The sequence below is a fragment of the Arthrobacter sp. 05T410 genome (genome assembly GCF_056396505.1).
Window position 1 is genome coordinate 228,742 of the sequence record NZ_JBFTLP010000004.1, and the last position, 56,203, is coordinate 284,944.

Annotated in this window: 56 protein-coding genes, 5 tRNA genes and 3 pseudogenes (1 of these 64 cut by a window edge); 49 read left to right on the forward strand and 15 right to left on the reverse strand. The window is 64.3% G+C overall.

Annotation, left to right across the window (positions count from 1 at the left end):
* From ribB to hisF, 6 genes are all read left to right on the forward strand, one after another.
* A protein-coding gene (gene ribB, locus AC1DFR_RS07915) for a 3,4-dihydroxy-2-butanone-4-phosphate synthase (RefSeq protein WP_476860256.1) crosses the window boundary here: on the forward strand, nt 1-534 show its 3' portion. The gene continues 177 nt to the left of window position 1, outside the view; 534 of the gene's 711 nt are visible here — the last part of the coding sequence; the start codon falls outside the window, past its left edge; the stop codon is at nt 532-534.
* A 46-nt stretch (nt 535-580) separates the two neighbouring features.
* Nucleotides 581-1,243, forward strand: a complete 663-nt coding sequence (gene ribA / locus AC1DFR_RS07920; RefSeq protein WP_476873133.1) for a GTP cyclohydrolase II — start codon at nt 581-583, stop codon at nt 1,241-1,243.
* A gap of 45 nt (nt 1,244-1,288) precedes the next feature.
* Nucleotides 1,289-1,774 carry a 6,7-dimethyl-8-ribityllumazine synthase gene (gene ribH, locus AC1DFR_RS07925; protein ID WP_018772462.1) on the forward strand — a complete coding sequence of 162 codons (486 nt, stop codon included), beginning with the start codon at nt 1,289-1,291 and terminating at the stop codon, nt 1,772-1,774.
* A gap of 166 nt (nt 1,775-1,940) precedes the next feature.
* Nucleotides 1,941-2,204 carry a phosphoribosyl-ATP diphosphatase gene (locus AC1DFR_RS07930; RefSeq protein ID WP_018772463.1) on the forward strand — a complete coding sequence of 88 codons (264 nt, stop codon included), beginning with the start codon at nt 1,941-1,943 and terminating at the stop codon, nt 2,202-2,204.
* 104 nt (nt 2,205-2,308) lie between these two features.
* The gene (gene hisG / locus AC1DFR_RS07935; RefSeq protein ID WP_028277039.1) at nt 2,309-3,151 is read left to right on the forward strand and encodes an ATP phosphoribosyltransferase; all 843 of its coding nucleotides are present in this window, start codon (nt 2,309-2,311) and stop codon (nt 3,149-3,151) included.
* Nucleotides 3,152-3,236: 85 nt separating this feature from the next.
* Nucleotides 3,237-4,013 (forward strand): imidazole glycerol phosphate synthase subunit HisF, encoded by a 777-nt coding sequence (gene hisF, locus AC1DFR_RS07940; protein WP_026536975.1) that lies wholly within the window; start codon nt 3,237-3,239, stop codon nt 4,011-4,013.
* A 121-nt stretch (nt 4,014-4,134) separates the two neighbouring features.
* On the opposite strand, the gene AC1DFR_RS07945 is transcribed toward hisF, so the two are convergent.
* Nucleotides 4,135-4,779, reverse strand: a complete 645-nt coding sequence (locus AC1DFR_RS07945) for a TIGR03085 family metal-binding protein (RefSeq protein ID WP_028277041.1) — start codon at nt 4,777-4,779, stop codon at nt 4,135-4,137.
* A 177-nt stretch (nt 4,780-4,956) separates the two neighbouring features.
* On the opposite strand from AC1DFR_RS07945, the gene hisI reads away from it, so the two are divergent.
* From hisI to pyk, 11 genes are all read left to right on the forward strand, one after another.
* Nucleotides 4,957-5,415, forward strand: coding sequence for a phosphoribosyl-AMP cyclohydrolase (gene hisI / locus AC1DFR_RS07950; RefSeq protein ID WP_476873111.1), 459 nt, complete (start codon nt 4,957-4,959; stop codon nt 5,413-5,415).
* A gap of 122 nt (nt 5,416-5,537) precedes the next feature.
* Nucleotides 5,538-7,115, forward strand: coding sequence for an anthranilate synthase component I (locus tag AC1DFR_RS07955; protein ID WP_476851521.1), 1,578 nt, complete (start codon nt 5,538-5,540; stop codon nt 7,113-7,115).
* Nucleotides 7,115-7,819, forward strand: a complete 705-nt coding sequence (locus tag AC1DFR_RS07960; protein ID WP_476873112.1) for a Trp biosynthesis-associated membrane protein — start codon at nt 7,115-7,117, stop codon at nt 7,817-7,819. The genes AC1DFR_RS07955 and AC1DFR_RS07960 overlap by 1 nt, the downstream gene beginning before the upstream one ends.
* A gap of 141 nt (nt 7,820-7,960) precedes the next feature.
* Nucleotides 7,961-8,248: an HGxxPAAW family protein gene (locus AC1DFR_RS07965; protein WP_476851523.1), complete on the forward strand. Its 288-nt coding sequence runs from the start codon at nt 7,961-7,963 to the stop codon at nt 8,246-8,248.
* Between the two features lie 2 nt (nt 8,249-8,250).
* Complete coding sequence (gene trpC, locus AC1DFR_RS07970; RefSeq protein ID WP_476857175.1) at nt 8,251-9,069, forward strand: indole-3-glycerol phosphate synthase TrpC; 819 nt, start codon at nt 8,251-8,253, stop codon at nt 9,067-9,069.
* 127 nt (nt 9,070-9,196) lie between these two features.
* Nucleotides 9,197-10,561, forward strand: a complete 1,365-nt coding sequence (gene trpB, locus AC1DFR_RS07975; RefSeq protein WP_476873113.1) for a tryptophan synthase subunit beta — start codon at nt 9,197-9,199, stop codon at nt 10,559-10,561.
* Entirely contained in the window at nt 10,558-11,379 is an 822-nt protein-coding gene (gene trpA / locus AC1DFR_RS07980; RefSeq protein ID WP_476873114.1) for a tryptophan synthase subunit alpha, read from the forward strand. The genes trpB and trpA overlap by 4 nt, the downstream gene beginning before the upstream one ends.
* 3 nt (nt 11,380-11,382) lie before the next feature.
* Nucleotides 11,383-12,705 carry a prolipoprotein diacylglyceryl transferase gene (gene lgt / locus AC1DFR_RS07985; protein ID WP_476873115.1) on the forward strand — a complete coding sequence of 441 codons (1,323 nt, stop codon included), beginning with the start codon at nt 11,383-11,385 and terminating at the stop codon, nt 12,703-12,705.
* 268 nt (nt 12,706-12,973) lie between these two features.
* Nucleotides 12,974-17,590: a glutamate synthase large subunit gene (gene gltB, locus AC1DFR_RS07990; RefSeq protein ID WP_476873116.1), complete on the forward strand. Its 4,617-nt coding sequence runs from the start codon at nt 12,974-12,976 to the stop codon at nt 17,588-17,590.
* Nucleotides 17,583-19,040, forward strand: coding sequence for a glutamate synthase subunit beta (locus AC1DFR_RS07995; protein ID WP_028277049.1), 1,458 nt, complete (start codon nt 17,583-17,585; stop codon nt 19,038-19,040). Before gltB ends, AC1DFR_RS07995 begins: the two co-directional genes overlap by 8 nt.
* A gap of 69 nt (nt 19,041-19,109) precedes the next feature.
* Nucleotides 19,110-20,612, forward strand: coding sequence for a pyruvate kinase (pyk, locus tag AC1DFR_RS08000; RefSeq protein WP_043436173.1), 1,503 nt, complete (start codon nt 19,110-19,112; stop codon nt 20,610-20,612).
* Nucleotides 20,613-20,740: 128 nt separating this feature from the next.
* Here the strand turns inward: pyk and AC1DFR_RS08005 are convergent, their stop codons facing one another.
* On the reverse strand, nt 20,741-21,346 hold the full coding sequence (locus AC1DFR_RS08005) for an ANTAR domain-containing response regulator (RefSeq protein ID WP_018772478.1): 606 nt from the start codon (nt 21,344-21,346) through the stop codon (nt 20,741-20,743).
* Between the two features lie 205 nt (nt 21,347-21,551).
* On the opposite strand from AC1DFR_RS08005, the gene AC1DFR_RS08010 reads away from it, so the two are divergent.
* Together AC1DFR_RS08010 and AC1DFR_RS08015 are read left to right on the forward strand one after the other, a co-directional pair.
* Nucleotides 21,552-21,633, forward strand: a tRNA-Leu gene (locus AC1DFR_RS08010).
* A gap of 85 nt (nt 21,634-21,718) precedes the next feature.
* On the forward strand, nt 21,719-22,849 hold the full coding sequence (locus AC1DFR_RS08015) for a tyrosine-type recombinase/integrase (RefSeq protein ID WP_476870630.1): 1,131 nt from the start codon (nt 21,719-21,721) through the stop codon (nt 22,847-22,849).
* Between the two features lie 25 nt (nt 22,850-22,874).
* On the opposite strand, the gene AC1DFR_RS08020 is transcribed toward AC1DFR_RS08015, so the two are convergent.
* Complete coding sequence (locus AC1DFR_RS08020; protein WP_476870631.1) at nt 22,875-23,135, reverse strand: hypothetical protein; 261 nt, start codon at nt 23,133-23,135, stop codon at nt 22,875-22,877.
* 1,113 nt (nt 23,136-24,248) lie between these two features.
* On the opposite strand from AC1DFR_RS08020, the gene AC1DFR_RS08025 reads away from it, so the two are divergent.
* Together AC1DFR_RS08025 and AC1DFR_RS08030 are read left to right on the forward strand one after the other, a co-directional pair.
* On the forward strand, nt 24,249-25,145 hold the full coding sequence (locus AC1DFR_RS08025; protein WP_476873117.1) for a HamA C-terminal domain-containing protein: 897 nt from the start codon (nt 24,249-24,251) through the stop codon (nt 25,143-25,145).
* Nucleotides 25,121-27,247: a DEAD/DEAH box helicase gene (locus AC1DFR_RS08030; RefSeq protein WP_476870633.1), complete on the forward strand. Its 2,127-nt coding sequence runs from the start codon at nt 25,121-25,123 to the stop codon at nt 27,245-27,247. Before AC1DFR_RS08025 ends, AC1DFR_RS08030 begins: the two co-directional genes overlap by 25 nt.
* Nucleotides 27,248-27,691: 444 nt before the next feature.
* On the opposite strand, the gene AC1DFR_RS08035 is transcribed toward AC1DFR_RS08030, so the two are convergent.
* Nucleotides 27,692-28,018 carry a helix-turn-helix domain-containing protein gene (locus AC1DFR_RS08035; protein WP_476870634.1) on the reverse strand — a complete coding sequence of 109 codons (327 nt, stop codon included), beginning with the start codon at nt 28,016-28,018 and terminating at the stop codon, nt 27,692-27,694.
* A 157-nt stretch (nt 28,019-28,175) separates the two neighbouring features.
* On the opposite strand from AC1DFR_RS08035, the gene AC1DFR_RS08040 reads away from it, so the two are divergent.
* Complete coding sequence (locus AC1DFR_RS08040) at nt 28,176-28,691, forward strand: hypothetical protein (RefSeq protein ID WP_476870635.1); 516 nt, start codon at nt 28,176-28,178, stop codon at nt 28,689-28,691.
* Here the strand turns inward: AC1DFR_RS08040 and AC1DFR_RS08045 are convergent.
* The gene (locus tag AC1DFR_RS08045) at nt 28,645-28,968 is read right to left on the reverse strand and encodes an ArsR/SmtB family transcription factor (protein ID WP_476870636.1); all 324 of its coding nucleotides are present in this window, start codon (nt 28,966-28,968) and stop codon (nt 28,645-28,647) included. The genes AC1DFR_RS08040 and AC1DFR_RS08045 overlap by 47 nt on opposite strands.
* 273 nt (nt 28,969-29,241) lie before the next feature.
* On the opposite strand from AC1DFR_RS08045, the gene AC1DFR_RS08050 reads away from it, so the two are divergent.
* From AC1DFR_RS08050 to AC1DFR_RS08090, 9 genes and pseudogenes are all read left to right on the forward strand, one after another.
* On the forward strand, nt 29,242-30,051 hold the full coding sequence (locus AC1DFR_RS08050; protein ID WP_476870637.1) for a hypothetical protein: 810 nt from the start codon (nt 29,242-29,244) through the stop codon (nt 30,049-30,051).
* Between the two features lie 385 nt (nt 30,052-30,436).
* Nucleotides 30,437-30,799 carry a hypothetical protein gene (locus tag AC1DFR_RS08055; protein ID WP_476870638.1) on the forward strand — a complete coding sequence of 121 codons (363 nt, stop codon included), beginning with the start codon at nt 30,437-30,439 and terminating at the stop codon, nt 30,797-30,799.
* Between the two features lie 334 nt (nt 30,800-31,133).
* Entirely contained in the window at nt 31,134-31,922 is a 789-nt protein-coding gene (locus AC1DFR_RS08060) for a C40 family peptidase (RefSeq protein WP_476870639.1), read from the forward strand.
* Between the two features lie 118 nt (nt 31,923-32,040).
* Nucleotides 32,041-32,328, forward strand: a complete 288-nt coding sequence (locus AC1DFR_RS08065; protein WP_476870640.1) for a hypothetical protein — start codon at nt 32,041-32,043, stop codon at nt 32,326-32,328.
* Between the two features lie 60 nt (nt 32,329-32,388).
* On the forward strand, nt 32,389-33,705 hold the full coding sequence (locus AC1DFR_RS08070; protein WP_476870641.1) for a type IV secretion system protein: 1,317 nt from the start codon (nt 32,389-32,391) through the stop codon (nt 33,703-33,705).
* Nucleotides 33,698-35,170, forward strand: coding sequence for an SCO6880 family protein (locus AC1DFR_RS08075; protein ID WP_476870642.1), 1,473 nt, complete (start codon nt 33,698-33,700; stop codon nt 35,168-35,170). The genes AC1DFR_RS08070 and AC1DFR_RS08075 overlap by 8 nt, the downstream gene beginning before the upstream one ends.
* On the forward strand, nt 35,167-36,618 hold the full coding sequence (locus AC1DFR_RS08080; RefSeq protein WP_476870643.1) for an ATP-binding protein: 1,452 nt from the start codon (nt 35,167-35,169) through the stop codon (nt 36,616-36,618). Before AC1DFR_RS08075 ends, AC1DFR_RS08080 begins: the two co-directional genes overlap by 4 nt.
* Nucleotides 36,615-38,426: a type IV secretory system conjugative DNA transfer family protein gene (locus AC1DFR_RS08085; RefSeq protein ID WP_476870644.1), complete on the forward strand. Its 1,812-nt coding sequence runs from the start codon at nt 36,615-36,617 to the stop codon at nt 38,424-38,426. The genes AC1DFR_RS08080 and AC1DFR_RS08085 overlap by 4 nt, the downstream gene beginning before the upstream one ends.
* 620 nt (nt 38,427-39,046) lie before the next feature.
* Nucleotides 39,047-39,325: pseudogene (locus AC1DFR_RS08090) on the forward strand (ArdC-like ssDNA-binding domain-containing protein); the annotation flags it as partial.
* A 12-nt stretch (nt 39,326-39,337) separates the two neighbouring features.
* Here the strand turns inward: AC1DFR_RS08090 and AC1DFR_RS08095 are convergent.
* The gene (locus AC1DFR_RS08095) at nt 39,338-39,697 is read right to left on the reverse strand and encodes a hypothetical protein (RefSeq protein ID WP_476873134.1); all 360 of its coding nucleotides are present in this window, start codon (nt 39,695-39,697) and stop codon (nt 39,338-39,340) included.
* Nucleotides 39,698-40,177: 480 nt separating this feature from the next.
* Between AC1DFR_RS08095 and AC1DFR_RS08100 the strand changes: the two genes are divergently transcribed.
* The 13 genes and pseudogenes from AC1DFR_RS08100 to AC1DFR_RS08160 all read left to right on the forward strand — a co-directional run bounded on the left by AC1DFR_RS08100 (nt 40,178) and on the right by AC1DFR_RS08160 (nt 49,782).
* Complete coding sequence (locus AC1DFR_RS08100; protein ID WP_476870646.1) at nt 40,178-40,678, forward strand: single-stranded DNA-binding protein; 501 nt, start codon at nt 40,178-40,180, stop codon at nt 40,676-40,678.
* A 152-nt stretch (nt 40,679-40,830) separates the two neighbouring features.
* Nucleotides 40,831-41,322, forward strand: a complete 492-nt coding sequence (locus AC1DFR_RS08105) for a hypothetical protein (protein ID WP_476870647.1) — start codon at nt 40,831-40,833, stop codon at nt 41,320-41,322.
* On the forward strand, nt 41,319-42,419 hold the full coding sequence (locus tag AC1DFR_RS08110) for a hypothetical protein (protein WP_476870648.1): 1,101 nt from the start codon (nt 41,319-41,321) through the stop codon (nt 42,417-42,419). Before AC1DFR_RS08105 ends, AC1DFR_RS08110 begins: the two co-directional genes overlap by 4 nt.
* 28 nt (nt 42,420-42,447) lie before the next feature.
* Nucleotides 42,448-42,795: a hypothetical protein gene (locus AC1DFR_RS08115; RefSeq protein WP_476870649.1), complete on the forward strand. Its 348-nt coding sequence runs from the start codon at nt 42,448-42,450 to the stop codon at nt 42,793-42,795.
* A gap of 247 nt (nt 42,796-43,042) precedes the next feature.
* Entirely contained in the window at nt 43,043-43,975 is a 933-nt protein-coding gene (locus tag AC1DFR_RS08120) for an alpha/beta hydrolase family protein (protein WP_476870650.1), read from the forward strand.
* Between the two features lie 432 nt (nt 43,976-44,407).
* Nucleotides 44,408-44,707 carry a hypothetical protein gene (locus AC1DFR_RS08125; RefSeq protein ID WP_476870651.1) on the forward strand — a complete coding sequence of 100 codons (300 nt, stop codon included), beginning with the start codon at nt 44,408-44,410 and terminating at the stop codon, nt 44,705-44,707.
* The gene (locus tag AC1DFR_RS08130; protein WP_476870652.1) at nt 44,661-45,020 is read left to right on the forward strand and encodes a hypothetical protein; all 360 of its coding nucleotides are present in this window, start codon (nt 44,661-44,663) and stop codon (nt 45,018-45,020) included. Before AC1DFR_RS08125 ends, AC1DFR_RS08130 begins: the two co-directional genes overlap by 47 nt.
* Before the next feature lie 88 nt (nt 45,021-45,108).
* The gene (locus AC1DFR_RS08135) at nt 45,109-45,375 is read left to right on the forward strand and encodes a hypothetical protein (RefSeq protein ID WP_476870653.1); all 267 of its coding nucleotides are present in this window, start codon (nt 45,109-45,111) and stop codon (nt 45,373-45,375) included.
* Nucleotides 45,376-45,470: 95 nt separating this feature from the next.
* Nucleotides 45,471-46,073: a hypothetical protein gene (locus AC1DFR_RS08140; RefSeq protein WP_476870654.1), complete on the forward strand. Its 603-nt coding sequence runs from the start codon at nt 45,471-45,473 to the stop codon at nt 46,071-46,073.
* Between the two features lie 2,005 nt (nt 46,074-48,078).
* Nucleotides 48,079-48,213 (forward strand): hypothetical protein, encoded by a 135-nt coding sequence (locus AC1DFR_RS08145; RefSeq protein ID WP_476870655.1) that lies wholly within the window; start codon nt 48,079-48,081, stop codon nt 48,211-48,213.
* Between the two features lie 156 nt (nt 48,214-48,369).
* Entirely contained in the window at nt 48,370-48,750 is a 381-nt protein-coding gene (locus AC1DFR_RS08150; protein WP_476870656.1) for a hypothetical protein, read from the forward strand.
* Nucleotides 48,751-48,868: 118 nt separating this feature from the next.
* Nucleotides 48,869-49,129, forward strand: a pseudogene (locus AC1DFR_RS08155) (PspA/IM30 family protein); the annotation flags it as partial.
* Nucleotides 49,130-49,296: 167 nt separating this feature from the next.
* Nucleotides 49,297-49,782, forward strand: coding sequence for a hypothetical protein (locus AC1DFR_RS08160; protein ID WP_476870657.1), 486 nt, complete (start codon nt 49,297-49,299; stop codon nt 49,780-49,782).
* Nucleotides 49,783-49,937: 155 nt separating this feature from the next.
* Here AC1DFR_RS08160 and AC1DFR_RS08165 read toward each other — a convergent pair whose 3' ends face one another.
* The 7 genes from AC1DFR_RS08165 to AC1DFR_RS08195 form a co-directional block, all read right to left on the reverse strand.
* Nucleotides 49,938-50,099: a hypothetical protein gene (locus AC1DFR_RS08165; protein ID WP_476870658.1), complete on the reverse strand. Its 162-nt coding sequence runs from the start codon at nt 50,097-50,099 to the stop codon at nt 49,938-49,940.
* Nucleotides 50,100-50,108: 9 nt separating this feature from the next.
* The gene (locus tag AC1DFR_RS08170; protein WP_476870659.1) at nt 50,109-50,408 is read right to left on the reverse strand and encodes a hypothetical protein; all 300 of its coding nucleotides are present in this window, start codon (nt 50,406-50,408) and stop codon (nt 50,109-50,111) included.
* A 79-nt stretch (nt 50,409-50,487) separates the two neighbouring features.
* Nucleotides 50,488-51,087 (reverse strand): hypothetical protein, encoded by a 600-nt coding sequence (locus AC1DFR_RS08175; RefSeq protein WP_476870660.1) that lies wholly within the window; start codon nt 51,085-51,087, stop codon nt 50,488-50,490.
* 109 nt (nt 51,088-51,196) lie between these two features.
* Nucleotides 51,197-51,487, reverse strand: coding sequence for a hypothetical protein (locus tag AC1DFR_RS08180; protein WP_476870661.1), 291 nt, complete (start codon nt 51,485-51,487; stop codon nt 51,197-51,199).
* Between the two features lie 20 nt (nt 51,488-51,507).
* Complete coding sequence (locus AC1DFR_RS08185) at nt 51,508-51,720, reverse strand: hypothetical protein (RefSeq protein WP_476870662.1); 213 nt, start codon at nt 51,718-51,720, stop codon at nt 51,508-51,510.
* A gap of 294 nt (nt 51,721-52,014) precedes the next feature.
* Nucleotides 52,015-52,701 (reverse strand): hypothetical protein, encoded by a 687-nt coding sequence (locus AC1DFR_RS08190; protein ID WP_476870663.1) that lies wholly within the window; start codon nt 52,699-52,701, stop codon nt 52,015-52,017.
* 419 nt (nt 52,702-53,120) lie between these two features.
* On the reverse strand, nt 53,121-53,327 hold the full coding sequence (locus AC1DFR_RS08195) for a hypothetical protein (RefSeq protein ID WP_476870664.1): 207 nt from the start codon (nt 53,325-53,327) through the stop codon (nt 53,121-53,123).
* 608 nt (nt 53,328-53,935) lie between these two features.
* Between AC1DFR_RS08195 and AC1DFR_RS08200 the strand changes: the two are divergent.
* Both AC1DFR_RS08200 and AC1DFR_RS08205 read left to right on the forward strand, forming a co-directional pair.
* Nucleotides 53,936-54,223, forward strand: a pseudogene (locus AC1DFR_RS08200) (DUF4236 domain-containing protein); the annotation flags it as partial.
* Between the two features lie 54 nt (nt 54,224-54,277).
* A tRNA-Pro gene (locus AC1DFR_RS08205) sits at nt 54,278-54,351 on the forward strand.
* 22 nt (nt 54,352-54,373) lie between these two features.
* On the opposite strand, the gene AC1DFR_RS08210 is transcribed toward AC1DFR_RS08205, so the two are convergent.
* On the reverse strand, nt 54,374-54,568 hold the full coding sequence (locus AC1DFR_RS08210; RefSeq protein WP_476870665.1) for a hypothetical protein: 195 nt from the start codon (nt 54,566-54,568) through the stop codon (nt 54,374-54,376).
* Between the two features lie 87 nt (nt 54,569-54,655).
* On the opposite strand from AC1DFR_RS08210, the gene AC1DFR_RS08215 reads away from it, so the two are divergent.
* From AC1DFR_RS08215 to AC1DFR_RS08225, 3 genes are all read left to right on the forward strand, one after another.
* Nucleotides 54,656-54,728: transfer RNA gene (locus tag AC1DFR_RS08215), tRNA-Phe, on the forward strand.
* A gap of 185 nt (nt 54,729-54,913) precedes the next feature.
* Nucleotides 54,914-54,985 (forward strand) — tRNA-Gly (locus AC1DFR_RS08220).
* A 2-nt stretch (nt 54,986-54,987) separates the two neighbouring features.
* A tRNA-Gly gene (locus tag AC1DFR_RS08225) sits at nt 54,988-55,060 on the forward strand.
* Nucleotides 55,061-55,348: 288 nt separating this feature from the next.
* Here the strand turns inward: AC1DFR_RS08225 and AC1DFR_RS08230 are convergent.
* Nucleotides 55,349-55,696, reverse strand: a complete 348-nt coding sequence (locus AC1DFR_RS08230; protein ID WP_476870666.1) for a hypothetical protein — start codon at nt 55,694-55,696, stop codon at nt 55,349-55,351.
* Nucleotides 55,697-56,203 lie beyond the last annotated feature (507 nt).

Below are 56,203 nucleotides of genomic sequence, written 5' to 3' on the forward strand. Positions count from 1 at the left end.
GCCGCCGAGCACGCCACCCCCGCGCTGATGGGCTGGACAGTCCGCTACAGCTCCGGCGTGATCTGCGTACCGCTCGACGCCGACCGGGCAGACGCCCTCGCGCTGCCGCCAATGGTGGCAATCAACGAAGACGCCAAGGGCACCGCCTACACCGTGTCCTGCGACGCCGCCGTGGGTGTCAGCACCGGAATTTCCGCCACGGACCGCGCCCTGACGGCTCGGATCCTGGCCGACCCGCAAAGCCGGCCAAATTCCTTGACCCGCCCCGGGCATGTTTTCCCCCTCCGCGCCGTTAAGGGGGGAGTGCGGGAACGTCCCGGCCACACCGAAGCGGCCGTGGACCTGTGCCGGCTCGCGGGCCTGGAGCCCGTGGGCGTGATAGCAGAGCTGGTGTACGACAACGGAGAAATGATGCGGCTGGACGGATTGCGCGGCTTCGCCATCGAGCATGGCTGCCCCCTGATTTCGATTGCGGATCTGGTGGCGTATCTTGAAGCGGAACAGCACGGCAGCCACGCAGCGGACCCTGTCTGATGGAGGAGAAATAGTGACGACTTCGGAGACCCGAGAAGAGACGGCCATGGCCCGTCAACCGCATCCGGTCAGCGCAGGACCCATCGTCCAGCTGCCCACCGCCTTCGGCGACTTCGTGGCACAGGCCTGGACCGACCTCGCCACCGGCGCGGAGCACCTGGCCGTCAGTTCACCGATGGCGCCGGTTGACGGCCAGCCACCGCTGGTCCGCCTCCATTCGGAGTGCCTCACCGGCGATGTGTTTGGCTCCTACCGCTGCGACTGCGGCGAGCAGCTCGCCTATGCGCTCGAGCTGATCAACGAACTCGGCGGCACCCTGCTGTACCTGCGCGGCCAGGAGGGCCGCGGGATCGGCCTGGCGAACAAGATGAAGGCCTACGCCCTGCAGGAGGCCGGTTTTGACACCGTGGAGGCCAACGAACAGCTCGGGCTGCCGGTCGACGCACGCTGCTACAAGGCCGCGGCCCAGATCCTCGCGGAGATGGGTCTCCACGAGATCCGGCTGCTGAGCAACAACCCGGACAAGCAGGACCGGCTCGCGCAGGCAGGCGTCAAGGTGGTGGAGATGGTCCCCACGGAGGTCCCCTCCCGGGAGCAGAACATCCGCTACCTGCAGACGAAGAAGGACCGGATGGACCACCGCCTGGTCCTGGACGTTGAACCGGCTCCGGCCGCCGGCCTGTCCGGATTCGAGCACGACCAGGACTGACCGGGCAGCAACACGACCACCAGACTCAACAGCAAGGAATACCCTATGAGCGGCCACGGCGCCCCCCAGATCGACCTCAGCACCTTCAAGCCTGAAGAAACCTCACGGCTCAAGCTGGCCATTGTGGCCGCGAGTTGGCATACCCAGATCATGGACGGACTGCTCGACGGCGCCCTGCGCGCCGCGAAGGACGCCGGCATCAATGAGCCGACCGTCCTGCGCGTGCCGGGCACGTTTGAGCTCCCGGTCGCGGCCGCCCGGCTGGCACCGCACTTCGACGCCGTCGTGGCGCTCGGCGTCGTCATCCGGGGCGGCACTCCGCACTTCGAATATGTCTGCGAGGCGGCCACCCTGGGCCTGACCGAGGTCAGCGTCCGCACCGGGGTTCCCGTGGGCTTCGGCGTGCTGACGTGCGATACCGAGCAGCAGGGGATCGACCGGGCAGGCTTGCCGGGATCCACCGAGGACAAGGGTCACGAGGCCGTTACCGCTGCCTTGGCCACGGCAGTGACCCTCAAGCAGTTCGGCTGAGCCGCCAGGCTGCAGCCAAAGCCGGTGCGGGCGCCTCCCTGGCCGCCCGCGCCGGCTGAGTGTGCTGGCCTCGCTGGCCGTGTTGGATATGCAGTGCCTCACATCTCCGCCGTCATGCAACGCCCCGGCGGGCGTTCCCGCGCCGGGAGCAAGTAGGCTTGGGGGCGTGAAGAATTTCGAGTCGCTGTTCGCAGAACTGAGTGAAAAGGCAGCCGTCCGCCCGGAGGGCTCCCGCACCGTCGCCGAACTGGATTCCGGAGTCCATGGCATCGGCAAGAAGGTCGTGGAGGAAGCAGCCGAGGTTTGGATGGCTGCGGAGTATGAATCCGATGAGGCCGCCGCCGAGGAAATTTCCCAGCTGCTCTACCACCTGCAGGTTCTGATGCTCGCCAAAGGACTCACCCTGGAAGACGTCTACAAGCATCTGTAGCCGCGCCCGCACCGGACACCGCCATGACTTCGCTGGCGGATCCCGTGCACCGCGTGGCCGATGTGCCCCAACAGAGACTTCCACTCCCAAGAGAGACTTTTCCCATGCTTAGAGTTGCCGTCCCGAACAAGGGATCCCTGTCCGAAGCTGCCGCGGCCATGCTGGCCGAGGCAGGCTACCGCCAGCGCCGCGACACCCGCGAGCTTGTCATGGTGGACCCGGACAACGACATTGAGTTCTTCTTCCTCCGCCCGCGCGACATTGCTGTGTACGTGGGCCAGGGAACGCTCGACGTCGGCATCACCGGCCGCGACCTGCTGCTCGACGCGGAGGTCGAGGCTGAGGAGCTGCTGCCGCTGGGCTTCGCCGCTTCCACGTTCCGCTTCGCCGGCCCGGTCGGCGACTTCACCACGGTCGCCGAGCTCGAGGGCAAGCGCCTGGCCACGAGCTACGACGGACTGCTGCGCGGCTACCTGGCCGCACGCGGCATCAACGCCAAGGTGGTCCGCCTTGACGGCGCCGTTGAATCCTCCGTCCGACTCGGCGTCGCCGACGCGATTGCCGACGTCGTCGAGACCGGCACCACGCTCAAGGCCGCCGGCATGGAGATCTTCGGCGAGCCGATCCTGAATTCGGAGTCCGTGCTGATTGGCCGCAAGGGCGAGCAGAACCCTGCCACGGAGGTCCTGATCCGCCGGCTCCAGGGCGTCCTCGTGGCCCGGCAGTACGTGCTGATGGACTACGACATCCGCAAGGAACTCGTCGAGCAGGCCGCCGGGCTCACCCCCGGCCTGGAGTCGCCCACCGTGTCGCCGCTGCGCGATTCGGACTGGGTGGCCGTCCGCTCGATGGTGCCCAAGCGGGAAACCAACCGGATCATGGACGAGCTCTACGACCTCGGCGCCCGCGCCATCCTGGTCAGCAGCATCCACGCCTGCCGCATCTAGGCGCCCCGCCCCGCCGGTTCCCGCCAGGAACACCTTCAGCAATCACCCTGCAGCAATTACCCGCCTGCAAGTACCAGGAGAAGTCATGACTGTTGCCGTGCGCGTCATCCCGTGCCTCGACGTCGATGCCGGCCGCGTGGTCAAGGGCATCAACTTTGAGGGCCTCCGCGACGCCGGTGACCCGGTGGAACTGGCGCACCGCTACGACAACAGCGGCGCCGACGAGCTGACCTTCCTTGACGTCACGGCGTCCTCCGGCAACCGGGAGACCACGTTCGACGTCGTCCGCCGCACCGCCGAGGAAGTCTTCATCCCGCTGACGGTCGGCGGCGGCGTCCGTGGCGTGGCCGAGGTGGACAAACTCCTGCGCTGCGGCGCGGACAAGGCCGCCATCAACACCGCAGCCGTGGCCCGGCCGGACGTGATCGACGAGATCACCCGGCACTTCGGTTCCCAGGTCCTGGTGCTCTCCCTCGATGCGCGCCGGACCCGTCCGGGCTCGCAGCCCACCCCGTCCGGCTTCGAGGTCACCACGCACGGCGGACGGCAGGGGACCGGCATCGACGCGATCGCCTGGGCGCGGGAAGCGGCCGACCGCGGGGTGGGTGAAATCCTGCTCAACTCGATCGACGCCGACGGCACCAAGGACGGCTTCGATCTGGAACTGATCCGCCTGGCGCGGGCGGGGGTCAAGGTCCCGCTCATCGCCTCCGGCGGCGCCGGCAAGCCGGAGCACTTCCCGCCGGCCGTGGCAGCGGGCGCCGACGCCGTCCTGGCGGCCTCGGTCTTCCACTTCGGCCCGCTGGACATGATTGCGCAGGTCAAGGCCGCGATCCGCGACGCAGGCTTCGAAGTCCGCTAGTCCCCACCGCTTAAAGCAACGCGGGGTCACTTACCGCCCATCCCGGACGGGATTATGGGCCGTAAGTGACCCCGCGTTGCTTTATTTTTTAGGGAGCGGTCGGGGATTAAGCGGGTGGGGATTAGAGGCCGACTTCGGCGGACTGCAGGAGCGCGACGGCGTCCGGCTGGCCTTCGAAGGTCACGAGGGCGTGGCGGGTCCGGCCGTGGGCGTGCATGAGCAGCTCGCCCGGTTCGCCGACGATGGCCACGGACACGGGGGCGCGTTTGGCGACATGCCGCGGACCCGAGGGGCTCACCAGCACGATGCCCAGATCCACGCCGCGGTACAGGATCGCGGCCCGCTTGACGAGCTCGTCCCACAGCGCGTCCGAGTAGGCCTGGTCCAGGGCGCGCGGGGCCCAGCGGTCCACGGCGCGGCGGACGTCCTCGGTGTGCACAAAGTACTCGATCAGGTTGGAGCTTTCGTCCAGTGCCTTGATCCGCAGCGGGGACAGAGCGGGGGGACCGGCCCGGAAGTCGTTGACCAGCTTGGCGTAGTCCTCGGTGGTCTTCAGGGTGCCCGCCAGTTCGGCCGTCGCCTGGTCCGAGGCCTTGGACAGGCGCTTGATCAGCAGGCCCAGTCCGACGGCGATTTTCCGCTCGCGCAGGTACAGGTGCGCGGCAAGATCGCGGGTGAGCCAACCTGTGCAGAGCGTGGCGGCATCAGGGCCGGCCGCCAGCAGGGTTTCGGCCAGGACTTCTCGGGACGGTTCGACGAAATGCATCACTTGTGAAACTAGCACGAGACGGCCGTGCGTGGGCACAGGAATCGCCGCCGCGACCGCGCCCGGCCGCATGATGCAGGGCCGGACCGCGGCGCCGGGCCGATTGGCGCGCCAGTGTTAAGCGGCGGGACCTGTCCGCAGGCCGGCGACCGGCCCGGAGGCACTAGACTTGATCTGATGTCTGAGCAGCCCGCCTCCGCCCCCAGCCCCACCAACGGCAGCCCCACCAACGGCAGCGCCATCAACGGCAGCGCCGTCGATCGCAGTCCCGTCAGCGGCAGTCCCCTCCCGGCCGGACTGGCGGACGCGCTCAAGCGCGACAGCGCCGGCCTGGTGGCCGCAATCGTCCAGCAATTCGACACCCACGAGGTGCTGATGCTGGGCTGGATGGACGACGAGGCGCTGCACCGCACCCTGACCAGCGGGCGCGTGACGTTCTTTTCGCGCTCCCGCCAGGAGTACTGGCGCAAGGGAGACACCTCCGGGCACGTGCAATGGGTCAAGTCGCTCGCCATGGACTGCGACGGCGATGCGCTGCTGGTGCGGGTCGACCAGGTCGGCGCGGCCTGCCACACCGGAACCCGGACGTGCTTCGACGGCCGCGAGCTCGACGCCGTCGTCGGCCACGGAGGCTAGGCGCCCGGCACACCGGCAGAGCGCCCCGGCGCTTCCACAGCTTCACGAACCGGACCCCAGGCAGGATCCCATGACCGGATCCGGTCGCAGGTCCACCTAAAGAACAGGCGGAAAGCACAGCCATGCAGGACCTTGGAATCATCAGCCCCGGCCTCGAAGAGTTCCGCGAACTCGCAGGCCACAGCCGAGTCATCCCCGTCCGGCTCAAGGTACTGGCTGACGCCGAAACCCCGATCGGGCTCTACCGCAAGCTCGCCCATGGCCAGCCCGGAACGTTCCTGATGGAATCGGCGGCGGTCGGCGGCGCCTGGTCGCGCTATTCCTTCATCGGCTCCCGCTCCCGGGCCACCCTGACCACCAAGGACGGCAGCGCGCACTGGCTGGGCGAGCCCCCGGTCGGTGTGCCCCTGGACGGCAACCCCGTGGACGCCATCCGCGACACCGTCGCCGCGCTGCGGACCGAGCGCTTCGACGGCCTCCCGCCGTTCACCTCGGGCCTGGTCGGGTTCCTGGGCTGGGAAACCGTCCGGCACTGGGAGAAACTGACCAGCCCGCCGGAGGACGACCTCCAACTGCCGGAAATGGCCCTCAACCTGGTCACCGACATGGCGGTCCACGACAACATGGACGGCACCGTCCTGCTGATCGCCAACGCCATCAACTTCGACAACAGCACCGAACGGGTCGACGACGCCTGGCATGACGCCGTCGCCCGCGTCAAAGCCCTGCTCGAAAAGATCAGCCGCCCCGTGGAGCAGCCGGTCTCCGTGCTGGAGACGGCCGCCCTGGATTTCGCGTCCAGTGTGCAGGAGCGCTGGGACGAAACCGAGTACCTGGCCGCCCTGGACCGCGGCAAGGAGGCGATCGTGGACGGTGAGGTCTTCCAGGTGGTGATCTCCCGCCGCTTCGAAATGGAGTGCGGCGCCGACCCCCTCGACGTCTACCGGGTCCTGCGGAACACCAACCCCAGCCCCTACATGTACCTCTTCAGCTTCGAGGACGCCGCCGGCCGCGAATACACGATCGTCGGCTCCTCGCCGGAGGCCCTCGTCACCGTGACCGGGGACGAAGTCATCACCCACCCCATCGCCGGCTCACGCCCGCGCGGCAAGACGGTCGAGGCGGACAAGGCCCTGGCCGAGGAACTGCTGGCGGACGAGAAAGAACGCGCCGAGCACCTGATGCTGGTCGACCTGTCCCGCAACGACCTCTCGAAGGTCTGCGTGGCAGGATCCGTCGACGTCACGCAATTCATGGAAGTGGAGCGCTTCAGCCACATCATGCACCTGGTCTCCACCGTGGTCGGAGAGCTCGCCCCGGCAGCCAAGGCCTACGACGTGCTCAAGGCCACGTTCCCGGCCGGCACCCTCTCCGGCGCCCCGAAGCCGCGGGCCCTGCGCCTGCTGGACGAACTTGAACCGCACCGGCGCGGCATCTATGGCGGCGTGGTGGGGTACTTGGACTTCGCCGGGGACATGGACATGGCGATCGCCATCCGGTCGGCCCTGCTCCGTGAGGGACGCGCGTACGTCCAGGCCGGCGGCGGGATCGTCGCAGATTCGGTGAACCCGACCGAGGCCCAGGAAACCGTGAACAAGGCCGCCGCCCCGCTGCGCGCCGTGCACACGGCCAGGTCGCTGCACAACATCACCGTTGACGCAGTCACTGACGCAGCGCCCGACGCAGGAGCCGAGTCCTGATGGGGGAGCCGGAAGCCACCGCCAAGAACACCGCCAAGAACACCGTGAAGGGCACTGTGAAGAGCACTGTGAAGAGCCCCGGGGGGGCCGCCGTCCCGGGATGGGCCCGCAAGTCCACCCTGGTCCTGGTGATCGCTGCCCTGGCCCTTGCCGTGTTCGGGACCACCACCCAGACCTGGCTCACCGTGCACCTCGATCCCACGCAGCTCGGCGCGGCCGTGGCCAGCCAGGACGGCCTGCAGGTCCAGGGCAGCAAGGCTGCCACCACCGTGACAGCCCTGGCGCTTGTGGCCCTCGCCGGCGGCCTCGCGGCCTCCATCGCCGGCCGCGTGGCCCGCTGGGTGATCACGGCGATCATCCTCCTCGCGGCCGCGGGCATCGTCGCCGCGGCAGCCGTTGTGCTGGCGGACCCGCTGGCCGCGGCGCAGGGATCGATCGCGGCCGCCACCGGAATCAGCGGCAGCAGCGTACAGGTGGACGTCACGGTGTTCCCCGTCCTCGCCGTCGTCGCCGGAGCCCTGCTGGGACTCAGCGCCCTCGCGATCGTGCCGGCCGGCCGCTACTGGAAGACCCGCACCAAATATGACGCGGCCGCCGCCGGGCCCGCCGCCGGCGGCACTGCAGCCGGCGGTCATGCGCCGGCCGCCCCCGCGGACGAGATTGACAGCTGGGACCGGTTGTCCCGCGGTGACGACCCCACCTGAGCCGATGCCGCGGGCGCGACCGGCAACGCGACCGGTTACGCGGCCCAGCAACGCGACCCGGCAACGCGACCCGGCAACGCGGCCAAATAACACAGCAAAAAATGGCAGAATGTAAGCAGTATTCATCCTGAGGAGATTTCAATGAGCAAAGCCACTGTTTCCGCATCCACGTCCGCTGCGCCGAAGGGCGTCTACGACGACGTCGACCACAGCGAACCCCAGGGTCACGGCAACAGCCCGGCCGCGTGGACCTGCGTGATCGTGATGCTGATCGGCGCCCTCATTGCGTCCATCGCCTTCGTCATCGCCAACACCCCGATCTTCGTTGCAGGTGCGGCGGTCATGGTGGTCGGCCTGCTCGCCGGCTGGGCCATGCGCAAGGCCGGCTACGGCGTCGGCGGCAGCAAGCTGAAGAACTCCGGCCACTGAGCGTGAGCGTTCTCGACGACATCAATGCCGGTGTCAGGGAGGATATGCAGGCGCGCCAGCGTCTGGTTACGCTCGCGGAGCTGAAAGAGCGTGCCGCCGCGGCGGCGCCCGCCCGTGACGCCTGGGCCGCCCTCGGCGGGACCTCAAGCAGCCGGGACCAGCTCAAGGTGATTGCCGAGGTCAAGCGCCGCAGCCCGTCCAAGGGCCAGCTCGCGGACATCGCCGATCCCGCGTCCCTCGCCGCGCAGTACGCCGACGGCGGGGCCGCCGTGATCAGCGTCCTGACCGAGGAGCGCCGCTTCGGCGGCTCCTTGGCCGATCTCGACGCCGTCCGGGCCGCCGTGGACATTCCGCTGCTGCGCAAGGACTTCATGGTTGACGAGTACCAGATCTGGGAGGCCCGGGCGCACGGCGCCGACCTGATCCTGCTGATCGTGGCCTCGCTCTCGGACGCCCAGCTGCGTGAGTTCACGGCCCTCAGCCGCGAGCTCGGCATGAACGTGCTGGTCGAGACCCATACGGCGGAGGAAATCGAGCGCGCAGTCGCCGCGGAGGCCCGGATCATCGGCGTCAACGTACGCAACCTCAAGACGCTCGACGTCGACCGTTCCGTCTTCGCGGCGCTGACCGGCGGCATTCCCGCCGGTGCGCTCGTGGTCGCCGAGTCCGGTGTGCGCGACGTCGAGGACGTCAAGCACTACGCGGCCCGCGGAGCCAACGCGGTCCTGGTCGGCGAGGCGCTGGTCAGTGACGCGACGCCCCACGAGCGGATCGCCGAATTCATGGCTGCCGGCGCGACGGCAATCGCCGCGCGCGCCTGAGGCCGGCCGGTCCTGGCGCCTCCGTCCGGACCGTGAGCGGTGCCGGGCCCGCGATTTTGCCCGGACCAATGAGCGGATCTCATCAGCAGATCCCCAAAGCTAGCAGTGGAACAGGATGGTGAGACTGATGGTCGATGCACCAGCAGCCGGCTCTGACGAAAGTGCCGTGGACGCGTTCCTGCAGGGCGGCCGCCCCGCGGAGCATCCCGCGCAGGGCGAACCGTCCCTGCGCCACGCCCCGGGGCCCTACTTCGGGAACTACGGCGGCCGGTGGATGCCAGAGTCGCTCATCGCGGCTCTGGACGAGCTCGAGGACACCTTCGAGAAGGCCAAGGCCGATCCGGAGTTCACAGCCCAGATCGCCGAACTGAACAAGAACTACTCAGGCCGGCCGTCGCTGCTGACCGAGGCCAAGCGCTTCGCCGAGCACGCCGGCGGGGTGCGGATCTTCCTCAAGCGCGAAGACCTCAACCACACCGGCTCGCACAAGATCAACAACGTCCTGGGCCAGGCGCTGCTCGCCAAGCGGATGGGCAAAACCCGCGTCATCGCCGAAACCGGCGCCGGCCAGCACGGCGTCGCCAGCGCCACGGCCGCAGCCCTGCTGGGCCTGGAATGCGTGGTCTACATGGGCGCCGAGGACTGCCGCAGGCAATCCCTCAACGTGGCCCGCATGGAGCTCCTTGGGGCCACGGTCATCCCGGTCACCAACGGATCCCAGACGCTCAAGGACGCCATCAACGAGGCCCTGCGCGACTGGGTGGCAAACGTGGGCAACACGCACTACCTGCTGGGCACCGCCGCCGGAGCACACCCGTTCCCGGCGATGGTCCGCTACTTCCACGAAGTCATCGGCGAGGAAGCCCGCGCCCAGATCCTGGACCAGACGGGCCGGCTGCCGGATGCCGTCTGTGCCTGCATCGGCGGCGGCTCCAACGCGATCGGCATCTTCCACGGCTTCCTCGATGACCCTTCGGTCAAGATCTACGGCTTCGAGGCCGGCGGCGAGGGCGTCGAAACCGGACGCCACGCAGCCACCATCACCCTCGGCAAACCCGGCGTGCTGCACGGCGCCCGCTCCTACCTCATGCAGGACGACGACGGCCAGACCATCGAGTCGCATTCGATCTCCGCGGGCCTGGACTACCCCGGCGTCGGCCCCGAGCACTCCTACCTCGCCGACATTGGCCGGGTCAGCTACGAGCCCATCACGGACAGCGAAGCAATGGAGGCCTTCCGCCTCCTGTGCCGCACCGAGGGCATCATCCCCGCCATCGAGTCCGCCCACGCCCTCGCCGGCGCCATCAAGGTGGGCCAGCGGCTCGCCGCCGACGCGGCCGCAGGCAAGGCATCAGACGCCTCAGAGAAAATCGTGATCGTGAACCTCTCCGGCCGCGGCGACAAGGACGTGGCCACGGCCGCGGAATGGTTCGACCTGCTGGACAAGGATTCACCTGAAGCCGAAATCGCCAAAGAGGGGGAACAGCTGTGAGCACCAGCCAGGACGGCACCCAGCACGCCAGCAAGTCGGCCGCGGCCATTGACCGCGCCCGCGCCCAGGGCCGGGCGGCCCTGATCGGCTACCTGCCCGCCGGCTACCCGAGCGTTAAAGACACCATTGCCGCCGGCATCGCCCTGGCCGAGAACGGCGCCGACCTCATCGAGATCGGCATCCCGTACTCGGACCCGGTCATGGACGGCCAGGTCATCCAGGCTGCCACGACGGAGGCCCTCGCGAAGGGCTTCCACGTCCGGGAGGTCTTCGACGTCGTCCGCGGCATTACGAGCAAGACCGACGCCGCCGTGCTGGTCATGACGTACTGGAACCCCGTGGTCCGGATGGGCGTGGACGAGTTCTCCCGCCGCCTGGCCGAGGCCGGGGGAGCCGGGCTCATCACGCCCGACCTCATTCCGGACGAGGCCGCCGAATGGATGGCAGCCTCGGACAAGTACGGCCTGGACCGGGTGTTCCTCGTGGCTCCCTCGTCCTCGCCCGAACGCATGAAACGCACGGTCGACGCGAGCCGCGGCTTCGTCTACGCCGTCTCCATCATGGGCGTCACCGGCGCCCGGACCTCGGTCAGCTCAGCGGCCAAGGACGTCGTCGCCGCCGCGCACGCCGCGGGCGCCGAGCGCGTCTGCGTGGGCCTCGGCGTCTCCACCGCCAGCCATGTCCGCGAGATCGCCGAGTACGCCGACGGAGTGATTGTCGGCACCGCCCTCGTCGCGGCGATCCGGGACGGCGGCGTGGATGCGGTAGCCTCCTTGACGAAAGACCTCAGCACCGGCCTTACCAAGGAAGAAGCCTAAGCAATGCAGTCAGTCCTCCACGCGGCGGCGATGATTCCCGCGAGCATTCCGAGCCCCACCTGGTCCGGATTCGACATCCCGCTGCCGTGGGGGTCCCTGCGCATCCACGCCTACGCCCTGTGCATCCTCGCCGGCATTATTGCCGGCCTGTGGCTGACCTCGGTCCGCTGGGCACGCCGCGGCGCCCCCGAGGGCAGCGTCTGGGATATCGCCATCTGGGCCATCCCGTTCGGCATTATCGGCGGACGGCTGTACCACGTGTTCTCCTCTCCGGACGCCTACTTTGGCCCGGGATTCGACGGCACAGGGGACCTGTCCCTGATTCCGCAGATCCAGCGCGGCGGCCTGGGCATCTGGGGCGCCGTCGTGCTCGGCGCCGTGGGCGCCTGGATCGGGTGCCGGCGTGCCGGGGTCAAGCTGAGCGCCTTCATGGACGCCGCGGCCCCCGGACTGCTGCTGGCCCAGGCCATTGGCCGGTGGGGCAACTACTTCAACCAGGAACTCTTCGGCGGCCCCACCACGCTTCCGTGGGGGCTGCAGATCGATCCCAACAACCCGAACTTCCCCGCCGGCATGCCGACGGACACGCTCTTCCACCCGACGTTCCTCTACGAGTCGCTGTGGAATCTGGCCGGCGTGCTGATCCTGCTGGCACTCGACCGCAAATTCAGCTTCCGCCGCGGCCGTCTCTTCTGCGTCTACGCCATGTACTACACACTGGGCCGCGTCTGGATCGAGGCCATGCGGATCGACGACGCCGAACAGATCACCCTCTTCGGGCTCACCACCAGGCTCAATGTCTGGACCAGCATCATCGTCTTCGCCGGAGCCCTGCTCGCCTTCATCCTCCTCGGCCTGCGCAAGCGCTCCGAGCCGGACACCCCGTTCCTCCCCGGCCGCGCGCCCGTGGAGACTACGCCGGCAGGGACCCAGCCGGTGGAGACTACGCCGGCAGGGACCCAGCCGGTGGAGACTACGCCGGCTGAGGAAAAGTCGGCGGAGGCAAAGCCGGTCGCTGACGCGACCGAGGCCGACAGCGCTGGCCGCGCCACCGGCGCCGACGCCACCGGCGCCGACAGTGCCGCCCACGCTGACCGCGCCACCGTTCCCGCAGACGTGGCAACCATCCGCCATTCGGACGCCGCTGTCTCAGATAGTGAATCCCGTGCTAATCTCCGGAATAACCAAAGCGGACCAGTTCGCGCATCCGAGGATGCGGGCAGGGACTCCACGGGCGGCACCGCGCCCGCCAATGGAGCTCCGGCAGCCGGAGTTTCCGGCCGCCAGGGAACTGGAACCGCGCCGGAGGCTGAGGGCACCAAGTAGCTCAGCGCCGGCACTTCGGGTTGACCGGAGCCACCGCTCACCGGACCCGACTCCACAGCGTCGTGGCAAGAGGGCTTGCCGTGGACAGCAGATCGAAGCTGTCCATGCAAGCCCGGGCCAGCACCTGCGTAACTGTTAGTACAGGAGGCCGGGCTGGCCTACAATTCCAGTTAGAAAAACACTCTGTTGCGCCCGTCACACACCGGCGTGCCGAGTGGGGCCAATGTTGTCCCTCCCATACGCACGATCAGGAGGAAGGACGTCTCCAATGACCCAAACTCTTCACAGCCCCAGCTGGTCCGATCCGGACCAGCCCTCGGCTGCCGCGTCACCCTTCAGCCGCTTCGCGGCGATTCCGGCCGCTGCCGGACTCTACAATCCGGAGAACGAGAAGGACGCCTGCGGCCTGGCCATCATCGCCACGCTCCGCGGTGAGCCTGGCTACGACATCGTCGACGCCGCCCTGACCGCCCTGCGCAACCTCGAGCACCGCGGTGCCGTGGGCGCCGATGAAGGTACCGGCGACGGCGCCGGCCTCCTGATGCAGGTGCCGGACGAATTCTTCCGGGCAGTCACGGACTTCGAACTTCCGGCCCCCGGCCAGTACATCGTGGGAACCGCATTCCTGCCCGCCGAGCAGCGCGAATCGGACGCCGCCCGCGCCGGCATCGAAGGCCTCGCCGCGGACGAGGGCCTGACCGTCCTGGGCTGGCGTGAAGTCCCGATCGTGGCCGACCTGGTCGGGGCCATGGCCCGGGCCTGCATGCCGTACTTCTCGCAGCCGTTCTTCGCCTCCAGCACCGGGGAAACCCTCGAGCGCAACGAGCTCGACTCCCGCGCCTGGCGGATCCGCAAGCGCGCCCAGAACAAGTTTGGCGTGTACTTCCCGTCGCTCTCCTCCCGGACCATCGTCTACAAGGGCATGCTCACCACCGCGCAGCTCGAGCCGTTCTACCCGGACCTGTCGGACAAGCGCTTCAAGACCAAGCTCGCGATCGTCCACTCGCGCTTCTCCACCAACACCTTCCCGTCCTGGCCGCTGGCCCAGCCGTTCCGCACCATCGCGCACAACGGCGAAATCAACACCGTCAAGGGCAACCGCAACTGGATGCGGGCCCGGCAGTCCCAGCTCGCCAGCCCGCTGCTGGGGGACTCACCCGAAGAGCTGTTCCCGATCTGCACCCCGGGCGCCTCGGACTCGGCCTCCTTCGACGAGGTCGCCGAACTGCTCTGGCTCTCCGGCCGGCCCATCACGCACTCGATCATGATGATGATCCCGGAGGCGTGGGAAAACCACGCCACCATGGATCCGGCCCGCCGCGCCTTCTACGAATACCACTCGATGCTCATGGAGCCGTGGGACGGCCCGGCGGCCGTCTCCTTCACGGACGGCAACCTGGTCGGCGCCACGCTGGACCGCAACGGCCTGCGCCCGGGCCGGTACTGGATCACCGAGGACGGCCTGATCGTCTTCGCCTCCGAAGTCGGCGTGATCGACGTCGAACCCTCCAAGGTGGTCAAGAAGGGCCGCGTCTCGCCGGGCAAGATGTTCCTTGTGGACACCGGGGCCGGCCGGATCATCGACGACGCCGAGGTCAAGGCCGAGGTTGCCGCAGCGAACCCCTGGGCCGAATGGGTCAAGGACAACCTGATCGACCTCAAGAACCTGCCCGAACGCGAGCACGTCGTGCACACCGCCGCCTCGGTCAACATCCGCCAGCGCACCTTCGGCTACACCACCGAGGAACTGAAAATCCTGCTGGGCCCGATGGCCCGCACCGGCGCCGAACCGCTCGGTGCCATGGGCTCGGACACCCCGGTGGCCGTGCTGTCCAAGCGCCCGCGGCTGCTCTTCGACTACTTTGTGCAGTCCTTCGCGCAGGTCACCAACCCGCCGCTGGACGCCATCCGTGAAGAGCTCGTCACGTCCCTGACGTGCGCAATCGGCCCGAACGGCAACCTGCTGGACACCAAGCAGGTCCGGCAGCCGCAGGTCTCGCTGCCGTTCCCCGTGATCAACAACGACCAGCTCGCCAAGATCGCGAACATCGAGAGCGCCGACGGCGGCAAGGTCGCCATGAAGGTCCGCGGACTCTACCGCCCCGAAGGCGGCGAGAACTCCCTCCGGGCCCGGCTCACCGAAATCTGCGAACAGGTCTCCGGCGCCATCAACCGCGGCGTCCAGTACGTGGTGCTCTCGGACCGCGACTCGAACGCCCAGTGGGCCCCGATCCCGTCCCTGCTGCTGGTCAGCGCCGTGCACCACCACCTGCTGCGCAGCGCCAACCGCACCAAAACCGCGCTCGTGGTGGAAGCCGGCGACGTCCGCGAGACCCACCACGTCGCCGTGCTCATCGGCTACGGCGCCTCCGCCGTGAACCCGTACCTGGCCATGGAATCCGTGGAACAGCTCATCGCCTCCGGCGACGTCGTGGGGGTCACCCCGCAGGACGGCGTCTACAACCTGATCAAGGGCCTGGGCAAGGGCGTCCTGAAGATCATGTCCAAGATGGGCATCTCCACCGTGGCCTCCTACACCGGTGCCCAGACCTTCGAAGCCCTCGGCCTCGGCCAGGACCTCGTGGACGAGTACTTCTCCGGCACGCACTCCCAGCTCGGCGGCGTCGGCCTCGACGTCATTGCTGCCGAAGTCCTGGCCCGGCACCGCATGGCCTACCCCGAGAACGGCATCGAACTGCCGCACCAGCCCCTGCTAGGCGGCGGCGAGTACCAGTGGCGCCGTGACGGCGAACCCCACCTGTTCAACCCCGAGACCGTCTTCCGGCTCCAGCACGCCACGCGTGAACGCCGCTACGACATCTTCAAGGCCTATACCCGCGGCGTTGACGACCAGTCCGAGAACCTCATGACCCTGCGCGGTCTGCTGAAGTTCAAGGCCGGTTCGCGTCCCGCGGTGCCGCTTGAGGAAGTCGAACCGGTTTCCAGCATCGTCAAGCGGTTCTCCACCGGCGCCATGAGCTACGGCTCCATCTCCAAGGAAGCCCACGAGACCCTCGCGATCGCCATGAACCGGCTGGGCGGCAAGTCCAACACCGGTGAAGGCGGCGAGGACGTGGACCGGCTGCTCGATCCCACCCGCCGTTCCGCGGTCAAGCAGATCGCCTCCGGCCGCTTCGGCGTCACCAGCCTGTACCTGTCCAACGCGGACGACATCCAGATCAAGATGGCCCAGGGTGCCAAGCCCGGCGAAGGCGGCCAGCTGATGGCGCAGAAGGTCTACCCCTGGGTGGCCCGCACGCGGCACTCGACCCCCGGCGTCGGCCTCATTTCGCCGCCCCCGCACCACGACATCTACTCGATCGAGGACCTCGCGCAGCTGATCTATGACGCCAAGCGCGCCAACCCCTCGGCCCGGGTGCACGTCAAACTCGTCTCCGAGGTCGGGATCGGCACCGTGGCGGCCGGCGTCACCAAGGCGAAGGCCGACGTCGTGCTGGTCTCCGGGCACGACGGCGGTACCGGCGCCTCGCCGCTGAACTCGCTCAAGCACGCCGGTGTCCCGTGGGAACTCGGCCTCGCCGAGACGCAACAGACGCTTATGCTCAACGGCCTGCGCGACCGTGTGGTGATTCAGGTCGACGGCCAGCTCAAGACCGGCCGCGACGTCGTGATCGCCGCGTTGCTCGGCGGCGAGGAGTTTGGTTTCGCCACCGCCCCGCTGGTGGTCTCAGGCTGCATCATGATGCGCGTCTGCCACCTGGACACCTGCCCGGTGGGCGTCGCAACCCAGAACCCCGAGCTGCGCTCCCGGTTCAACGGCAAGCCCGAATTCGTGGTGAACTTCTTCGAATTCCTTGCCGAGGAAGTCCGCGAAATCCTCGCCGAGCTGGGTTTCCGCAGCATCGAGGAGGCGATTGGCCACGCCGAGATGCTCGACTCCCGCGACGCGATCAACCACTGGAAGGCCGAAGGGCTGGACCTGGATCCGATCCTGCACGGGCTCGAGTTCGACAACGACGCGCCGCTGCGCAACCTCACCGGCCAGAACCACGAACTCGACAAGCACTTCGACCAGCGCCTGATCGCCATGGCGGCCGAAGCGCTGAGCGACCGCACGCCGGTGAAGATCTCCGTGAACGTCATCAACACGGACCGCTCCGTCGGCACCATGCTCGGCCACGTCGTGACGAAGACCTTCAGCACCGACGTCCTGGCCACGGACACCATCGACATCACGCTCAATGGCACCGCGGGCCAGTCGCTCGGGGCGTTCCTGCCGGCCGGCATCACGCTGCGCATGTTCGGCGACTCCAACGACTACGTCGGCAAGGGACTCTCCGGCGGCCGCATCATCGTCCGGCCGGACCGCACCAACGTGTTCCCGGCCGAGCGCAACGTGATCGCCGGCAACGTGATCGGCTACGGCGCCACAAGCGGTGAAATGTTCCTCCGCGGCCAGGTGGGCGAACGCTTCCTGGTCCGCAACTCCGGCGCCACCGCTGTGGTCGAAGGCATCGGGGACCACGGCTGCGAGTACATGACCGGCGGCCAGACGCTCATCATCGGCCGTACCGGCCGCAACTTCGGCGCCGGCATGTCCGGGGGCACAGCCTACGTGCTGGACCTGCAGACCGAGCGCGTCAACAAGCAGGCCCTCGAGTCAGGCGAGCTGCAGCTGCGCGAGCTCGACGCCGAGGACCGCGACATCGTCCACGGGCTGCTCGTCAAGCACCTCGAGGAAACCGAGTCGCTGCTCGCGGCACGGCTCCTCGAGAACTTCGATGACACCGCAGCCCGCATAACCAAGGTGCTGCCGCGCGACTACGCGGCCGTCCTGCAAACCCGTCTTGACGCCATCGAAGAGGGCCTGGACCCCGACGGCGAAGAAGTTTGGTCTCGAATCCTGGAGGTGACCGGTGGCTGATCCACGCGGATTTCTGAAAGTACGTCAGCGTGAAACCCAGCCGCGCCGTCCCGTCCCGGTCCGCATCATGGACTGGAAAGAGGTCTATGAGGCCCAGGAAAAGGGTGTCCTCAAGAGCCAGGCCGGCCGCTGCATGGACTGCGGCGTCCCGTTCTGCCACCAGGGCTGCCCGCTGGGCAACCTCATTCCGGAATGGAACGACCTCGTCTGGCGGGACAAGGGCGAGGAAGCGATGGAGCGGCTGCACGCCACCAACAACTTCCCCGAATTCACCGGACGGCTGTGCCCGGCCCCCTGCGAGGCGTCCTGCGTACTCGGCATCAACCAGCCCGCGGTGACCATCAAGCAGGTCGAGGTGTCCATCGTGGACCAGGCCTTCGAGAACGGCTGGGTCAACCCCCTGCCGCCCGCGCGACTGACCGGCAAGACGGTCGCCGTCGTCGGGTCCGGCCCCGCCGGGCTCGCCGTCGCCCAGCAGCTGACCCGGGTGGGCCACACTGTGGCCGTGTACGAGCGCGACGACAAGATCGGCGGCCTCCTGCGCTACGGGATCCCCGACTTCAAGATGGAAAAAGAGCAGGTGGACCGCCGGCTGGAGCAGATGAAGGCCGAAGGCACCCGGTTCCGCACCGGGGTGGCCGTCGGCACCGACGTGACGTGGGAGCAGCTGCGCCGCCGGTACGACGCCGTCGTCATCGCCACCGGGGCCACCGTCCCGCGTGACCTGCCGATCCCGGGCCGCGATCTCGACGGCGTCCACTACGCCATGGATTACCTCGTGCCGGCCAACCGGGTGGTGGCGGGGGAGACCGTGGAGAACCAGATCAATGCCGCGGGCAAGCACGTGGTTATCCTCGGCGGCGGCGACACCGGCGCCGACTGCCTCGGCACCGCGCACCGTCACCAGGCCGCGTCCGTGACCACCCTGGCGATCGGCAAGCAGCCGCCCGTCGAGCGGGCCGGCCACCAGCCCTGGCCGACGTTCCCCACCTTGTTCGAGGTCGCCAGCGCGCACGAGGAAGGCGGCGAACGCACCTACCTCGCCTCCACCGTGGAGTTCGTCGGGGAAAACGGCAAACTCACGGGCGTCAAGGTGGCGGAGACGGAATTCGTCGACGGCAAACGCCTGCCGAAGGCCGGCACCGAGCGGATCATTCCGGCGGACCTCGTCTTTTTGTCCCTGGGCTTCACCGGCGCCGAGCCGGCAGGGATCACCGACCAGGTACAGGCCGACTTTGACGGCCGCGGCAACGTGGCACGCGACGGCTACTACATGACCAACACTGAAGGCATCTTCGTCGCGGGCGACGCCGGCCGCGGCCAGTCGCTCATCGTTTGGGCCATCGCCGAAGGGCGCGCCTGCGCGGCCGCGGTGGACAAGTTCCTGATGGGCAGCACCATTCTGCCGGCACCCGTGGCGCCGACCGACCGTGCGATGGCTGTTCTGTAGTCCCACAGGACCTCCGGGATTCATCCGCACTTCAACTTAATCCATGCAACACACCAGTAGGGTAGGTATATGAGACGCGCTAAAATCGTGGCCACTTTCGGACCGGCAATCGCAAGCTTTGACAACACGCTGGCCGTGCTGGAAGCCGGCGTTGACGTGGCACGCATGAACATGAGCCACGGCGATTACTCCGTGCACGACAACACCTACGAGAACGTCCGCAAGGCTGCGGGACAGCTCGGCAAGGCCGTGGCCATCATGGCCGACCTGCAGGGCCCGAAGATCCGCCTCGGACGTTTCGTCGACGGTCCCCACCTCCTGGAGGTCGGTGACACGTTCACGATCACCACCGAGGACGTTCCCGGCACCAAGGACATCTGCTCCACGACCCTCAAGAGCCTGACAGAGGACGTCAACCCCGGTGATGCCCTGCTGATCGACGACGGCAAGGTCGCCCTCCGCGCGATCGACGTCGACGACGTCAAGGTGGTCGCCCAGGTGATTGTCGGCGGCTGGGTCTCCAACAACAAGGGCATCAACCTGCCCGGCGTTGCTGTCAACGTGCCGGCGCTGAGCGAAAAGGACGAGGACGATCTGCGCTGGGCCATGCGCCGCGGCGTGGACATGGTTGCCCTGTCCTTCGTCCGGGATGCCTCGGACATCGTCCGCGTGCACGAGATTATGGACGAGGAAGGCCGCCGCGTGCCGGTGATCGCCAAGATCGAGAAGCCGCAGGCCGTGGAGCAGCTCCCCGAGATCATCGACGCCTTCGACGCCATCATGGTGGCCCGTGGCGACCTCGGTGTGGAACTTCCCCTCGAGGAAGTACCGATCGTGCAAAAGCGCGCCGTTGAACTGGCACGCCGCTGGGCGAAGCCGGTTATCGTAGCCACCCAGGTCCTCGAGTCCATGATCGACAACCCGCGCCCGACGCGCGCCGAGGCCTCCGACTGCGCCAACGCGGTGCTCGACGGCGCCGACGCGGTCATGCTCTCCGGCGAGACCAGCGTGGGCAAGTACCCGATCGAGACCGTCAAGGTCATGGCCCGGATCATCGAGTCCACCGAGGTCCACGGCCTCGAGCGCGTCCCCCCGCTCGGCACCAAGCCCAAGACCCGCGGCGGCGCCATCACCCGGGCCGCCGTCGAGATCGCCGACCAGCTGGATGCGAAGTACATCTGTACCTTCACCCAGTCCGGTGACTCTGCACGCCGCCTCTCCCGGCTGCGCCCCATCAAGCCGGTCTTCGCCTTTACCCCGGTGGAGCACGTTTGGAACCAGCTCGCACTGACCTGGGGGATCCAGCCGGTCCTGGTCCCGATGGTGGGCCACACCGACGAGATGACGGCCCAGGTTGACCGCAGCCTGCTGGAACTCGACGTCGTCGAGGACGGCGACCTGGTGGTCATCGCCGCCGGTTCGCCTCCCGGAAAGGCCGGTTCGACGAACCTGCTGAAGGTCCACAAGGTGGGCGACCTCGCTGACATCGGCGGCCAGGGCGAAGCGGCAGTGGCCAAGGACAAGCTCGGCCCGTGGCCGGAAAAGAAGAAGAAGAACCGGGTCCAGGCCTAGTTCTGAAAGCTTGAACGCAAAAGGGAGGATCCCCGCCGGCTGGCGGGGATCCTCCCTTTTGGTGCTTGGTGCTTAGTGCTTCCAGCGCGCGGCTGGCGGCCGCGGAGCGCGGCCGGAACCGCCGGCCGCTAGTTGACCTGGTTGATGATGGTTTCGGCAACCTCGCGCATGCTGAGGCGGCGGTCCATCGAGGTCTTCTGGATCCAGCGGAAGGCTTCCGGTTCCGTCAGGCCCATCTTGGTGGTCAGGAGGCTCTTGGCGCGCTCCACGAGCTTGCGGGTGGCGAACTGCTCCTGCAGGTCGGTGACCTCGCTCTCGAGGGCCTTGATTTCCTCGTGGCGGGACAGCGCGATCTCCAAAGCCGGGATGAGGTCCGCCGGGGTGAACGGCTTGACCACGTACGCCATGGCGCCGGCGTCGCGGGCGCGCTCCACGAGTTCTTTCTGGCTGAACGCGGTGAGAAGGACCACGGGGGCGATCCGGGCCTTGACGATCTTTTCGGCGGCCGAGATGCCGTCCATGACCGGCATCTTGACGTCCATCAGGACCAGGTCGGGCTTGAGCTCCTCGGCAAGCTGGACGGCCTTTTCGCCGTTGTCCGCCTCGCCGACGACGTCGTAGCCTTCGCCCCGCAGGATCTCGATGATGTCCAGGCGGATGAGGGTCTCATCCTCGGCGACGACAACGCGGCGCGCCGGCTGGGAAGTGGGGGTTGACTCCGTCTGTTCTGACACGGGAACTCCTTGGAAAGGTACGGCGGGAACTCAACCATCATAGGTTTTGTCTGCCGATGTACTTGGACCGGTTTGGTTCGATGCGGCGTCACTGGCGCGATTCTGGAATTCAGCCTATCTGCATGTAGAGTAATTTCGCGCACTGGAAGCGATCGCGTTGCTCACAGCACTGTGGCAGGCTGATTGTTACACCGGTGTACTCCGCGCCCGAGTGGCGGAATTGGCAGACGCGCCGCACTCAAAATGCGGTATCGAAAGGTGTGTGGGTTCGAGTCCCACCTCGGGCACAGTGTTTTCCCTGTTCAGCGGCCTTTGGGCCGCTGAATGTGTACAAAACTACAAAAAGTGTGTACAGCGGCGTAGCATTTTGCTGTGGCCAGCATCAGCACGCGCGTGAAAAAAGACGGCACCAAGTCGTTCATGGTGCGCTGGCGTGATCCCGGAACTCGTAAGAATCAGGGCCTGACTGTCGCAACGCAGGCGGAGGCCGAAACCCTCAAGCGCTTGCTGGATGCGAACGAGCAGTCCTTCGTGATTGCCCAGCAGGCCATACTTTCCAACCAGGCCAGGGTTCCCACGGTCGCCGAGGTTGTCCAGGAACACATCGACCTGCTGATCCGGCCGTCTAGCGGAACCGTCAGGACGTACCAGGTGATGCTGGACCTTCACATCAGGAACGTCATTGGCCACATTCCCGTGGACAAACTCGACTATCGGCACCTCCACCATTGGGCTAAGTCGATGATGGCGAAGGGCAAGTCCCCGAAGACGATCCACAACGTTCATGGCCTCATATCCGCAGCGATGAACACTGCAGAAATGCTGCGCTATATCCCTCGGAATCCGTGCCGTGGTGTTCAGCTGCCGAGTATCGACAAGGCTGAGGACGAAGCCATGTTCCTCACTCACGCCGAGTACAACATGATTCTTGAAGTCATGGGGGAGCGGTACAAGACCTTCACGAACTTCCTGGTCATGACAGGAACCAGATTCGGGGAAGCGACGGCACTCAAAGTGGCCGACGTCGATTTGCTCTCCAAGCCGCCCGCGGTGCGGATCAACAAGGCCTGGAAACGCGACGGCCAGTCGCAGTACTACATCGGCGCCACCAAGACCGGCGCGGGTAAGCGGACCATCGGTCTCAACCCGGCACTGGTCGAACTTCTGGTACCGCTCGTGGCAAGCCGCCCCGGTGATGAGCTGTTGTTTACGACGCCCAAGGGAGAGCGGATTGTCCACAAGCTCTATTGGCACGGCTACTGGGTTCCTGCGGTCCAGGCGGCTCAGGCGCATGGACTGAAGAAGTCGCCGCGCATCCATGACCTCCGGCACACGCATGCGTCCTGGCTGATCCAGGACGGTGTGTCTCTGTTTACGATCTCGCGACGCCTTGGCCATGCCTCAACCCGGACTACGGAGCAGGTCTACGGCCATCTGATGCCGGAGGCGCTGCAGGCCGGCGCTGACGCCACCGAGAGGTCGATTACGGGGTTCACGCGCTGACACTGGACTTTTGTCCCTGTCGCGGTCAGGGCTGTTGGTTGCTGACCGGCGTCAGGCGGCGTCGCGCCCTTGTGCCGATCAGCCGTTCCTGCTGGGTTGACCCGGCGTGCACCGGGACCTCGCGCAGGCGGGCGATCGCCGCGATGTGCTCTGAGGTGAAGATGATCTTTCCCTTGCCCCAGCAGACGTGCGGGAATCGGCCGCTGGCCGCGCCCTCCCGGAGCCAGGCCTCCGTGCACCGCATGAGGGCCGCCGCCTCTGCCGGCTCGTAAAACTCAAGGTCCATTGGAACTCCCATGTCGCGTGGTTCGCTTGGACATTCATGCAGCGTTCAGTCAGCCAGGTCATGATTTGTCCTAGACATTCGCGCGTTCCCGCGGTGTAACGCCGAAAGCACCGGACCTCGTCCGTCGCAAGCGGCATAGCTGGGACCATTCACCGCAGATGGAGCCTCCTCGTCCAGAAGCCGAGGAGCGGCTGCCAACGCATTCCGTTTCCCAGGACCCCCGCTATCCTGGGTGATCTCCTTGTCGGGACTTCCTACGAGCCCAGCCCAAAGTGATTGGACCCAGCCGCTGTAAGGGTATGGCAAGCGTTGTGTATCTCTGACAAACAACGCGCATCAATTGCCAAGCTGCGTGCAAAACCAGCGCGAGAGATCGGTAGCTAACTGTCACTTTGTATTCGGCTCGCATCTCAGTTGCTGTGCCCGCGAGCTGCTGAAGTTCATGGGTCATGATGGATGCCCATGCTTTCCGTGCGCGTATGCACTGCATAGTTGCCAGGCCGCGAGCCAGGAAGGTTGGGGTCGCCGTTGTGGCGTTCAATAGATCTGAGAACGTTGGTCGTCGTAGGCATCTTAAGCTTCCGAGCCTCGAGGGTGCCGATGCCGGACTCGTCTGCGACTTCCTGCGTTCTGCGTTGGTAGTTCTGCGCCCATCCGCGAGAAGGTAAATTCGCCTCCTCTCTGAATTGCAGAGGGGTGTGGATCTCCGCCATCTGGGCTTGGATCCTTCGCTTGATCCTTAGCTTTGAATTCACGGGTCGAGAGGCCACATGGCGCACGCTGCCGAGTCAAGAGCGTTTCGAACAAGTGCGTATGGACCAAAGGGACTGCTGGTCACGTGGATGGTTGGGTTCCGCTCAGGTCATTCACTTATTCTGGCTCGCGGAATAGGGTCACAAGTCGTATGGTATCCCGATCGAGGAAGTAGCCTGTTGTGAGAGGGCAGCAGCCTGATATTGCTTTGCGAGGAAGAAACCGGCGATGGGACCATCCCTGCCTCCATGAGCAAGTTTCGTGGAAACGACATCCCACCGTGTAGCTTTGACGCAAGAAGCACATTCCTAGAGTTGGTCTCAAAGGCATCCAAGTCTGGAATGGAACGGACGGGGGATTGTGCAGGCACGGGACGAACTTCCGCCAACAGTTCTGAACATCGTTGTTCAGGAATTCGATGAAGCAATCTCCTTGCTCGGCGTCTGCGCCGGCCACGAGGACAGCATGTGGCGACACCGGGCCCTTTCCGAGGACCTAATGTCTTGGGCAATGGACTGGATTCTGCCCCACAATGAATTGGCTGGACTCTCATACGCGAACGCATGGCGACTCATGGCCAAAGCAATCAGCAGGATTTACAAGACCGCCGATACTGAATTGCGCGGCGAAATTGGCGAACTCCTGCTGCACATAATCCTCCGGCGGTTCCTGAACAGTGAGCGAGCCATTTCACGCATCTACTTCAAAGATGCCGCTAATGACACCGTGAAGGGTTTTGACGCCTGCCACATCGTTTCAGTCCCCGGCGGAGGCGTCGCCGAGGATGAACTGGAGCTCTGGCTTGGCGAATCCAAGTTTTTCAAAGACAGTTCACGGGCCATCGGTGCAGTGCTGGATGAGTTGGAGCTTCATCTCGACACGCAGTACCTGCGGTCAGAGTTTGCGGCCATCTCAGACAAAGTGGAATCAAACTGGGCACACGCCGACAAGGTGAGAGCGTTACTGCGGCAGGAAATCTCCCTCGACCAGGTGTTCCAACGAGTCGTCATCCCCGTCTTCATCACGTTCGACAGTGATATCACCGGCCGGCATAGCCAATCCACGCAGGAATACGTCGACGAGATCACAGCCCATATGAAGCGGGAGTGGGCGTCATTCCGCAGGCGGTTTGAACGGCGGACAATGCCCCGGGAGATCAAAGTTCACCTCATCCTGCTCCCTATGGCCACAAAGAAGGACCTACTCGAGGCATTTGATGAAAGGCTCAAGGCATGGCAGCTAGCGTCGAGGCCGTAAGGGAAGCCCTGGCTGCTCCAGCTCTGGAGGGCGGATTCTCCATACTGGCGGACATTGCTGCCCTGAAGGCTGCTGAGGCTCCGAATCGCGATGTTCAGGAACTTGTCATTCGGGCTTTGGACCGGGCGACGGAATTTCAGGCCGAGCTGTCTCTCCTTATGTCGCTGGCACGGGATCACGGGCTGTTCCCATATGTGGAAAGCATCGCCCCAAGCATGCTGCCTCTAGCTGACCTCATCGCCCTTGAGATGAACCGGCCGGACAATCTTGAGGGCGTTGTTTTTCATCGTGTCCAGACCGAGGTTTACCGCAAGCTGATGGCGGGTGAGAACGTCATCCTGTCGGCGCCCACGAGTTTCGGCAAGACCGTCATCCTGGACGCTCTCATCGCTTCCGGTAAGTACAACAACATCGTCATCATCGTGCCGACCATCGCCCTCATTGACGAGCTGCGAAGGAGACTGGCGCGGTTCAACGACTTCACTCTTATCAGTCATCCGGGCCAAGCCCGCACGGACAGGAACCTGTTTGTACTTACGCAGGAGCGGTACCTTGCGATAGAGGAGATGCCCACGCCGGATTTCTTTTTCATCGATGAGTTTTACAAGCTCGATGACGCCACTGACCGGAGCGAATTGCTCAACCACGCCCTCTACCGCCTAAGAAAGACAGGAGCCCAGTTCTACTTGGCGGCCCCGATGATTCAGGCACTCTCGGAGGAGCTGCCCGCCGAGCTTCGAGCCAGCCTTATAGTGACTGACTTTGCCACTGTCGCTGCCGACACCATCGCCGTGAGGGCTGACACCGACGAGGAAGAACGCCGCGAAATCAAACGCATTCTCTCTGAGGTCGATGGTCCGACGCTCGTCTTTTGCAAATCCCCAAACAGAGTTAGGACAGTGTCACGTTGGCTACAGGAGGACGCTCCCGAGGGCGGGTACGGCGCGGGAATGATCCACACGGCCAAGTGGCTTGAAACGAATATCAGTTCCCGCTGGAGCCTGCCGAAAGCCCTCCGCCTCGGCATCGGATCTCACCATGGAAGGCTGCCCCGGTGGCTCGGCCCGCTCATCATCAAGGCGTTTGATGAGGGAAACGTGGGCGTTCTAGTCTGTACTAACTCATTAATTGAGGGAGTGAACACCCGGGCAAAAAACATCATCATTCTGGACAACCGTATCGCCAACTCCGCCTACAACTACTTCACTTTCGCGAACATCAAGGGCCGGGGCGGGCGGATGTTGAAGCACTTCATAGGCAGGATATTCATGTTCAATCCGCCGCCGCCGGAGATTCTGCCCAGCATCGATATGCCGGGCCTTAGCCAGAGTGAAGCCGCATCAGACAGCCTCCTGTTGTCCCTGGACGATACCGACCGGACGCCGGCAACTCAGGAACGCCTGCGTGACGTTCTGGAGCAGTCCATTCTGTCCGTTGAGACAATGCGAAAGAATCCAGGTGTTGACCCGGAGGCACAAATAGAACTCGCAAGGCACCTGTCCACCGTCAAAGTACGGGAGCTCCGGGACTTGCTCTGGACCCGCCCAGCTCCGACCTACGAGCAACTTTCGGCGGTCATAAACCTCATTTGGGACCATCTGCCTCCCCGAGGCCTCACAAACCATTTGGCAAAGTCCGCGAAGCAACTGACCTTCATGGTGAACCAACTGGCCATCATGAACGGGGACGTATCGCGTTTCATCGCCAAGGTCGCTGAACGAGCCGTAGAGGATGATGACTACGACGCAAAGGTGGAGGAGAGCTTCAATTTCCTACGGTTCTGGGTCGACCACAATCTCCCAGCACGCCTGCGGGCTCTAGACGCGATAGCCAAGGAGATTCTCCCTAAGCGCTCCATTGAACCTGGCAGTTTCGAGGCGTACGCCGCAAGGACAGAAGCCGGGTTCCAGCAGCCCCTGCTCTTGACTGCCGAGGAGTTTGGAATACCTTCGCAGGTTTCCAGGAAGCTCCTTAGACATATCCCAAAGCGAGACAGTCTTGACTCTCTTATCTGGGGACTTAGAACCCTGGACTACGACAACCTTCCGGAGCTCACTGACTACGAGCGTGGGTTGCTGGACTATGCTCTGTCGAGTGACTGAAATTAGCAGGTTCCTGACTGTTCTCGAAACCTGCTCGATCAAGTTCAGGAGTGCCGCGKAGTAAGGTTTTTGGGCGCGAAGCAACGAAGATGAACCGTGCCGTAGGAGGTCAACGGCGCGGGACCTGGGCGGTTCCCTGGACGGAGCGACCATCCAGACAAGTGAAGCAGTTGTGGGGCACTTGTAGCTGGATAGCACGCTGAAAGGGAATACGACCGTCGGGTGTGGAGTTGTCCACCAGCGAGGGACTGGAATCCCGGGCAGAAGGTACCCTCGTCGATGAAGGCACAAACGATTTGTTGCCCCACGGATTCGAGATCGTCGACAAGCCCGGCGCCGAATATCGGAGTTGTCCTGCGCGGCCATATTGGCGTCATGCTGGGGCCAGTTGCCGTGTTTCCCGTCGGTTGGACCTGGCGTCACTAACGTCCGGAAAGCATTCGTTCATTCGATAACAAGATGGGCGGCTTCACTTAGTTCATTGATCCTCCAAGCGTTGGCGGAGTACGTAGCTGCGGCGCCGCGTGCATGCCCACCACCCGTTGACACCTCGACGCAGCCGCTCGAAACGAGGACCGACAAGTGCTTGCGGACTGCGCTTGGGCTGAGTCCAATGCCGGCGGCAATCTGAGTGCTGGTCGACGGTCCGTTCTTGCCGAGGAAGTGCAGGAGCCGGCTCCGCGTCCTATTCATGAGAAGGTTCGTCATCGCTGGCACTTCCGTTTGAGACCTGGGAGCGTTGGAAGGTGTAGACCCGTCTGCAATGACCATAATGTACGCCTAAGTAAATACGTTGACTAGATGCGTCGGCCGTCAGGGTTGAAAGGCTTGTTGGGGCGCGTAGCGAAAGCAATACTTGTACCCAAGGCGCTGGTCTCGCATGGATAGCTGTTGGGGAACAGCAACCGAATTATCAGAACGGCGACAAGTGGAAGCGAATGAAGGTGTACGGAAGAACGGCGGCGGGGTTCGCACGCCGCAGGCGGAGCTCGCCCGAAAACTGAACCTCTTACTCGACACCGTTGTTGCCGAGCGAGGAGTGGCCCTGACATACCGTGAGGTGAGCGAGGCGTTGGCCAAGCAGGGTGTGAACCTTTCCCGCGCGCGGTGGTTCTACATGAAGGACGGCACTGGCCGAATGGTCTCCGATCCCAAGCTACTAACTGCTCTATCCGGACTCTTCCAAGTCGATCCCAGCTATCTCCTGGGCAGCGACGGGGCGGAAGTTCCCGAGCGCATAGACGCGCAGCTGGAATTCGTGAAGTCCCTGCGCGCCGCGAGGGTGAAGACCTTCGCCGCGCGGACTCTGGGCGACGTTTCCCCGGAGACCCTTCGGGCCATTACCGAGTATCTCAACCAGGACATTGCCAGGCATCCGTCCGGGGAGTCGTCCGCTGCTAGCGGTTCAGTAGATAGTCCAGATGGGCCGCCAGTAGAGCCTTGACGCGCGCGTCATCTACCGAGTAGCGCGGCGAGCGGCCATGCCGCCGTCCAGGCTCCAAATCCGCGCGGATAGCGCCGGTTTCTTCTAATGCGAGCAAATGCTTTGCCACGCTTGGCTCGGTAGCGCTGACTGCGTCGACAATGTCCCCCCGAGTGGAAGGGCCATTGGCTGCCAAGAAGCGCAGGATCTCATTTCGGGACCTGTTGCCGAAGGTAGCGATGGCCGCTTCGACGTCGGGCGACCAGGCTTCGTCTTCGGGCTGCGTGATTCTCGGCATGCCTTCATTCTTGCGCTAAGCGTCTCGAATCGCCAGCGATGCGCTCTTGACTCTATTTTAGTGAGTGTTGAGAATAGTTAAAGTATTCTCTCTGCAGATCGACCTTCACTGCCGAAGGGTGGAGGCCAGACCTCTCACAACATCACTGAAATTCTCTGCTCGGGAGTTGTCATGACGACTCGTTCTCTCAAAGGCCATAGCGCGGACGTCGCAAGTGTCGTAGACGGTCGAAGTGAGCAACAAGCGCATCCGCCAGCCATCTCGATGGAACAGATGACATCAGCCATCCACGAGGTATCGCGATACGTAAGATCGCGATTGTCCCGCTCGGGACACGGCTGTGACGTTGAGGATGCTCTTCAAGACATCCATATTGCGGTCTGGCGAGGAGTGGCGGACGGCCATTACCGGCAGATTCCCGGGATCCGATTTGGCGCCTGGGTCCAGGGGATCGCTGCCCATATTTGCTCGGCCTACCTGTCCAGGGCCCATTCGAAAGATGCGCTGCCGCTCCTTGTTGATCAGGCGGACTGCCAGCCGCGGGAGGTTGGCGGGCAACTCGAGCTCTTCGGGCCAGAAGGAGTAGCGGAAAGGGAGTGGGCCCTCTGCATCCTCCAGACAACAAGACGCCATGTCGGCGATTTTGCGTGGAGTGCCGCGATGTCCTTGCTGCTCGCGGAAGGGCGGGTCTGTGCCGACTCAACCACAAACCGTCGGGCCTACCGGCAACTCTCATTCGTCCGGCAAACGGCAATCACGGTGCGGGAGGCTCTGGCTGCTGTTGATGCCGAGGGCCGCGACATCGGGGATCCGACGACGTTCGCGGCGCGATGCCTGCCAACTCCGCTATTGCAGCAGATTGCACAGGACGTTGTACGGCTGGACTTGCACAAGCAGGAAAGGGCGGAGGCGATTGCGGTGATCGCATCTGACTTTGGTGTCAGTCGGCGGTACGTCGAAGTGCAGATAGGCAGGGCGCGCCAACTGTATCTGGCCGCCACAGAAATTACTTCCCCGATCCTCCAACCAATGCCAAAGCCCCACTTGGCGCGACCTGTGAAGCGCGTGCGTCATGTCGTCTAAACGCGCGGTCGCCATGGACCACTGAAGGAGGTGCACTGTGAAGCACACCAACCATCATGTCCGACACCTAACAACCACACGGTTGTGGATTCTAGTCTGCGGTGTCGTGGTCCTAACCGCAGTGGTTGCCGCCCTTCTGCTGATTCCAAGCCAGGAACCAGTAGACGCAGGCGTGGCTGTGGTAGCGACTCAGGCCGCCCGACGGTCAGAGACGCCAACCACATCTTCAGCGGCACCGACCATAAGCGACACTCCAAGCTCGGACAAAGGCCCCCACACGCTTGACCATCGGTCCCTGGCAGAGTCGACAGCAACAGCGCTCTACACGTGGGATACGCGGACCTCGGCATATACGGACGTATACGCCCGCGTGCGTGGCTGGTGGATGGTGCTCGACGACGGGTCCAATCCTCTGAGCCTATACACGGCGCAGTTCGAGGGGACGGGCATCGATGCGGCAGCATTCGCACACCTGACCTCCCGAAAGGCCTACCGAACGTCGCGCGTCGTGGAGACCAAGTGCGACAGCGAACTCACCAAGTACGTGGAGCATCCGGCTCCCTGGCAGGGCCTCCACGTCTGCACCGTGACCGTCAGCGTGACTGATCGATCGACGTCGGACACGGGATCCACGCCCTACACGGTGCCCGTTAGCGTCGTTGCCAACTGTCCGCCTGCAGAATCCGCTCCCGGAGACCGATGCGCGCTGGTCGCCTTCTACACCGATTCCGCCAGGATCGTCTACTGATGGGCATCCGGAAGACAGTAGGTGTCCGGCTCATCGCGCGATCGATAGCGGCCGGCACGCTGGTTGTACTGATGGGTTCGGCGGCACTTGTCAGCGGATCGCTCGCTCTCGTCGGCTCTGGAATCTCGGGTGCGGGGGATGGTTGCATCTGGCCGGATCCATCCGATGGTGGGAATGCCACGGCTCTCCACGGGCGCATCGGCGGAGTTCTGACGGTCTCGGGCCCCAGCGGGACACCGATGACCCTCAGCATGCGGCAGCAGGAGGTCGCCAGGCCTATATCTCGGTCGGGCGTGCCCTCAACGCGTCCGGGCAAGGAATCCAGATTTCAATCATGACGGCCCTTCAGGAATCGGGACTGCGGATGCTTGCGAACCCTGCAGTTCCGGAGTCCCTGGACTTTCCCAACGATGGTTTGGGCTACGATCACGACTCCATCGGCTCAGCCCAGCAGCGGCCCAGCGCCGGATGGGGACGCGTGCAGGATCTCATGCGTCCCGAGTACAACGCTGCCGCATTCTTCGGCGGCGCCAGGGGTCCCAATCGCGGCTCACCGCGTGGACTGCTGGACATTGGGGGCTGGGATCGGATGTCCCTCGGCGCGGCCGCCCAAGCCGTGCAGGTCTCGGCATTCCCAGAGCTTTACGACAGGTGGGAGCCGGTTGCCGCATCAATCATCTCCTCGTTGGGCGGCGAGGGCAGCGTTCCGTCGTGCGAAAGTCCCAAACAGGACAATGGCCGTCCAGCGCCAGTGATTCCGCCAGACCTGGATGACCAACGGCGCGCCATCCTGGGATTCGCCCAACAGGGACTCACCGGACGCTACGTCTGGGGAGGGACCGCCTTCAGGGCCTGGGACTGCTCCGGCTACGTGATGTGGGTCTACGCCCAGATCGGTAAACGACTTCCGCGCGTCGATCAATGGGTTGTGGGCACACCGACGACGGCGCCTCTGCCCGGTGATCTGGTGGTGCAGAACCCCGATGGCCCGGACCACTGGGGCCACGTGGGGATATACGCGGGCGGCGGGTTGATGTACAGCGCCCTAAACCCCAGCGTCGGAACGCTGCTCCATCCCGTCGACTGGAACCCCGGCAGCCGATTCTTCAGACTCCTGGGCTAAATCCGCTGACCCAAATCACGAAGGCGTCGCAGGTCATGCACGGCGGACCGAACGCGGCCATGGAGAACCAAGGGGCAGGTCTGCCGCCCTGGTTACAAACCTAAGAGGAGCAAAAGTCATGAAGTATTTAGCAGTGGACCCTGGAATCGTCCCCAACACCGATTTCCCGTTCTTGCAGTCCTTGAGGCAGATCGGTGGTGGCATCCTCGTCGGGGCGTTCATCGTCATTGCGATCGTCGCCGTCATCGGCGCAGCCATGCTTCTGGCCGGCAAACTCAGTCAGTCATCACGCCTGGCATCGGGCGGGGGAATGATCCTCTTATGGACCGGACCCGTGGCCGCAATCCTTGGCGGCATCAACGGCTACATCCTGTGGTCTCAGAGCGCTATTCAACTCGGGTTTTAGGGCGCCACCGTGCTGCCGAATCTATGTGAGCCCGGGAGCTGGTGGCCGCCGGGCTGCGGCTTGGTCTCACAAGCTCAGAACAGCGCCATCGCCGCGTTCAACGACTTTCTGGCCGGCATCCTTGCGTGTATCGCCACCTGGCTGTGGTCCTTCATCTCCGGCGCGTTCGGAGTGTCCAACGTCGATGACTCCCAGTGGGCCGCCGTCAAAGGTCTCACCGGCTGGTGGGTCGTAGTCATGGCGACACCCCTCGTCGTCGCCATGATTCTCCAACTGCTGTCCGGTCTCATCGCCCAACAATCGCGCCGGATCTGGAGGGCGCTAATAGGCGGTTTGGTGGCAATCCCAGCCGTGGGAGCCGCGATCTACGTGATGCAGACACTGACGCACGTGAGCGACGAAGCCTCAACAGCCCTTCTGGAAACCTTGGGCTCCGATCCGTACGTCGTCTTCATGCGCCTCTTCGGCTTTGAGCGAGCACCCGCAGGAGCCGCCAGCGAGTGGAAGCTCATCAGCGAGACGCTCCCTGCGACCCAAGCTGCAGCCAGCGGGACGTTGCTGATTACCGTCTTCGCCACACTGATCATCTGGATTCTTGCCTTCATTCTTATGTGCTCGATGATATTCCGGTCATTTGCCCTCATCGTCCTCGGAGCCGTTGCTCCCGTGGCTCTCATGATGATGCCGTGGGAGAAGACAAAGTCATGGATGGCACGCTGGTGCGAAGTAGTGGTTGCCTTGCTGCTGGCCAAGCCACTTGCCGCCACGGTGCTGGCCGTCGCAGTAAAGCTGTATGCCGATTCGACATCGTTCGCCGGCATCGCCGCAGGCGCAGTCGGAATGACAGTTGCCTGCGCGGCCCCTCTGCTGGCGCTCAAGCTGGTCGGATTTGCCGGGGGCGAACTTGCCGCGGCCGCGGGCGCCGCAGGTGGAGGTCATATCGCCCGCACGGCGGCCGGTTTCTCAGGACGCCAACTCGGGCAACAGATCCGTAGCCATCATTTTTCGTTGGGACACGGTAGAGCATCCGGGCCCTCGCTTGTTCCCTCAACTCCACAGCCAGTCATGGCAAGAGTCTCCAGGCCGGCCGCCACCAGCCCGAGATCTCCGGGTCAAGGAGGCTCGGCGCCCCTGGAAATGGTCTCGGGGCCATCAAGCTCCGGGGCGACAACGACCCGTGCGTCTGAGCGAGCTGACGCCGGATCCATTGCCAGCCGAGCTGCAACCCGCGGGCAGACGCCTAAATACGAGCCCGGCGCCGCCAAACGGTTCCCAGCCAAGACGCGTACTGCCCCTCCCGGGCCAAAAGCACCCGTGCAGAAACCTGAGACGCCGACGACGGTGATCCCACCACAGATTGGAGGCCACAATGACTGACGAAAGCAGGGCCCTGAGTCCTGTCAGCTTTCCGCGGCAGGAACGCCACGGAGTGCTGCTCGGGCTGCAGTGGTATCAGCTACTTTTCGCGGGCGCCGGCGTTCTCGCGGCATGCGTGGCTTCTGCTTCTGGGGGGCCTCAGCGGCTGTTTTGGACGAGTCCGCTCTGGCTCTCCCTTCTGTTCCTGGGTTTCCTGCAGTACGACAGGATCCCGTACCCGGTGTGGATCTTGACCGCTGCTCGATTCGTGGCCCGAATAGCAACCCACCAAACCACTTTTCTGGCGACCACCGAGACGCCTGTGGCTACGGGGTCGCTCGTCCTCCCGGGCGGACTGTCTTCATTGACGATCCACAAGACAGCCCAGGGTTGGTGCTTCGTCGTCGACAGCGAGGCGCGGGAAGCATTCGCTGTCATGAGGTGCCGGGCGACTGCCTTTGCTTTGCTGGAAGATGAAGACAAGGCCTATGCCGTCCAGGAATGGTCCCGTGTGCAAGCGAACCTTGCCAAACGTCCGGGTGTTGCCCGGATCGCGATTCAGGATTACACCGTCCAGTTCCCCGCCTCGGCGTTGGGGGAGTACTACAGCCGGCGGGTGGCGGCACGCAATTCGACTTCGCCCAGTACTGAGTGGGGGGACCGCTCTTACAAGGATCTCGTTTCGGCAGCCGGGGCTGCGAGCAGCCACGACATCCTTGTGACCCTAGTACTCGACACCACGCGCGCTCGCCGGAGGATCCGCGACGCTGGAGGTGGCGTTACCGGGACCGAGCAGACTATGCGATCAGAACTTGAGGCGCTGGCAACTGGACTCAACACGCACGGAGTGAACGTCGAAGAATGGCTCTCGGACAGACAGTTCGCGGAAGTTTTCAGGGGGGCGTTTGACCCATCTTCGCCCGTGGTCATCGGGAAACGGAAAGACGCCTTCAAGGGTATGGACCCCGCCCAGTCCGGACCAATGGGTATGGAGGAACACTGGACACATCTTCGAACCGACACCGGTTTCCACCAAACGTTCTGGGTTGCAGGATGGCCGCGGCAAAAGGTCTTTCCGGGCTTCCTTCATCCGCTCGTCTATGTCGGCGGCTTCCGTCACACCATTACGCAGATCCTCAGGGCCGTTCCCACAGACCGAGCTTTGAAGGACATCCGGTCCGCCCAGGAAGCCCACGAGACCAGGCGCCGGATCAACGCCAAGTTCGACCGCCCAACAACCCGTGAACAGCTCGCCGAGGAACAGGAAGTTCAGCAGCGGGAGGAAGAGATCGTTGCCGGCCACGGAGATGTCCGCCAGGCCGCGTATGTAACCATCACCGCCGCGACGCTGGAGGAACTGTCAAGATGCCGACAGGAACTGGAGTCCGCTGCTGCGAGCGCATTCGTCGACGTTCGACTGCTGGTGGGACAACAGTGGGCGGCGTTCATCGCGGGCGCGCTGCCCCTTGGCAGGGGACTCAAATGAAGCCGCAGAACAAAAGCGTCGAGTTCGTGTCCGCGGGTGAAACGCGGAGTGCGCGCCGGATACGGCGCCGAGGCCAGGGACATGACGGCGCTTTGCGGCAAATCTGGCACCGGCTGACGGACGAACCAACCGACGGCGGGTTGAATGCGCAACCCGGGAACCGTCGTCGTGGTCCGCACGAGATGGCCGGTCAGCATCGACTCCAGCCGTCTCCGCACCGCGCGTCCACAATGACGTTTGCGGCCGCCTACCCGTTTCTCACTGAGTCGGGGCTCGGACACGAAGGGACGTACATCGGCTCGGACGTGTTCGGTTCAGGGGCCTTCTCGTATGACCCGTGGATCCTCTATGACCGCGGAGTGATCAGTGGACCGTCCATCGTTGTGATCGGCACAGTGGGGACGGGCAAGTCGATGTGCGGCAAGTCGCTTGTGGCCCGCTCGATCACGCTGGGCCGCAAGGCTGCTGTTGCCTCGGATCCGAAGGGGGAGTGGGTGCGAGTTGCCCAGGCTGTCGGCGGCAAGGTGATTTCCGTTGGACCCGGGCGCCGGACACGCATTAACCCGCTGGACGCCGGACCTCGGGCGAGCGATCTGTCTAATGCCCAGTGGCAGGCCGTCGTGAGGCAGCGTCGCCGGCAGCTGCTCGTGGCCCTCGTGTCACTCATGCGTCAGGGTGAGCCCATGCTGCCGGTCGAACACACCGCGCTGGACATGGCATTGACCGAAGCTGTAGCAGCCAACGCGACCCCTACGCTTCCCATGGTGCTGGACCGCTTGCTGGATCCTGCCCCGGAAACGCGCAAGCTGGTAGGGCCCGACGGCGGCACATCAGTTGCGCACTCGCTTCGGCGCACCGTATCTGGGGATCTCGAAGGAATGTTCGATGCGCCTTCAACGGTCAAGTTCGACGCCGATGCTCCGATGATGGTGATGGACACCTCGGCGCTCATAGGAGCCTCTGAGCAGGCGCTCTCGCTGGCGGCGGCGTGCAGCGCCACCTGGCTGGAGGCGGCCATCACGAATCCGGATGGCGGCAAGCGGATCGTTGTGTACGACGAGGGCTGGCGGATGCTGGCGGACCCGTTCATGTTGGTCAAGATGAGCGAACAGTGGCGGCTGGCGCGAACCTATGGCATTGCGAGTCTGCTGATCATGCACAAGGTGGCAGACCTTAATGAAATAGGTGACAGCTCCAGCGGGCACCGCCAAAAGGCCTTGGGCCTGCTCACGGAGGCTGACACCCGGATTATCTACCGGCAGAAGCATGATTCCATGAGCCTGACGAAGCAGGCCCTCGGTCTCACTGCCGCCGAATGCCAACAAGTCGAAAACCTCCCTAAGGGCGTCGGTCTGTGGAAGGTGGGAAGCCGGTCCTTCATCGTCGCCAACCGTGTGACCACAGACGAGCTTGATGTCTTCACCACTGACCACAGGATGCTGGAATGAAATCCAGTCATCAGGATGAAATCCCTCTCCTCAACCTCGGGCTCCTCTTGCTGGCTGGCTACACCGCCACGTGCGCGCTGACGGAGTCGGCCACGAGCTTCGTGGCGCAGTGGCAATGCGGGCGTGGCATGGAGACCTTTCATGGTCCGTTGGCTGTCCTGGGACTGGTAACGGGAGACATAGGCGCCATTGGCCGAATACCGGACGGCTGCGCGATCGACATCGTCCTCGTCCGGTTACTGCTGTGTGCGGCGCTCGCCGTCTTGGCGGCCTCTGCCGTCGCTCTCTTGTTTGCGTGGCACAGCTGGCGACAGTCGGGCGCATGGCTTCGGCTGGAAATCCTGGGCAGAGACGGGATCGCGAAGAGGGCCGAGATCGTCCGGGAGTTTGGACGGCGCGCAGCGCTGCGGCGGGGACGCGTGACGCGGCCCGGTCTGCAACAGCTGCGGCTGGCAGATGTGTCGTGGACTCTCGGGACATCACGTGGCGTGAAGATCAATGTCTCCACCGAGGAATCAATGGTCATTCAAGGTGCGCCGCGTTCTGGCAAAGGCCTCTTCGTGGTTGTTAACGCCATTCTCGATGCGCCCGGCGCCGTTGTAGCAACGTCGACGCGCGCTGACAACCTCGCAGTCACCATGAAAGCCCGCGCCAGTGGAGGCCGCCCTGTGACCGTCTTCGATCCGCAGGGGATGTCAGGGCTCGGTTCGACTCTCCGCTGGTCACCGGTCCGTGGATGCGAGGACCCGGACATAGCCGTCCGGCGAGCGCTGGTGATCTCGGCCGATACCCAAATGACGGGCGAGAACGCCGCCTGGCAAAAACGTGCCCAGATCGTCCTGCAGACCCTCCTTCATGCAGCGGCTCTCTCCGGCGAGGGAATCAGAGCCTTCCGCCGGTGGTCATCCAATCCGGTGCTCGCTGCAGAGGCGTTGGAGGTCCTTCAGAGCCCGAAGGCGGCATTGGGCTGGCAGTCCGACCTGATGGGCATCCTCGAGGACGACCCGCGGAATACGTCGAACTCCTGGATCGGGGTCTCCGCTGCAGTGGCGCCGCTATCGTCCCCGAAGGTGCTCGCTGCCCTGGACCCGACAAATCCGGAGGACGAATTCGATCCCCGGACATTCATCCGCGAGCGCGGCACGCTCTACCTGATCGGCACCAAATCCGGAGCGGCCGCCGCAGGACCGTATCTGTCGGCCCTCATAGACGATATCGACGCGACAGCCCGAGAAATGGCCTTCACGGCTGCCGGCGGCAGACTCGATCCACCGCTGTCGCTCATCCTCGACGAGATCGCGAACCTCTCGCCCTGGCCAGGTCTACCGGTGACCTTGTCGGACGGAGGCGGAATCGGAATCTCCACCATGGTCGTTCTCCAGTCCTTGTCCCAAGCACGTTCGGGCTGGTCCATCGAGGAAGCCTCCACCATCTGGGAATCGGCCATCATCAAAGTCATTTTCGGTGGTGGATCCGACGAACGCGACCTGCGGGATCTTGCAGCGTTGATTGGGGAGCGGCAGTTCACTTACAGGACTCGGTCCTGGTCCTCTCAAGGACGGCAGACTGGTGAGCAAATCCGGGACATGCCTGTCATTGCCCTGCACGAGATCCGCCGTCTCCCGCCCGGTACAGCCCTGATGTTGGGGCGTCGAACACGGCCGATCCTCTTGGATCTGCGCGGCTGGCATCAACGGAAAGATGCGGCAGACCTGGGACGGTTCAAGCGGGAGGCTGAGGAAGCCCTGGCGTTGGGCCATGCCGCCCATCTCGCGCCTGTCGAGAAGGCTCCCGATGGGACAGCTTGATAATGACGGCGACCCGCTGGCCCTGCTCTTTGACGAACTTGCGCCGGCGCCGCAGGGGACAACGACTCCGACGCACAGATGGCGTGACCTTGATCCGCTCACGGTCAGAACGGCGTGGCTGGAGTTGGACCGCTGGGTGCGCTGGTTCGTTTCCACGTACCGGCTGTCTTCGTCCGTGGTACCAGACTGCTGGTGGAGACATTCCGAACTAGTTGCGGAACTCTACGCCTTGCAGCGGGCGGAGCTGGCGTCCTTTGGGGAGTCGGACTCAGGGTTCGGGCCGCTGGGGTTCCACGAACGAATCCCGCTGGCTGTCGAGCGCCTCCGTACCCACACCAAGGCGATTGGTTGTGTCGGGTTGCAGGCCCACCGGGAGCTCAGTCCACGGGCGATGCCTGAGCCCGGTTCTGAGTTTCTGTCCTGGATTGCCGAGCCGCACCAAGTACGCACTGTGTCGTCAGATCATGTCACCAGCCCGGGTGCGACGTATGGATAGGTGTCCGGCCTTAGCAGGTGCGGACACAGACTGAGAAGCAACGGAGGTGGCTGTCGTGGCCCCTAACAGAGCTGCTGCGCCTGACGGCGAGACGAGCCGTAGGCGCTCTGGCCGTGGTGTGGAAGTGAGCCCAGAAGCCCGCATCGTTCAGCTGACTGACCAGTTGCACGCCGTTCTGGAAGGGGCGATTTCATCGCCTAGCCGATGGCATCAACTCCTGGATACTTCGGCCACGCTGTGGCGGTACTCTGGCGGGAACGTGGCCCTGCTGATGGCGCAACGGGAAATGCTCGGGCTGCAGCCGCCGACGTTGGTGGCCGGATACCGCGAGTGGCAACGGCATGGCCGCACGGTGGTCAAAGGGGAGCACGCGCTGTGGGTGCTGGCTCCACGAACCGCGCGCAAAGTCTCCCAGTTATCTGAGGGGACCGTGGGCGACAAGGTTGACGGCAGGGGAGCAGAGCCGCCCGTAGCCGATTCCGGAACTGACCGGAAGATAGTCGGCTGGCGAGGCCAGGCGGTCTTCGATGTCTCCCAGACGGAAGGCGAGCCCATCTATGTGCCGCGTCCCGGCGTCGGAATGACGGATATTCCTGCGGGACTTTGGGGGGCTCTGGTTGAGGCTGCGGAACGCCGCCGTTTCGTCGTGGACGTTTCGGACAGCCAGCGGTCCATGTCGAGCGGGTACGCCGATTTTGCGGATCGCCGGATCCAGGTAGGTGCGTGGCTTGGCAGGGAGGACGCCGCGGCCGTCCTGGCGCACGAGCTCGGACATGTGTATCTCCACGGCCCCGACGACAAGGTTGGAAAGCTGTACGGGAGCGGACTGCAGCACCGTGGACTCGCCGAGGTGGAAGCCGAGTCTGTGGCTTACACGGTTCTACGCGCCCACGGCATCGACCGTGGGCCTCAGTCATCGAGCTATTTAGCTGGCTGGGCCGACAGAGTCATCGACGTTGAACGGACCGGGACGTCCGGAACCGGGGAACCGGCGGGCCACTTGACGCGGATGGATGTCGCTCGGTCGACTCTCGGCCGGGTGACTGCAACGTGCCGCGACATTCTTGAGATCACTCGTCCTGCCGGAGCAGGCGGGAAGCTGACGGCGCTTCAGTCATCGCTAGTTGATGCGAGTGTCGATTCCCATCCCGTTGCTGTAACGCCGAGCCCTGCCCCCGCAGGCCTTCGCGCTACATGATCCCCTAGATTTCCAGTCGGACTGGCCGCCTGGAAACGAGAAAGGTAGGCACCAACCATGGGCACCAGAATCCCGGTTTCCATTTCCGGCAACCTCGTCGCCGATCCGGAACTCACCTACGGCGAGTCAGGGGTTGCCCACGCGAAACTACGCGTGGCCGTGAATCAGCGACTGCAGAATCCTGACGGCTCCTGGCGGGACGGAGAACCGCTCTTCCACAATGTGTCGGCATTCCGTGCGCTGGCAGAGAATGTGGCCAATTCCCTAAAAAAGGGGGACCCCGTTGCCATCGGCGGAGAGATGGAATTCCGCCACTACGACAAGGATGGGGTGCAGCACGAGGCGCATCGCATCGTTGCCGACACAGTTGGGCCCGACCTTCGCTACGGAACGGTCGCATTTCAGCGAACTCCCAAGGCGAGCACCGATGTGTTTGCCGGCCCCACAGGTCCTGCGCAGCGGGACTTACAACCGGGTCAGGACTGGGGAGCTGCTGCGCAGGGACATTCGTCAGTTCCGACGGGAGTCGGACACTCTGCACAGGGGCTTCAGCTCTAGCCAAAGGGAAGTAGTCCGCTCTTGCTCTGGACATGTCCAGAGCAAGAGCTGTTCAATAGTGGCTAGTCGTCGGGCTGCTTCTTCCAGGGGAACGGTCCATAAACGCCAGGCGGAGGCTTTGGTTGGCCGGCCGCTGCAAGGATGGGATGCAAATGGAAAATCCTTCATTCGTTCTCGGCTCAACGCCGGCGGAGAGTGCGGCCCAGGCTTTCAGCTCCCTTAGACTCCCAAACCATCTGACTCTCGAACGGCTCGTCTCGATCGTGGAATCTCTCCGCCGCCGACCCATTGAGATAGACGTCGCGGATGGCCTAAACGGGGGATCCGTCTGCGGGCTTTGGCTGTCTACGGATACGAAAGAAATCATTCTCCACGCGGCCACTGCTTCTGCGCTCCACCGCCAGCAATTCGTTCTTCACGAGCTGGGCCATATGGTTCTGCGCCACGATGAGGTGGGCGTGCCGGTCGACTACACGAGCAGCGTCTTCCCCAATCTTCCGGGTCAGATGGTGCGGCGAGTTCTCATGCGGAGCAGTTTTGTAGATCAGATTGAGGCGGCTGCGGAGACACTCGCCGACCTCTTTGCCGCCGCCATCCGGGATAGCGCTCAAGAACCCAGGTCGTTCGAAAGGGTATTCGGGTGATCCAGGCCATCGCCGCCGCGGTCATTTGGGGACTGGTTCTGTGCCTCTTGCCAGGGATCAGGCGGCGAACGGACCACAGCATAGTAGTTGCCGCGGTGACGATAGCTTCCGCGCTGACACTGAACATCGATCCCGTGTATTTGGCTGGGGATGCAGTCTTTGGTGGTCGCAACGTTCTGGATCTGTGCTCGAACATCCTGATGGTGGTGGGAATTTACTTCCTGTCGAGAGCGATTCTCCGCGCTGCCGACGCGAGCGAGGCGCCCGCACTTTCTTACAAATTCGGTCTGGCGGTCCTTGGCGTTGTGGTGGCGGCCCTCGTTGTCAGCTTTAGTTTGGTCGATGCTCCCCGAACATCGACGGGCTTCATGAGGGTCTATGGCGACCAATGGTCGGCGGCTATCTACTCGGCGGTGCAGTTTGTGTACATCGGTGTAGTCGTCGGTGTCACGGGCTACACGTGCTTCAGGTTCCGTGGAGACATGACGAGGCCGTACTTCCGGATTGCCTTCACTCTGATCGGCGTGGGCTGCGCGCTGGCGATTGTTCTGGTCTTGGCCGTCCTTGGAATGGACACGTTCCATCTGCTTGGTGACGTGGACTCTATGAGTGCCCTCTCAGCCGTATATGACGGCGCAGTGCTGGGAGCCATGATCTTTCTGTGCGCGGGCCTGGCATTGCCGCCGGTTGCTCGCCGCATTGGGCGAAGGACCCGAGCGAAAACAGAACCCGTCCTGGTCAATGACCTCACTGAAATCTGGGAAAAGACCACGGGGACTCGGACGGAGCTTCGGCTTGAATCCGGCGCAATTGTTGCCGATGAGCGTGAATCCGCGAGGTGGCGTCTCCATAGAATGCTCGTGGAGACCCAGGACGCACTACTCGTTGATCCATCACTTGCTAGGTTATTGAGCGATCGGGAAATTCAGGTGCTGGCGCGAGTGGAGGAATATTTAGTGGTTCGCCAAAGCCCGGGTCCGCATGGAAGGCAGCTGGGGGACATCGAAAGGGGGACCGCACTTCGTGACGGACACAGCTGGCGAGCCACTCGAGACGCCCCAAGCCAAACTCGCTCGCAAGCTCAACCTCCTGCTTGATTTGTTTGAGGCCCAAGGTTCAGAGCCTTTGACCTATCCGCAGATCAACCACCACATGGCTCAGCGCGGGACGCCCTTGTCGCGCTCGCGGTGGGCCTACATGCGCAGCGGCGACAGCTCACTGGCGACCGATGCGGCCCTGCTCAGGAATCTCGCCGAGTTCTTCGGCGTCGATTCAAATTACCTGTTGGACCAAACCGACGAAGTTCCCGATCTGGTTGATGCCCAGTTGCAACTCTTGCGCACAATGCGGGAGGCTCGAGTTCGAAACTTTGCCGCAAGGCAGCTGCAGGGCATCTCCCCGGAGACCTTGGTGCGTCTTCGGAAAGTAATCGACGAGCGATTGGGAGGTGGGGGTGACGACGGCGGTTCATAGGTTCCTGCTAGGGCTGGCGGCAGCCGGGGTAGTCGGCGCCTCAGCTGCCTTTCTGGGTGCTGCCTACTTCGCACGCCAGGTTGTCGTGCCTAAGACGACACGGAAGGAGGACCTTCCTATCCGACGGGTGTTCGATGGAACTGACGGCGAACTGTTGGTTGAACTTCCGGCCTCGTCACAGACAACAGCGCCGGGCCGATACAGCATTTGGTTCGCCACGGGCTCAGGACATGCCTGCATAGGACCAGTGGTCGCGAACGATCCTGACGCCGGTACTGTCACTCGAGTCGTGGAGCGGGTCGATTCGGGTGATCTTCGTGCCGCAAAAACAGGGATCTGGAGTGCCTACGTTTTTTCGAAGGCCGAACAACTCGAGTTGCCCTTTTCTGAGGTCGAGATACCGGTGGAAGGTGGCGTAGCGCCGGCGTGGAAGTTTGACCCGGCGGAGACGTCGGCAAGGCCAAATGCCTGGGCCATCCACATCCATGGAATGGGCGGAAAGAGGGGTGGTGCACTTAGGGGCGTTCCGGTGGCCCAGCGGCTGGGCTTCACGTCGTTGGTTGTTTCGTTCCGAAACGACGGGGAAGCCCCGCCATCCGTTGACGGTCGGTACACCCTTGGTCAATCAGAATGGCTCGACGTCGACGCGGCTGTGCAGTATGCCGTTGACAACGGGGCGCAACAAATTGTCCTTTTCGGGTGGTCTCTTGGCGCGTCCATTGCCCTACGCCTTGCGGATCTGTCCGACCACTCGGACCGCATAGTCGGGTTGGTCCTAGATGCGCCTGTAATCGACTGGACCACGACTCTAATCGAGAACGCCGGCGCAAGCGGACTTCCACGGTCAATTACAGCCCTCGGTCTCCGTGTCCTTAAATCGCCGAAGATGCGGTGGGTTGCCGCCCTGAAGGATCCAATCGACCTCACACAGCTGGATTGGATGACCCGAGCTTCAGAGATCAAGAAGCCCGTTCTCATCCTGCATGGGCTGGGGGACCCCTCAACGCCCTTTCATGTGTCGCGGCAAGTCGGCGATCTTCGTCCGGATGTAGTCCACGTCGTTTCCTTCGACACCGCTGGCCATTCGCACGAGTGGAATTTTGACACTGAACGATGGGAGGACGCTGCAGCGGCTCTGTTGGAATCGAACGACAATTTCCATGACGCAAAGGAAAGCTAAACGCAAATTCGATGCCAGGGGGCGGCAAGTTTCTCCGAAGGGTCGATTGATCGAGAAATATATATTGTTCAAGCCAATTCAACGGCTGATGGGAAGCGTACGAAAAAGCGTGTACTAAGCGGACGAGGCCGCCGGCTTTCTGCAGGGCTGCAGCGTCGGCCGCGACGTAGCTCCCCAAGACTGCGGGCCGGTGGTGCTAATCTGTGACGGCCCGCAGACGCGAGCCAAACCTTTTCCCCGGGGGAACCATGACCGACCCGAATTTTCCGCCGCAGTACGGCCAGCCAGGGCCGCAGCCCTATGCCCAGCCAGGGCCGCAGCAATTCGGGCAGCCCCCGTACGAACCCCCTCCGGGCCAGCGGCACCAGACGCCGGCGCCCCCCAAAGGGCCCCTTTGGAACATCGTTCTGGGTCGTCGGCAGCCTGTTGGCCGTGGTCCTGCTGATCAACGCCTTCGCCGGACAAGGTGAGGGCGTACTGGTCATCGCCGGGCTCGTGGCGCTCTTTACGGCGGTGTACTCCCTGGTGTTCAAGCGCCGGTCCTGGCTAGGCCTGCCCCATCAGGGGATTGCCACCGCTGTCCTCATGGGGGGACTTGTCTGCGCGATGCTCGGCGTCGTGGCCGGCGTCGCCGGCGTGGGTGCGGGCAAAGGCCCCGCAGGCGGCACCGACGCCCGCACCCACGGTGACGGTCACGGCTGCGCCGGCGACCAGCAGCCAGCTGGAAACTGATGCGGCCGCGAAGCTGAAGGCGCGCGAGGACGCGGTCGCCAAACGGGAAGCGGCCGTCACCACCGCCGAACAGACTCCCGCGGCCAAGAGGTTCGGGCAAGGCACGTGGACGGTCGGGACCGACATCGAGCCGGGGACCTACAAGACCGCCGAGGCGCTGACCTGCAGTTGCTACTGGGCCATCACCAGGACCGGCTCCAACGGCGGGGACATCATCGAGAACGACAGCGTCGACGGCGGATTCCCGATGGTTACGCTGACCAAGGGTCAGACGTTCGAGTCGAGCCGCTGCGGGGACTGGGTCAAGCAGTAGCCGGCCGCGGCCACTGGCCGCACCCACATAAGAGGCCCTCGCCGGCGTTGCGCGGCACGAGCGCGAAAAGCGTGAGCTGGTCGCCGCCATGGTAAATGACTTCCTTGCCACCCGCGCCGCGCCCTTGCCGACCGAGGCCACTGTCCGTGCCGACGAGCTGGTCGTCAACACCGTGCTGGAGGCTGTCGACGTGCGCTGGTGGTCGCACAGTCCGGTGCGCGAGGTCTTCGTCGTCACAGCGATCGAGCCCGCCGAGAACAACATGCTGGCCGTGACGTTCTCGACCAAGTACGGCATGGAGCGCACCCGTCTTGTCCGCCCTGACCGCCGCCTCCTCATGGCGGCCACGAGCTAGTTACGGCGGGGTTCCAGGCCAAAGGAACGTGCCGCTATTGGAAGCCACGGTTTTTGCGGCGTGGCGCATGTAATCTGGCTTCGACACTTCTACCTTTGGGGAACCTTGACCGAGAACATCCCCCGGTACCGCCGGCTCCGGAGCACCCGCACGCCAACTGGCCTCAGCCCGCCCAGGGCAATTACCCGTCCCATGGTTCTTACGGTCCCGTCCCGGGCAATCAGCCGCCGTATGGCCCGCCTCAGCCGCACACGCAGCAGCCATACGGCCAGCAATCGTACGGACAGCCGCAGTACGCGCACTATCCGCCCTATCCGTCCGCCCCGCAGTGGGGCCAGCCGCCACGACCGAAGTCCTCCGGCTACCGGCTCGCTGCGGGCATCGTCGGCATCGTTCTGGGCTTCTTCATTCTGCTCGCGCCCGGGCCTGGATTCTCGGGCAACGTAATTGCCGGGTTCCTCTTGCTCGTGGCTGCCACGGGCAACATCACGGCAGGCATCGTCCTGCTAGCCATGCAACGAGGCACGACCCGCGGCGCCCCCATCACCTCGATCAGCTTCGCCGGTTTCGGACTGCTGACGGCCCTCCTGGCGATTCCGTTCGCCGGCGGAGCTATTTTCTTGTTCACAGTCATCCTGGCGACCCCCGTCATCGTCGTCATGAGCATGGGCCTGTCGCGGGAGATGCGCGCGAGCTGAACCCTGACACACGAAAGGCCCCGATCCGCGTTCGAACGGACCGGGGCCTTTCTGGTGCCCGGTCAGTAAAGCCGGAAGGAGGGCTCGCTGTGCCAGTAGGCGGCGAAGCTGCCCGGTCAGACGCCGCCGTGGTCTTGCACCGGCCGGTGGCCGCGGTGGCCTTAGCCATCCGTTGCTGCAGTTTCCGCTGGGCATTCCACAGCTCCTGCTGGAGCCTGGAGAGCTCGGCCTGACCGACCCGGTTGCCTTTCGAGTCGGTGTACTCCTGGCAGTGGGACGGTTCCTGCATGGCGCCGATCGGGCCGTAGGCGACGTGCCAGGATGGTTCCACGTCTTCCTCCTGGGCGTATTCGTTGGTGCCCATGATGACGCCGCCGGTGTTCCGGGTTCACGGTCTTGAGCCGGTCGAAGAAGGCGGTGCCGGCCACTGAGGCGTGCGCCCGGTCCACGGCACCGCGGTTCTCGCTGGTGCTCCAACCGGACCGTGTTGAAGTCTTTGTCGAACACCACGGACCCCTCGCCGGCCGGAAAGCTGGTGGTGCGGTTGGGCGGGAAAGGCAGGTTCGCCTTCAGTACCCGGACGGCTTGCCGGCGCGGGGGAGTCCGAGCCGCCATCGACGTCGTCAAGGAACTCCTCGGTGAACGCCGGCTTCGCCGCCCGGCTCCGACAGGGCCGGTCCTGGTGGGCGTACAGCTCATCCCACTTGGCCTTCGTGTCTTTGCGCAGCGCCTCCGTGTAAGCGGCCGGGTAGGTCTGTTCTTTGCGGTCAGGCCCTTCCAGAACTCCTGGGTTTCCCCGAAGACGCGGGCCTTGTGGTCTTGCACGCTCCACTGCACGGCCTGGCGGACGGCGGCGAATTCGGCGGACGGGAGGATGATCTCCCGTGTTCGGTTTCCCAGTGGCCCATGACGGCTTCCTTTCTGATCTCTTTGCCTGTCTGTGTGCCGCGATGGCCGGCCATGGGGCGCACGCCACTTTCGCTGGTGGCCGCCTGTGGTTACGCATATGTCTGGAGTGATCCTTGTCCATGCGTCCCGCTCGGAGCACCATAGAGGAATTCGCCCTGCGACATTCCGGCGATCAAATCGAGGGGCTACATGGGTATCTTCGACAAAACGGTCAGTACAGCGCATGAAAACGCTGCGTCGGAAGAGGCCGCAAGGGCGGTGTGGCTGGGAAGGAGCGGGACTGTGGAAAGTGCAGCCCGGGAGCACACCGCCCAACGCGCTTTCCAGGAAGCCCGGAACTGGATGAAAAATTTTCGACTTCAATGACCCGGATACGCCTGAGATCGACATCTTCGACACCACGTACAAGGCATGGACAAACGAAGAAGGCCGCGAGTTTGGGTGGGGCTGTTCGCTCCTGCTGACGTGGACTCTGGAGGGTCACCTTTTTACCGGCCAGCAACACTGCGGAGGCAACGCCACGGTCTATGACAGAGAGCCGCTCGTCCTCGGCTGCAACGACGAGGAGTTCGATGTCTGGGTTCGAATCCGCGACAGTGGCTGGAAATTCGCTCTGACGACGGAAGAGGTCGGCGCAGCTCTGACCGGAAATGCCATTGCACGGGAATACACGCGGCGGGGGCAACCTCTATGGTCGAAAGATTTACCAAAGGGCGAAGAACTTAGGTGGAGCTACCTGCGACTGGGCGGCTAATGGTGACGCGGAACCCGCGTCCATCGGGACAGAGGTGCCGGTAAGTCCTAGTCGGGCGGAGCGGCGACGTGTTGCGTTTTCGATTCGCCGTACACATGCCTGACATGACTAACGTAGAAAACCGCAACCGCGTCGGGACCGGCCGTTTTGCCAGCCGCTTCACCCCCGAAATCCACTCGGAGCCCGCCGGCGTCACCACCCTGACCCGGGAGTCGTCCCCGCTGGACGAGACCGCAGCAGGTGCCGATCTCCATGCTGGTTCGGGCCCGCTCCAGCATGGAGATCGGCACCTGACAGCGGCGCCAGGACAAGGGGGCGAGGAGGGACCAGCCATGGCCGCCAATGCCCGAGGTGATGGTCGAACTCGACCGCCGCGCCAAGGACTACGAAACGCTGCCCCGGGAGGAACAGGATTTCGTCCTTGACCAACTGGACATGCCCGGCGCCAAGCACCTGCTCGAACCGGGCCAGCGGTGAAGGCCAAGTACAAGCTCTAGATGACGCCCGCCGAGCACGACGCAATCGCCGGCATCCTCACCACCTGCAAGTAATCGCCCCGGTGTCGTGTAAGTTCATGCGCGGGGGACCGCGAGCACTCGTCGGACCTACACACTCCGAGAGAAAGCAGCACCCATGAAGATTTCCCGTGCCACGACAATTCTGGCCTCCGCGGCCCTGGCTAGCGTCCTGCTCAGTGGCTGCGGCGGAGGAGCGCCGGCGGACGGCGGCTCGTACAAGACCGCCACGGAGCTCAAGGAGGCTTTAGTGAAGGCCGGCGGCAAATGCGACAACTGGGAGGCCCACAACAAGACGTCCTTGGCGACAACGTCAGGTTCCTGTGGCGACGACTTCGCCCTCGGCGTGTATGAGGACTCTAAGAACATGGACACGACAACCGGGTTATTCAAGAAGCTGGGCATCAGCGCGGTAATCGGCAAGAACTGGGTCTTGTCCGGCGTAGATGCAGCCTCCGCCCACAAGTTGCTCGGCGGGGAACTCATCACCAAGAAGTAGACCAGCCTCCGTAAAGCGCCCCGCACCGGTTTCGGTGCCGGGCGCTTTGTCGTTGCCGGTCGTCGACCCTGATCTGCGCATCACCGCCGGTGAACAACGCCCGCCGCGAATCGTCCGGCGTGCCCGGGTCGCCGCGACCCAGATCCAGGTGAACGATGCGCTCAAGTCCCTGAACGCCGCCGACCCGACCTCCACGCTGGGCCGGTTCGAGGAGCGCATCCGCCGCGAGGAAGCCACCGTCCGCGGCCAGCAGGAACTCGCCGCGTCATCGTTGGAGCCCCAGTCCGATTCGCTCGAAGACCTCGGGGAGCAGACCGAGATCGAAGCCCGCCTCGCGGCCCTGAAATCCGGCGGCGCGCAGAAGGCCATCGACTATTAGGACCCGCCGCACACAGCAGCCCCAGGACAGCCCGTTCCGGGGCTGTCCCGGGCTTCGCGTCACAGGGCCCGGATTGCGGGGGCACCACATAAGCTGACACCGGCGATCCGTCCTGTCCGCATCAGCGCGGCCGCCAACCGATCCGTCACTCGCACCGCAGGAGAACCATGAACACTGAAGGCCCCATGAGCCCGCCGGCCAATCCCGGCACAGATGCCGCATACGGCACCCACCCTTACCCGGGGTACGGCTACCCGCAGAAGCCGAAAGCTTCCGGAATGCGCGTCGGCACCGGTGTCGTCGCCATCGTTCTCGCCGTCGTGGGTATCCTCTTCGCCTGCGCATTCCTCTTCCAGAAGAGCGCGTACGGCGCCAGCACGCCGTTCAACGGGTGGATGAACTTCTTCCTCATCGTCGGATCCGTCGGCTCCCTGGTCACCGGCATCGTCATCCTTGCCAAGCAGCGCAAGCGCGGCGGGGCAACGCCCTGGCTTGTTGCTTCCTTCGCGGCGCTCGTTGTGATCGCGTGCTTGGGATTCATGAGCTCCCACACCACAGGCCTTCCCGGCGCGCCCGTTATCACCCTGCCTTTTGCTCTCGCAGCAACCGTGTTGGCCGTTCTCGTCATTGTCCTGGAGAAAGCACGTCGCTGACGCAGTCCAGCAAATGACGTAAGCCCCGGCTCCTCCACGGATCCGGGGCTTTCGTCATCCCCCGCCCGGTGCCGCACACAGACGGGCATGACCACTTCAGCGTTCACCCGCCCCCGCCAGGACGCCGGCACCCCCGCCGGCGGCGAGTTCAAGGCCTACGGCCACAGCGACGCCGTCCCGTCCCTGACCGGCCGCCGGTCCGCGCCCGCGACGTCGAACCGGCACGTCCCGGAGTCGCTGCGCATGGCGCACATCCAGGACCCGAAACTGGTCAGCGAACTGGATTCGGCCGTTGAGCGCAGCCTTGAAGACGACACACTGGCTGACTACCACGCAGTTGCTCGGCGATCCGCAGGGCCTGGCGTGTGTACTACGAGTTCCTCGCGGAAGCGCATCAAATCTTTCCAGTAGATGTCAGCGCGGGCGACCATGTCCCGGTACTTGTCGAGGAAGTCCCCGAAGAGCTCCAGCATGAGGCTGTTGTCGTCAGAGATGGCAACCAGGACCTTCTCAGCGACGTCTTCCCCGGCGAGGTTGATGTCTGGAAGCATCTCCAGCGGGACGATGGCGCTGCGAGGAACATCCTGCTGGTAGCGGAGGACGAAGCTGAGTCTGAGGGCGAACATGGTGGGGCTCCCGGGTAGGTCGGTGGCGCTGGCTGCGCTTCGTCATATGTGTGCGGGAGGGGCGGATTCCCTCCCCGGGCTACTTGCTGGCGTTTTTGAGGTGGCGCTCCACGATGGCGGACATCCTCCGGACCTTGTCCTGGTGCTCCTCGCCAGCCCGGATCGAGACGGTCATGGTTATGTCACCGACGGCGAGGAGACCGACGGAAAAGATGTGCCCGTCAGCCAGGGGGATTGTGGCGCCGAACCCGTTTTCGGTGCCGAGGTCGAAGGATTTGGCGACCGGGCACGGTGCATAGGCGCTTCGCGTAATGGCCACGCTTCGCTTGGCCTCGTCCGCTGACGAGATCTGCGCCAGTGTCCAGAAAAGGACGCGGGTCGGGTCCGGGGCGTCGCCGATCATCCGGAGGCCGCGGGTGATGACGATGGAGCGTGACTCGTCGTTACCGAGGTAGGCGGAACGGCATTCCTCCGGTAGTCCAGGGGCGAGGGTCGGCGCGGGGGAGGCCGTGCCGATGGCCGGAGGGGCGACGACTGGCCTGCCCACATGGGCGCCGGGTCCGTACACCTGCTCGATCTCGTCCGCCGTCGGGAACAGGTCAATCATCCGTTCATTGCTCAGTCCCGCGAAGGAAGCTGCCGGTGCACAGCCGGAAGATGCGATAGCAAATGCCGCCACGACGGCACCTAGGCCGATGCGCCCGAACGAACCTGCCATTACTACCCCCAACCAGTGATGGTGCGCGGCGCGCCTTGGCAGAATCGTAAATGCGAAGGCCGCCTGCTGGCTACGACCAGTACGTGTAGAGGACCGGCCGAAGGGACGTCCAGGTGCACGGATCGGTGAACAGGTTGCCGAGCCGGGCGAGTTCCCGAACCTCGCCGGGCACCAGCCGGGTCAGCCGCTCCGCAGCGGTGGCCGCATCGGGGAACAGTGGCTCCTCCGGTCGGGGGCGGCCGGCCACGGAGATGCGCTGCGCGGCCACGCCGTGCTGCCCGGTGTCGCTGTTGAGGGCCAGGGCGCGGCGGTAGCCGCGGACGTAGTTGTGGTTCAGCTCCAGCCCGGTTTCCTTGTCCATCCACCGCCCGTCGTAGGGGTCTATTCCGGGGCGTCGTGCAGGGCAGGGCCGGTGTCGGCCCCACTACGGAGGTGCGCCTCCACGTAGTCGAAGAGGTTGTCGTGCTGGATCCAGGTGGAGGCGTAGGAGGGCGGGACGAGGGCCATGACGTTGGGCAGTCCGTAGTCGAAGGAGTGCACGACGCAGGAGCCGAGGCGGTAGGGGAGCTGGTCGCCGATCCCGGCCCGCACCATGTCAAGTTTTCCAGATCGGGGTCGTCGAACGGCCCAGTGGCTTCCAGATGGCGTACGAAGTCGCCGAAGGTCAGTGTCTTCCAAGGGCGTCAGCAGGGGTGAAAGCCAGTTGATGCGGGGTTGGACGGGACGACGTCGGTCAGTGCGTAGCCCAGGACTTTTCGGATGCGAAGTGACATGCCGCGTATGTGTGCGGACGGCTGAGTGGGTCTCCCCGTCGTGGGGCCCAGGCCCAGTAGGTGTAGAGCACCGGGCGGAGCTGCTTCCAGACCTCGCCTTAACCCCTAGGGCGAACTAGGCGAGGCATCCGCCGTCCTGGCCCCGCGCAACGGTTTGTCCGTCGATGATGATCTGGCAGGTGGGACTCCCGCTGCCGCCGTCGTACCACATCGTGATGCCGGCGCCTTTCGGGTCACTCATCAGCATGGTGGCCTCCCACCGGCCGCTTGCGCCTTCGACGCAGCCGTATTCCATGGGTGTTCCGTAATCGACGTTGAAAGTCTTTCCGGGTTCCCCTTCAACAATGAATGTCACCGGTTGCCCGCCCTTCGTTCCGACAGAGCCGGACGAACCGCAATTCTTTCCCGGCGGCTGACCCGTTGTGGGCGCGGAAGGCACTGCCTGTGGTGCGGGCGCGGAAGGCACTGCCTGGGGCGTCGGCGCAGAGGCTGCCGCTGTTCGACCTGGTCCCGTCGCTCCCGTCGTGGCTGAGGCGGCAGGAGTTTGTGTCGTCGCGGCGAAGGGGAAGTTACGGATTTTTTCGGTGTACTGGGCGATTCCGTAGGCGGTGATCGCGGCGACGATCAGGGCGATGACGGTCCCGGTGATCCCGAGAATCAGCCCCGCGGTGGCTGTTACTCTGTCCCGCGGCTGCCCGGTGCGAGCGAAGTAGGCCAGAATGATGGCAAGCGGCCCCAGGACCAGAGCCGGCAGGCCCAAAACCGGGATAAATGAAACGGCAACAGCAAAGGTACCCAGCACCAGCGACGCCAGTCCCTGGCCGCTTATGTGTGTCTCTGCAGGGCTCGGCGACGTGGAACTTCGCGTTACCGGGGGAACGTTCAAAAGCATGCTTCTCCAGGAGTGTGAGTAGTTGCGACCGCGGGCCGGAAATGCCGACGAGGCGGTTGGCACTTCGTGATCCTACAGACTGAAAGCCGTCGGACCGGACATCTTTCGGGGGTGCCGGGGTAGGTCCCGTATCGAGGCGATAAAACCGGATAGTGGGGCCACGGGGAGACGAGGGACTTACACTTCCCATCCGGCGATGTCGGCGTCCTTTCTTCGAACAGGGCCTCTCAGCTCTCCGCCCCGCGCGAAGCTCCGGCATCCCCGGCGATGCTCTCAAGCTTCAGTGCGCCTGGCGATGCCGCCTGGCCACGCGGGTAGGCCTGGCTGTCTCAGGCGCTGTGGATCATCACGAGGGTTCCGCGGCAGCCCGACTCGCTCGTGCAGCGCTTGTAGCCGCCGGCAGGGTATTCGCCCTCCGGATAGTCGACCCGGGCGTCCGCCATCGATGTGTACTCGTGGCCGTCGTGGGAGGCGCAGTTCTTGCAGGTGTCGCCGTCGATGAGTTCGCTCGCCCAGATCTCAGAGTAGCCCTGCATGGGGTCGGGCTCACCGGCAGCCGGTCCTTGGGGGACAGCCTGTGCCGGTGGCTCAGGGCTTTGCTCAGGCGGCCATTCGGAAGTCTTCGCCGCCACCCCGCTGATGACCTGTTTCAGTCTGTCCCAAATGCCCACGATGCATCCCCCTCTCCCGTGTAGACCCCGGCCGGGTCCGCGCCAGATTGAGCTTATACCGGCCCACGAACTGCGGCGGGGAGCGGCGCTCACCATACCGCACACACGAAGCTATTGGATGCTGAGTAGGCCTGTGGGCAGCCGAATAGCCCGTCAGGGGCCAGCGAATCACTATTGTTTCGTTGGCCTTCCTGATGGCCAGCTCAATCACTATTTCGCGTGAAGGCTTGGGCTGACCGTGTAGCGCTTTAGTTGATTACTGATGGCACATGTACGAAAAAGCGTGTACTTCAAGAATGCTGCCGGGGGCTTTGTGCAGAGCTGCAGGGTCGTCGGTCGGCCAGCCGCAAACGCCCACAACGGACTCCATGACGCGTCCACACGGCCGTCTCGAACCACGGCAGTTTGGTAGCACGCGTGGTTCGGGACGATGAGGTCGGAGGTTCAAATCCTGTTACTCCGACTCTGCAGAGATGCAGACACAATGGCGGGAGGGCATAGCGGTCGAGCAACTGCCTCGAAAACAGTCGCCCGGGCAACCGGGCCGTGGGTTCAAATCTCCCTCCAGCCGCACATGTGAGGTTGACTTAGCAGTACCAACTATCAAGGGGCAGCCCGTGGGCCTCAGTTTCCGCAAGACCATCAAGCTCGGCAAGAAGACGCGCCAGAACGTTTCCAAGTCGGGGATCTCGGCGTCACGCAAGGCAGGGCCCGTCACAGTGAACAGCCGGGGTAAGGTCACCATCCGCCTCGGCAAGGGCCTGACCTGGCGCCTCGAGCAGTACCCGGCACGGATCGCGGTCTGTGCCGGCCAACGGGATGTAGCGCAGCTTGGTAGCGCACCTGACTGGGGGTCAGGGGGTCGCAGGTTCAAATCCTGTCATCCCGACGGGAGTCGCTTGAGTGGGTTGTTAGTCTTCCCAGCGGTTCTTGTCAGTCCACGGCTGCCGCGGGTTGGCGGCCTCCTCGGCCTGTTTCTCGGCGTCATCCCATGCGCTCTTCAGGAACGAGCCCGCTACCACTGCGAACAGGGCAGCCATTCCTGTCCAGACGGCCTTCTCAATTTTGTCCATGTCTTCCCCATTAATCGACGATCCATCGAGCATAGCGCCCAGGTTTCGGCACGCTGGAAGCCGTCGGCCGGCGGGCAGGCAACAGATCCGCCAGGGCCCTCAACCGAGGCCCGTGTCCGCGGCTTCTTAGCTCAGTTGGTAGAGCGCGCGACTGAAAATCGCGAGGCCCCCAGTTCGATCCTGGGAGTAGCCACTAAGGGAGTAGCGTCCCTTCTCGTTGCTGCGATGAGGCTAAAGAGCAGACGTGCTGTGCCGGTGCGGAGAAACGGCGCCCCAATACCGATGAGGGAAAACCTGCCCAGGCATGCGGTCGTCCACAGGAACGTGATCCTGGGCAGGTGTCGGGCACCGCTAAGGTCCTAACCCCTGCACTGTTGGCGTGGTGTAGAAGGAAACACAGCAGTCTGCCAGTCTGCCGTCGCGGGTTCGAGACCCGTCGCCGAAGTACCAATGCGGGAGTAGCTCAGCTGGTAGAGCGTCACTCTTCCAAAGTGAATGTCGCGAGTTCGAACCTCGTCTCCCGCTCGAAGGCGCCCAGTGCACCGTTCGCCTCCGTAGCTCAGATGTTAGAGTCGCGGTGGTCGCCGACGGGATGGCCGCCATCACCGACGGGTGCTCTGGCACGGTTTATAGAAGACGCTGCCGGATCTGCATTGGCAATTCCGTGCACGTCTTCAGCCCGCCCCTCGAGGTTCGGCTGGGTCTGCAGCTCAGCCGCCCCTCGAGGGGCGGGTCCCCCGAGCCTACGGGCAACGGGTAAGTGCCGCCGGCCCTCACGGTCTGGCCGGGATACTGCGCGGGGCACTTAGTCCGCTACTTTTGTTGGCGCAGCTGCTCCTGCTTGTGGCGCTCCATCGCCGCGGCATGGATGACTTCATCCGGCTCCAGCCTGGTCCCCCGACAACCATCCATTAGGTCGTCCAGGTGGATGAACGGAATGCCGGCGGTCGGGTCGCCTTTCCTGACAGCCTTCTCCTCGATCAGCGACTGGAGCCGGACTGGATCAACCACCGGCCCTGCGGTCTCGGGTTCGATGTCCTTGATGTAGACGAACGCGGGCCCGGGAGAGTGGACCGCCCTCTGGAGCGCGTTCATCTGGATCCACGCCTTCAGTTTGGACGGGTCGATCTGCTTGTCGGCGGGAATCCTGAACGTGCTCATGCCATGACGTTATCGCCACGACACATGCCTACGGCGACAGGCGCGCTTAGTGTCACGGCCTGGCCGTCCGATTTGCCCGCTGTTGAGATGATGAACGTCGACAAGCGGACACGAGAGAAAGATGGCCATGGCCGAGCACAACGAAGGCCCGAAGCGGCTAAGCACAGACGAACTGGTCAACCTGATCGACGAGATAGCAGCCGGCCGCGGCTCCGGCCTGGCTCCCGAGCGGACGCCGGGGTGAAGACTATTGCTTCCGCATCTTGGAGGACTTCTGGCGGCTGGACTTCAGCGGAGTGGCCGCCGGTCCGCAGATGTACAGTCCACTCGGCTGGTCGTCGGAGGATATAAGCAGATTGCGCCAAATCAGTGACGAAATTGATTGAGGTTCCGCGGAACACACACAGTGACGGCCGACGTGAGCCGCTCTCATATCCCCATGCACCGACTTCGGTCGCCGAGAATCACCGAAGTGACCTGACCGCAGCTTGGGCGCGCGACATAAGA

Bases quoted from the DNA above. Each gene is read 5' to 3' on its own strand.
- AC1DFR_RS08035 (WP_476870634.1), bottom strand. From the start codon at position 28,018: ATGGTCATTGCAGACGGGTCTACACCTTCCAACGCTCCCAGGTCTCAA.
- trpB (WP_476873113.1), top strand. From the start codon at position 9,197: ATGGTCGATGCACCAGCAGCCGGCTCTGACGAAAGTGCCGTGGACGCG.
- pyk (WP_043436173.1), top strand. From the start codon at position 19,110: ATGAGACGCGCTAAAATCGTGGCCACTTTCGGACCGGCAATCGCAAGC.
- AC1DFR_RS08075 (WP_476870642.1), top strand. From the start codon at position 33,698: ATGACTGACGAAAGCAGGGCCCTGAGTCCTGTCAGCTTTCCGCGGCAG.
- AC1DFR_RS08020 (WP_476870631.1), bottom strand. From the start codon at position 23,135: ATGGACCTTGAGTTTTACGAGCCGGCAGAGGCGGCGGCCCTCATGCGG.
- ribA (WP_476873133.1), top strand. From the start codon at position 581: ATGGCCCGTCAACCGCATCCGGTCAGCGCAGGACCCATCGTCCAGCTG.
- gltB (WP_476873116.1), top strand. From the start codon at position 12,974: ATGACCCAAACTCTTCACAGCCCCAGCTGGTCCGATCCGGACCAGCCC.
- AC1DFR_RS07965 (WP_476851523.1), top strand. From the start codon at position 7,961: ATGAGCAAAGCCACTGTTTCCGCATCCACGTCCGCTGCGCCGAAGGGC.
- AC1DFR_RS08180 (WP_476870661.1), bottom strand. From the start codon at position 51,487: ATGGACAAGGAAACCGGGCTGGAGCTGAACCACAACTACGTCCGCGGC.
- AC1DFR_RS08065 (WP_476870640.1), top strand. From the start codon at position 32,041: ATGAAGTATTTAGCAGTGGACCCTGGAATCGTCCCCAACACCGATTTC.
- AC1DFR_RS08170 (WP_476870659.1), bottom strand. From the start codon at position 50,408: ATGTTCGCCCTCAGACTCAGCTTCGTCCTCCGCTACCAGCAGGATGTT.
- AC1DFR_RS08195 (WP_476870664.1), bottom strand. From the start codon at position 53,327: ATGCAGGGCTACTCTGAGATCTGGGCGAGCGAACTCATCGACGGCGAC.
- AC1DFR_RS07955 (WP_476851521.1), top strand. From the start codon at position 5,538: ATGCAGGACCTTGGAATCATCAGCCCCGGCCTCGAAGAGTTCCGCGAA.
- AC1DFR_RS08085 (WP_476870644.1), top strand. From the start codon at position 36,615: ATGAAATCCAGTCATCAGGATGAAATCCCTCTCCTCAACCTCGGGCTC.
- lgt (WP_476873115.1), top strand. From the start codon at position 11,383: ATGCAGTCAGTCCTCCACGCGGCGGCGATGATTCCCGCGAGCATTCCG.
- AC1DFR_RS08145 (WP_476870655.1), top strand. From the start codon at position 48,079: ATGCCCGAGGTGATGGTCGAACTCGACCGCCGCGCCAAGGACTACGAA.
- AC1DFR_RS08030 (WP_476870633.1), top strand. From the start codon at position 25,121: ATGGCAGCTAGCGTCGAGGCCGTAAGGGAAGCCCTGGCTGCTCCAGCT.
- AC1DFR_RS07960 (WP_476873112.1), top strand. From the start codon at position 7,115: ATGGGGGAGCCGGAAGCCACCGCCAAGAACACCGCCAAGAACACCGTG.
- AC1DFR_RS08080 (WP_476870643.1), top strand. From the start codon at position 35,167: ATGAAGCCGCAGAACAAAAGCGTCGAGTTCGTGTCCGCGGGTGAAACG.
- hisI (WP_476873111.1), top strand. From the start codon at position 4,957: ATGTCTGAGCAGCCCGCCTCCGCCCCCAGCCCCACCAACGGCAGCCCC.
- AC1DFR_RS07945 (WP_028277041.1), bottom strand. From the start codon at position 4,779: ATGCATTTCGTCGAACCGTCCCGAGAAGTCCTGGCCGAAACCCTGCTG.
- AC1DFR_RS08135 (WP_476870653.1), top strand. From the start codon at position 45,109: ATGGTAAATGACTTCCTTGCCACCCGCGCCGCGCCCTTGCCGACCGAG.
- AC1DFR_RS08230 (WP_476870666.1), bottom strand. From the start codon at position 55,696: ATGAGCACGTTCAGGATTCCCGCCGACAAGCAGATCGACCCGTCCAAA.
- AC1DFR_RS08150 (WP_476870656.1), top strand. From the start codon at position 48,370: ATGAAGATTTCCCGTGCCACGACAATTCTGGCCTCCGCGGCCCTGGCT.
- hisF (WP_026536975.1), top strand. From the start codon at position 3,237: ATGACTGTTGCCGTGCGCGTCATCCCGTGCCTCGACGTCGATGCCGGC.
- AC1DFR_RS08105 (WP_476870647.1), top strand. From the start codon at position 40,831: ATGGAAAATCCTTCATTCGTTCTCGGCTCAACGCCGGCGGAGAGTGCG.
- ribH (WP_018772462.1), top strand. From the start codon at position 1,289: ATGAGCGGCCACGGCGCCCCCCAGATCGACCTCAGCACCTTCAAGCCT.
- hisG (WP_028277039.1), top strand. From the start codon at position 2,309: ATGCTTAGAGTTGCCGTCCCGAACAAGGGATCCCTGTCCGAAGCTGCC.
- AC1DFR_RS08210 (WP_476870665.1), bottom strand. From the start codon at position 54,568: ATGCTCGATGGATCGTCGATTAATGGGGAAGACATGGACAAAATTGAG.
- AC1DFR_RS08045 (WP_476870636.1), bottom strand. From the start codon at position 28,968: ATGCCGAGAATCACGCAGCCCGAAGACGAAGCCTGGTCGCCCGACGTC.
- AC1DFR_RS08185 (WP_476870662.1), bottom strand. From the start codon at position 51,720: ATGGTGCGGGCCGGGATCGGCGACCAGCTCCCCTACCGCCTCGGCTCC.
- AC1DFR_RS08060 (WP_476870639.1), top strand. From the start codon at position 31,134: ATGACGGCCCTTCAGGAATCGGGACTGCGGATGCTTGCGAACCCTGCA.
- AC1DFR_RS08055 (WP_476870638.1), top strand. From the start codon at position 30,437: ATGGTGCTCGACGACGGGTCCAATCCTCTGAGCCTATACACGGCGCAG.
- AC1DFR_RS08095 (WP_476873134.1), bottom strand. From the start codon at position 39,697: ATGTCCGAGCTCGTGCGCCAGGACGGCCGCGGCGTCCTCCCTGCCAAG.
- AC1DFR_RS08160 (WP_476870657.1), top strand. From the start codon at position 49,297: ATGAACACTGAAGGCCCCATGAGCCCGCCGGCCAATCCCGGCACAGAT.
- AC1DFR_RS08050 (WP_476870637.1), top strand. From the start codon at position 29,242: ATGACATCAGCCATCCACGAGGTATCGCGATACGTAAGATCGCGATTG.
- AC1DFR_RS08100 (WP_476870646.1), top strand. From the start codon at position 40,178: ATGGGCACCAGAATCCCGGTTTCCATTTCCGGCAACCTCGTCGCCGAT.